Annotated in this window: 34 protein-coding genes and 2 pseudogenes; 14 read left to right on the top strand and 22 right to left on the bottom strand. The window is 44.6% G+C overall.

Features of this window, described 5'->3' with window-relative positions; translation table 11 throughout:
• Positions 1–51: 51 nt before the first annotated feature.
• Together CAG58_RS01615 and CAG58_RS01620 are read right to left on the bottom strand one after the other, a co-directional pair.
• A complete protein-coding gene (locus tag CAG58_RS01615) occupies positions 52–1683 on the bottom strand; it encodes a methyl-accepting chemotaxis protein (protein WP_161429864.1) in 1632 nt (543 codons plus the stop codon).
• A gap of 367 nt (positions 1684–2050) precedes the next feature.
• Entirely contained in the window at positions 2051–3334 is a 1284-nt protein-coding gene (locus tag CAG58_RS01620) for a hypothetical protein (RefSeq protein ID WP_161425056.1), read from the bottom strand.
• A gap of 135 nt (positions 3335–3469) precedes the next feature.
• Here CAG58_RS01620 and CAG58_RS01625 point away from each other — a divergent pair, with 135 nt between their 5' ends.
• Genes CAG58_RS01625 through CAG58_RS01635 form a run of 3 tightly spaced genes read left to right on the top strand, consistent with a single transcriptional unit; the run spans position 3470 to position 6253 of the window.
• Entirely contained in the window at positions 3470–4609 is a 1140-nt protein-coding gene (locus CAG58_RS01625; RefSeq protein ID WP_202598169.1) for a TonB-dependent receptor, read from the top strand.
• Positions 4593–5492, top strand: a complete 900-nt coding sequence (locus tag CAG58_RS01630; RefSeq protein ID WP_158145385.1) for a metal ABC transporter solute-binding protein, Zn/Mn family — start codon at positions 4593–4595, stop codon at positions 5490–5492. The genes CAG58_RS01625 and CAG58_RS01630 overlap by 17 nt, the downstream gene beginning before the upstream one ends.
• Positions 5492–6253 (top strand): zinc ABC transporter permease, encoded by a 762-nt coding sequence (locus CAG58_RS01635; protein WP_161425054.1) that lies wholly within the window; start codon positions 5492–5494, stop codon positions 6251–6253. Before CAG58_RS01630 ends, CAG58_RS01635 begins: the two co-directional genes overlap by 1 nt.
• A gap of 99 nt (positions 6254–6352) precedes the next feature.
• Here the strand turns inward: CAG58_RS01635 and dcuC are convergent, their stop codons facing one another.
• A complete protein-coding gene (gene dcuC / locus CAG58_RS01640; protein WP_154171184.1) occupies positions 6353–7720 on the bottom strand; it encodes an anaerobic C4-dicarboxylate transporter DcuC in 1368 nt (455 codons plus the stop codon).
• A gap of 465 nt (positions 7721–8185) precedes the next feature.
• Positions 8186–9310: an acyl-CoA desaturase gene (locus CAG58_RS01645; RefSeq protein ID WP_161425053.1), complete on the bottom strand. Its 1125-nt coding sequence runs from the start codon at positions 9308–9310 to the stop codon at positions 8186–8188.
• Positions 9311–9499: 189 nt separating this feature from the next.
• On the opposite strand from CAG58_RS01645, the gene CAG58_RS01650 reads away from it, so the two are divergent.
• Positions 9500–10120, top strand: coding sequence for a beta-phosphoglucomutase family hydrolase (locus CAG58_RS01650; protein WP_158137257.1), 621 nt, complete (start codon positions 9500–9502; stop codon positions 10118–10120).
• Positions 10121–10227: 107 nt separating this feature from the next.
• Here the strand turns inward: CAG58_RS01650 and CAG58_RS01655 are convergent, their stop codons facing one another.
• Together CAG58_RS01655 and CAG58_RS01660 are read right to left on the bottom strand one after the other, a co-directional pair.
• Positions 10228–10698 carry an FKBP-type peptidyl-prolyl cis-trans isomerase gene (locus tag CAG58_RS01655; RefSeq protein ID WP_161425052.1) on the bottom strand — a complete coding sequence of 157 codons (471 nt, stop codon included), beginning with the start codon at positions 10696–10698 and terminating at the stop codon, positions 10228–10230.
• A 15-nt stretch (positions 10699–10713) separates the two neighbouring features.
• Positions 10714–11340 carry a thiol:disulfide interchange protein DsbA/DsbL gene (locus CAG58_RS01660; RefSeq protein ID WP_154171180.1) on the bottom strand — a complete coding sequence of 209 codons (627 nt, stop codon included), beginning with the start codon at positions 11338–11340 and terminating at the stop codon, positions 10714–10716.
• Between the two features lie 152 nt (positions 11341–11492).
• Here CAG58_RS01660 and CAG58_RS01665 point away from each other — a divergent pair, with 152 nt between their 5' ends.
• The 3 genes from CAG58_RS01665 to CAG58_RS01675 all read left to right on the top strand — a co-directional run bounded on the left by CAG58_RS01665 (position 11493) and on the right by CAG58_RS01675 (position 15052).
• Positions 11493–12119, top strand: a complete 627-nt coding sequence (locus tag CAG58_RS01665) for an OmpA family protein (protein ID WP_161425570.1) — start codon at positions 11493–11495, stop codon at positions 12117–12119.
• A gap of 167 nt (positions 12120–12286) precedes the next feature.
• On the top strand, positions 12287–13846 hold the full coding sequence (locus tag CAG58_RS01670) for a methyl-accepting chemotaxis protein (RefSeq protein ID WP_161425571.1): 1560 nt from the start codon (positions 12287–12289) through the stop codon (positions 13844–13846).
• Positions 13847–13849: 3 nt separating this feature from the next.
• Complete coding sequence (locus tag CAG58_RS01675) at positions 13850–15052, top strand: nucleoside phosphatase (RefSeq protein WP_161425572.1); 1203 nt, start codon at positions 13850–13852, stop codon at positions 15050–15052.
• Between the two features lie 63 nt (positions 15053–15115).
• Here CAG58_RS01675 and tkt read toward each other — a convergent pair whose 3' ends face one another.
• Positions 15116–17110 carry a transketolase gene (gene tkt, locus CAG58_RS01680; protein WP_337247279.1) on the bottom strand — a complete coding sequence of 665 codons (1995 nt, stop codon included), beginning with the start codon at positions 17108–17110 and terminating at the stop codon, positions 15116–15118.
• Positions 17111–17185: 75 nt separating this feature from the next.
• On the bottom strand, positions 17186–18136 hold the full coding sequence (gene tal / locus CAG58_RS01685; RefSeq protein WP_161426644.1) for a transaldolase: 951 nt from the start codon (positions 18134–18136) through the stop codon (positions 17186–17188).
• A gap of 487 nt (positions 18137–18623) precedes the next feature.
• Between tal and CAG58_RS01690 the strand changes: the two genes are divergently transcribed.
• Positions 18624–19613 carry a sugar-binding transcriptional regulator gene (locus CAG58_RS01690; RefSeq protein ID WP_004396638.1) on the top strand — a complete coding sequence of 330 codons (990 nt, stop codon included), beginning with the start codon at positions 18624–18626 and terminating at the stop codon, positions 19611–19613.
• A gap of 40 nt (positions 19614–19653) precedes the next feature.
• Here the strand turns inward: CAG58_RS01690 and CAG58_RS01695 are convergent, their stop codons facing one another.
• From CAG58_RS01695 to moeA, 3 genes are all read right to left on the bottom strand, one after another.
• Positions 19654–20484 carry a sulfurtransferase gene (locus tag CAG58_RS01695; RefSeq protein ID WP_161426645.1) on the bottom strand — a complete coding sequence of 277 codons (831 nt, stop codon included), beginning with the start codon at positions 20482–20484 and terminating at the stop codon, positions 19654–19656.
• 79 nt (positions 20485–20563) lie between these two features.
• A complete protein-coding gene (moeB, locus tag CAG58_RS01700; RefSeq protein ID WP_161426646.1) occupies positions 20564–21316 on the bottom strand; it encodes a molybdopterin-synthase adenylyltransferase MoeB in 753 nt (250 codons plus the stop codon).
• Positions 21317–21324: 8 nt separating this feature from the next.
• Positions 21325–22560 carry a molybdopterin molybdotransferase MoeA gene (gene moeA, locus CAG58_RS01705; protein ID WP_161426647.1) on the bottom strand — a complete coding sequence of 412 codons (1236 nt, stop codon included), beginning with the start codon at positions 22558–22560 and terminating at the stop codon, positions 21325–21327.
• 150 nt (positions 22561–22710) lie between these two features.
• On the opposite strand from moeA, the gene folE reads away from it, so the two are divergent.
• A complete protein-coding gene (gene folE / locus CAG58_RS01710; RefSeq protein WP_004396634.1) occupies positions 22711–23364 on the top strand; it encodes a GTP cyclohydrolase I FolE in 654 nt (217 codons plus the stop codon).
• A 168-nt stretch (positions 23365–23532) separates the two neighbouring features.
• On the opposite strand, the gene msrB is transcribed toward folE, so the two are convergent.
• From msrB to gcvH, 6 genes are all read right to left on the bottom strand, one after another.
• Positions 23533–24657 (bottom strand): peptide-methionine (R)-S-oxide reductase MsrB, encoded by a 1125-nt coding sequence (msrB, locus tag CAG58_RS01715; RefSeq protein WP_161429862.1) that lies wholly within the window; start codon positions 24655–24657, stop codon positions 23533–23535.
• 215 nt (positions 24658–24872) lie between these two features.
• A complete protein-coding gene (locus CAG58_RS01720) occupies positions 24873–26612 on the bottom strand; it encodes a formate--tetrahydrofolate ligase (protein ID WP_161426190.1) in 1740 nt (579 codons plus the stop codon).
• Between the two features lie 390 nt (positions 26613–27002).
• Positions 27003–27215, bottom strand: a complete 213-nt coding sequence (cspE, locus tag CAG58_RS01725; RefSeq protein ID WP_004396631.1) for a transcription antiterminator/RNA stability regulator CspE — start codon at positions 27213–27215, stop codon at positions 27003–27005.
• Between the two features lie 312 nt (positions 27216–27527).
• On the bottom strand, positions 27528–27764 hold the full coding sequence (locus CAG58_RS01730) for an RNA recognition motif domain-containing protein (RefSeq protein WP_004396630.1): 237 nt from the start codon (positions 27762–27764) through the stop codon (positions 27528–27530).
• Between the two features lie 177 nt (positions 27765–27941).
• Positions 27942–30806, bottom strand: coding sequence for an aminomethyl-transferring glycine dehydrogenase (gene gcvP / locus CAG58_RS01735; RefSeq protein WP_161426191.1), 2865 nt, complete (start codon positions 30804–30806; stop codon positions 27942–27944).
• 189 nt (positions 30807–30995) lie between these two features.
• A complete protein-coding gene (gene gcvH, locus CAG58_RS01740; RefSeq protein ID WP_154171168.1) occupies positions 30996–31376 on the bottom strand; it encodes a glycine cleavage system protein GcvH in 381 nt (126 codons plus the stop codon).
• Between the two features lie 324 nt (positions 31377–31700).
• Here gcvH and CAG58_RS01745 point away from each other — a divergent pair, with 324 nt between their 5' ends.
• The 3 genes from CAG58_RS01745 to CAG58_RS01755 all read left to right on the top strand — a co-directional run bounded on the left by CAG58_RS01745 (position 31701) and on the right by CAG58_RS01755 (position 35145).
• On the top strand, positions 31701–32324 hold the full coding sequence (locus CAG58_RS01745; protein ID WP_161426192.1) for a helix-turn-helix domain-containing protein: 624 nt from the start codon (positions 31701–31703) through the stop codon (positions 32322–32324).
• Positions 32325–32563: 239 nt separating this feature from the next.
• Positions 32564–33697, top strand: a complete 1134-nt coding sequence (gene gcvT, locus CAG58_RS01750) for a glycine cleavage system aminomethyltransferase GcvT (protein WP_158137269.1) — start codon at positions 32564–32566, stop codon at positions 33695–33697.
• A 341-nt stretch (positions 33698–34038) separates the two neighbouring features.
• Complete coding sequence (locus tag CAG58_RS01755) at positions 34039–35145, top strand: S1 family peptidase (RefSeq protein ID WP_161425277.1); 1107 nt, start codon at positions 34039–34041, stop codon at positions 35143–35145.
• A gap of 5 nt (positions 35146–35150) precedes the next feature.
• On the opposite strand, the gene CAG58_RS01760 is transcribed toward CAG58_RS01755, so the two are convergent.
• Both CAG58_RS01760 and CAG58_RS01765 read right to left on the bottom strand, forming a co-directional pair.
• Positions 35151–36848, bottom strand: a complete 1698-nt coding sequence (locus tag CAG58_RS01760) for an EAL domain-containing protein (protein WP_154171164.1) — start codon at positions 36846–36848, stop codon at positions 35151–35153.
• A gap of 266 nt (positions 36849–37114) precedes the next feature.
• Complete coding sequence (locus CAG58_RS01765) at positions 37115–38419, bottom strand: inosine/guanosine kinase (RefSeq protein WP_158137271.1); 1305 nt, start codon at positions 38417–38419, stop codon at positions 37115–37117.
• On the opposite strand from CAG58_RS01765, the gene CAG58_RS16790 reads away from it, so the two are divergent.
• Positions 38418–38750 carry a hypothetical protein gene (locus CAG58_RS16790; RefSeq protein ID WP_202598170.1) on the top strand — a complete coding sequence of 111 codons (333 nt, stop codon included), beginning with the start codon at positions 38418–38420 and terminating at the stop codon, positions 38748–38750. The two genes, CAG58_RS01765 and CAG58_RS16790, sit on opposite strands and share 2 nt — an antisense overlap.
• A gap of 174 nt (positions 38751–38924) precedes the next feature.
• On the opposite strand, the pseudogene CAG58_RS01770 reads toward CAG58_RS16790, so the two are convergent.
• The 3 genes and pseudogenes from CAG58_RS01770 to CAG58_RS01780 form a co-directional block, all read right to left on the bottom strand.
• Positions 38925–39912 (bottom strand): annotated as a pseudogene (locus tag CAG58_RS01770) (hypothetical protein).
• A 2-nt stretch (positions 39913–39914) separates the two neighbouring features.
• Positions 39915–41633 carry a restriction endonuclease subunit S gene (locus tag CAG58_RS01775; protein ID WP_161425276.1) on the bottom strand — a complete coding sequence of 573 codons (1719 nt, stop codon included), beginning with the start codon at positions 41631–41633 and terminating at the stop codon, positions 39915–39917.
• Positions 41633–42352 (bottom strand): annotated as a pseudogene (locus CAG58_RS01780) (N-6 DNA methylase); the annotation flags it as partial. The gene CAG58_RS01775 and the pseudogene CAG58_RS01780, both read right to left, overlap by 1 nt.
• A 207-nt stretch (positions 42353–42559) precedes the next feature.
• On the opposite strand from CAG58_RS01780, the gene CAG58_RS01785 reads away from it, so the two are divergent.
• Positions 42560–43522, top strand: coding sequence for an IS110 family transposase (locus CAG58_RS01785; RefSeq protein ID WP_161425384.1), 963 nt, complete (start codon positions 42560–42562; stop codon positions 43520–43522).
• Positions 43523–43540 lie beyond the last annotated feature (18 nt).

Genomic DNA, 43540 nt, shown 5'->3' on the forward strand with positions numbered 1-43540 from the left:
CATTTTCTTTATTCAATACCCAAGGACTTTCCTCGGTTAACCTGCATCGCTTTATACCCGAAAGCGATTGACCGTGCTTTGTAATTGAGCGGCGAGTTGACTGAGTTCAACGCAGGCTTGAGCAGCACTCGATGAACCTTGCGCGACTTGTTTCGCTGACTCATTAATCCGTTCAATGTTGCGGCTCAGTTCTTCACTGACGGAATCTTGCTCACCACAAGCGCTCGCAATTTGAATCGTCATATCAGCAATTTGCGCACTTTGGGTGCTGATTTGTTCAATGGCTTCTTGAGTCTGATGACTTTGATTGACACATTGGCCCATTAACTCGCTGCTTTGTGCTGTTGCTTGACGTGCTTTTGCTGCGCAACTTTGTAAGTTCTGGATAATAGCCACAATGTCACCCGTTGATTGCTGAGTTTTCCCTGCAAGGGCTCGCACTTCATCGGCAACTACGGCAAAGCCACGACCTTGTTCACCAGCTCGCGCGGCTTCAATTGCGGCATTGAGAGCAAGCAAATTGGTTTGGTCAGCAATATTGCTGATCACATCGACGACCATATTAATTTGTTGCGCTTGATCTTCTAGCTCTAGCACGCGTTGCTCTGCTTGAGAAATCTCTTGTGTCACTTGGATAATAGAGTTAGCGACTGCATTCATTTGTTGTGCGCCAGTGATGGCTTGTTGATTACTGTCACGGGCAGAATCTGAAGCCACTTCGGTATTACGTGCGACTTCTGCGACTGTGGATTTCATTTCTGTCATTGCAGTAGCAATTTGCATCACTTCTTCTTGCTGCTCGCGCATACCTTGTGAAGTTTGCTCCGATACCGCGCTGACTTCATCAACCGCTTGAGTTAATTGTGTTGCGCCGGCAACGATTTCTTCGACCATCACACGTAAATTATTTTGCATGGTGGTGCAAGCATCAGCCAGTTCGCCCAGCTCATCTTGACCAATTTGTTGGCGATCCATTTGATGGCCTAAGTTACCATCAGCAATCGCGTTGGCTTGAGTAACTACTTGTTGTAAAGGACGACAGATTAAATTCGCCAGTAACCAAGTCATAAAGACCATAAAGCCAAGTAGGGCAACAATACTGGAAATAGAAAATTGACTAATAGTACCAATTAAATCTGTTAATTCAGTACGGTTATTATCGACATAGGAAAGGTTAAGTTTTAGTAACTCATCCACCGCCAGTTCTAGACGCTCAAACGTTGGTAAAGCATTTTGTAAATCACGCTGAGCTTCAGTAATGTTATTATTTAAAATATCGTTATTAAAAGAACTTAAAGCACGTAAATACTCTTGCCATAAATTTTTGACAGGCATAAAAATTGAGCGCTCATAATCGGTCCAAATGCTGCTTTCATAACGAGCTAAATCGGCATCAATAGTGCGATAGTGATCATCCATCCAGCGGATATCTTCGGCGATTTCGTGGCTATCCGTTGAAGAAAGTAGACCAATTTGCGCTCGACGTACCGAGGACATATTGTACTTAATGGTATTGACCATCATCATGGATGGTAAGGTATCGTCGGTCAGGTTAAGTACATCGTGTTGAATAGAGTTAAGAGAGCGGTAAAGGTATGCACCAAAGATAATATTGACGGCAGCAATAATACTAAACGCCAGCGCAATTTTTTTGCGAATGGCTAAATTTTTTAAAAACGACATGGTAGTGGGTGACCTCGCGGTAAAAACTAATCGGTCACATCCGTATGATGATATACCCTTGCTGCTGGAAGATAGCGGTATTGCATTCTTTTCATCACAAAGCCTCTCTTTGTGTATCAAGCATACATTTACTTGCTATATAGCGAGCCACTTCAAGTACTGTGGGTAAGTTATCCCTAGCAATAGCCAGTGTGTAAGAATTTTCTGACTACTTAATTGGCGCGGATTCTAGCATCAAGTGAACGATTAAGCCAAAAAAATATGACACTAATCACATTAAAATGCCGAATGAGATTAAATATTAAACAATTAGTGGGGCGAATGACTGTATTGCAGCCCAGCGAAACGATGGGCTGCAAAGAGAGGTTTAGTGATGATGCTCGTGCTCAGTGGTGCCTAACCAAGTAATAAACTGAGGGATAAAGCCTAATTGGTGACGCTGTACAATCCGTGACTCAGTCACGCTGAGTTGCAGCACCGTTTGATCTGCCGGATTGGTGATGAATAACTGTTGATTTCTTGGATCGAAGGCCATTTGGATCCGTTGGCCTTCTGCTAATGTTGGTGCATTGTCCCAGAGCGATAAACTGAATTGCTGAGCAAAATCATCCGCTGCATGATAAGCGATCAACCGTGCTTGTGGCGTAATGATGAATAAGTAATCCTCAGTGGTTAAATAGGCGAGGGTGCGTTGTGTTTGCTCAGTTTTCCAGTTGATTTCCTGAAAATGACCATTTTTCAAACTAAAGAATTGCTGGTTATTCGCCACCGCAAGCAGCGCATTACTAGCTGGATAGCCGAATAACGTACCAAAGCGAGTACCGTTGTCAAACGTTGGGTTACTGATGGTTTGTGACGTTATTGTTTCCCCCTGTATATTGATGACAAGAACGTGCTCTAAACACGCAAACGCTACGGAATTTGTCGTTTGCGCGCTGCCATGTAAAGCGGGGCAGTCTTGAGCGGGGAAACTATGAAGTTGATGAAAATGATCATTGTGCCTTTGCAAAGCAATCACCTTATCCGGCAAGCTAGTGGTGCTTTGATCTTTAATCCCAGTAAAAGCGAAATCACCCAGCAATTGAGCAGTACCATGTTGAGCATGATCAAAGGAGTGAGAGGCGACAGTAGAGACTTGACCTATCGATTGCTCATCTAACACGCGAAACTGCGCGTTTGCGCTATTTACGCTATCACCATCAAAAAACAGTGCGACTTGATCTTGTGTGGCGTCATAGTGGGTTGGCTTTACTCCCTGATAGCGATCAGACAATAATCTCGGACTATGATTGTGCAAATGATAATGATCGCCATGTTGTTCGGCGACAATACCACTATCAATCACTTCGACTTGATCAAAATTTCGTTGCAGAGCTAGAGCGTATCGCCCCTTTGGACTGGTTTTCAGCCCTGAGGGTGTTTGTTGCAAAGTAAATTGGGTGCGCTGACGCCAAGCTTGGCTATCAAACAGGTGTAGTGTTTGGCTATTGTGTTCTGAAATCAGCAGCCGAGAAGTAATAATCGAGTGGTGATGATCGGAGTCTTCGTTATTGGTAGTGTTATTTTCACCTTCTTGACAACCTAATAGCAATAATACGCTGAGTGACAGTGCCGCCAGCCGAGGGGCTTGACGATGAGATAGAGATAACATGGATTTTTCCTTAAGTACCGTAGTAGTAGTTGATTGTTGATATGTTATAACATAACATTCGTTGCCATCAATAGGTAATCAATAATCATTGTGTATATTTATAGGAGAAACTCGGTGAATAAATCAGTCATAGCGATGCTTGGGTTTGGTGTAATGGGCTTGAGCGGACACAGCTTAGCATCCCCACAGGTTGATATTGGTGTTGTTTTGGATGGTGCTTATCAGAGCGAAAATCGCCATTGGGGAAGTCGTGACAAGGGATTTGGGCTTGGTCATTCTGAACTGATGCTAAGCAGTAACATCGACCATAACTTTAAAGGTCAGTTGGTGGCGGTATTAGATAGCCATGGTTCTAATACCGAGTTAGAGCTAGAAGAAGCGTGGATAGAAACCATGGGTTTACCGCTTGGCTTAAAGCTTAAAGCGGGACGCCTATTATCCAATATTGGTTATTTAAATAGTAAACACATGCATGAAGATGCGTTTGTTGAACGTCCGGCAGTATATCGCGCCTTACTCGGCGGCCATTATTTTGATGATGGTGTGCAAATGACATGGTTACTACCAACCGATTTTTATCTGCAAGCCAGTATTGAAGCTCTCGCTGGTAAGCCATTAGATGCTGGTTATGATAAACCCGCGACTATCGGTGTGTACACGGCCAATCTTCAAGTGGGTGCTGATCTTGGTGTTGAGCACAGCTGGCGTTGGGGAATAAGTTCGCTGTACAACGGTAATGGCCGTCAGTTTTCAGGCGCACATGATCACAGCCACGACCATGATCATGACCACGATCATGCGGGTCATTCTCATGGGCCATCATTAACGGGTCGTAATTTATACGGTACCGATTTCACGTGGAAATGGGCTCCGGAAGGTAATTATCGTCAACGTAACGTTAGAGCGACAACAGAGTTTTGGTATTTGGACAATCGCTTTGATACACAAATGGCGACGGCTCCGGGCGCCAAACAAAGTGCCAATGGTTGGTACGCGGAGGTGGCTTATCAATTTAATCCGACTTGGACAGTGAGTACACGTTATGGAGAAATGCGCACCGTGAATGGCGATGTCCATGCGCATGATGATCATTTCCATGGTGAATTCAGTCGTGATGATTTGAAAGAGTGGGATCTGGCATTAGATTGGCACGCGTCTCATTTTGGTCGGGTACGTGGACAAATTACCCATGAAAATCATACTCAGGGCGATCAAACCCTCTTTAGCTTACAGTATGTCATGTCTTTTGGAGCGCACCATGCTCATGCGTTTTAAATTATTGAGTCTATTCGCTTGTGTCAGTATGCCAGCGATGGCCAGCTTAAATGTGTTTGTTTGTCAGCCCGATTGGGCTGACTTAGTCCATGCTCATGCGCCGCAGGCACAAGTTTTTTCAGCCACTACGGCATTGCAAGATCCTCATTATGTACAAGCTCGCCCTTCACTGATTGCGCGCATGCGCAATGCCGATTTGGTGGTTTGCTCCGGCGCTGAACTGGAAATTGGTTGGCTGCCTGAGCTGCAGAGGCAGAGCCGTAATCGTCAAGTACAAAATGGCCAGCCTGGTTTGTTTTGGGTCAGTGATTATGTGCGTTTATTGGATGAGCATGATCACGTTGATCGCTCCATGGGCGATGTTCATGCCCATGGAAACCCCCACGTTCAGTTTGCGATTGGTGATATGATTGCTGTGTCACGCGCATTGAGTGATCGTCTGGCATTGCTAGCCCCCGAAGATGCCCCGAAGTTTAAAGCCAATGGCGCGCGCTTTCGCTGGCAATGGCATAAAAAAATGCAAGAGTGGCAAGCGCGAGCTGTCCCTCTACATGGGATGGAAGTGGCGGGGTATCACAGCACATTCGCCTATTTATTTGATTGGCTGAGCATGGAACAAGTCGCGGATTTAGAACCAAAACCTGGTATTCCGCCAACGGCTGGTCATTTAAATCGCTTAGCACAGCAAGATTGGTCGAGTTTATCCGGTATTGTTTATGCCTCTCACCAGCCTAAAGATGCGGCTTATTGGTTAGCATCGCGTACCAATGTGCCGGTGGTGGAACTGGCGCAAAGTGTTGGTGGACAGCCGAATACCTCATCATTAGTTGCACTGGTCGATGATTCTATTGAGCGCTTATTGAGTCTAGTTAAGGAGCAATAATGAGTGCTTACGGATGGATGTTAGCCCCATTGTTGATTGGTTTTATCTCTTTATGGATCAACTGGATTTTGGGTAGGCAGGTGCTAGAGCGAGGGGTGATATTTATTGACCTAGCGATGGCGCAAATGGCGGCGGTCGGTATGTTAGCGATGGAGTTATGGTGGCCGCAATACAGCAGTTCCTTATGGTGGAAAATGTTGGCTGCCAGCTTAGTCACCTTTAGTATGGCGGGGTTGTTGTGTTTTTTTGAGGGGCGAATCAAAACCCATTTGGAAGCCTTCATTGGACTCTTTTATGTGTTGGCTGCTTGCGCAGCAATGTTATTGATTGCTCAGCAGCCGCATGGTAAAGAAAGCATAGAGAGTTTACTAAACGGTCGCTTATTGTGGTCTCAATGGCAAGACGTGATTCCCGTATTGGTTATTGCTCTCGCGATATTAATCGTTGTGCGTTATCGCTCCTGTTGGTTACAAGGTAAGGCGTTTTATTTTCTATTCGCTGTTGCCATCCCACCGCTCGTGATTAACTTAGGGGTGTACTTAGAGTTTGCCTCGTTAATTATACCAGCGTTGGCGGTATGCTATTTACCTTGGCAACGTAAAACCGCTGCTGGCTTAGCAATAGGTTATATCGCGATGATGGCTGGATTTGCAGCTTCTCTTTATTGGGATTGGCCGATTGGCCCTGCTGTGGTGTTTGCGATGATGTTATGCGCGATTGTGATGGTGTTTAGTGCTCAAGCAAGAGTCTTGCGTCAATAAGATTCAGCTTTTAACCCATAACTCAAAAACCATAATTCAAAAATAAGGCGCAGTAATGCGCCTTATTTTTAAATCTGTTAATGAAATGCAGCAGTGACACTAAGCCATCATTGGTACCAATACCATAGTACCGATAATCACGGTGATAAGACCTGCCAAAACAGGAACAGAAGTACGTTTAACGACTTCAAAAGGACTGATATGCGCCATACCTGCGGTGGCAACGACGACCCCTGATACCGGAGAAACGGTACGGCCTAGATTTGAAGCTTGTAACATCGGAATAATTAAAAACGCTGGGTTAACGCCCATTTTCGCGGCTAGTGCTGGGGCAAGTTCCACAAATGCATAAAACGGAGCATTACCCGAGCCTGTGGCGATAGCCGCAGCCATGGTTAAAATGGTTAAAATTAGCATCAATGCTAAACCACCAGCGCCAGCGGTTTCGGCTAATCCAAGTAGGTTATCAATCGCACCAATCGACATCAGTCCTTGAGCAAAAACCCCTGCCGCAACCAACAGCATCACCACGCCTTTAAATGCCTCTGCCATACCTTCATAGCAAGATTCCAGATCTTCGAGTGTTTTCTTACCATCAAAGCGTTTAGTGATGAAATCAATCACCGCACCAGCAAAAATCGATACGACAACAATGGTGTAAATATCCAACGATAAGCCGGGGATGGTTTCTCCATTAAATAGGAAAACGCCAATAATTGGTAAGAAAGGCAGAATCGCGTAATAGGCTGGCGCTTTCACTTCAATCGCAGAAACGTCTACGCGCTCCATTGGGGTGTTATCGCGCTTATCAAGGTATTTATTCCAGAAGAAGGTAGCGATTGCCATCACGATGATCGCACAAATGGAAACAGGAAGAACGGTTTCTACCGCAAAGACATGCAAAGCTAGCCCAGACTTTTCTGCCGCGATCACCACATCGCCAGAAGTAGGGGATAAAATAATGGCGGCTGGAGAAGCGCACACCGCTACTGCAGCAGGGCGAGAAATACCCATCGCCGTCATCATAGGGAAGAGAGTTGCCATCAGTAGCACGCCTAGGCCTGTTGCAGAGCTTACCGCAAGGGACATTAAGCAAGCGACAATGTAAGCTGCAACCAGTAAGACATAAGGCGAGCGAATAACAGAAAGTGGCTTAGAAAACTGTTTAACCACTACGTTATTTGCCCCGATGTGGGTCATATAAGCGGCAAAACCGCACAATAACATGATTTGCATACCTAAACCGCCACCACGGTTTTGTAGGGTAAACTTCACATATTCCATTGAATCGGTAATCAAGTTACCGGTTGGTGTAATTGATGCGGGTAAAATCGCGTAGCCTAATATCCCAGTCATTAATAATAAGGCTATTCCGGCGGTTAATAGTACCCCCGCTGGTTTATAGCCCTTAACGATAAAATAACCGACCGCAATGGTGACGATTGCGCCAATCAGCAGTTCAAGCATAGTCTTCTCCAGTAAAATGGGCTTCACCCATGTAACAAATTATGGCTTTTTGTAACTGGAGAATTTACTGAAAACTTGGCAATAGCACGAGCTTAAGTTGCTACTAGTATGATCTAAAACAAATGAAAATATTGGCAGAATAAAAATCCGTATAAATACGTTATTGTATTGATTTTTATTGGTTATTGGCGTGTTAAATTAATAATGTTTGCTGATTGTTCTGGTGTGTATTTTGGTGGTGAGTGATATGACCATGCGGGGAGTTTTCGCCGAATGAACATTCAATCATTATGTTCATTCGGCAGTTAGTATCACCCGTTTGAAGAGATTATGAATATACCCTTCCTACTTGAATCTGCAGCGGTGTTGGCTACGCTCGTTCACCCCAATCACATCGTTTGCCTATGCTCATGGGGATTCACTCACTTGCCGCCTACCTGCAACGCCAAGTCGTTTGGGTATAGCTTAATAAGCATACGGCTTGGTTAATAGCTGCCAACGTTGCTTTTTCTCTTGTAGACGCATCTTTACTTGTCGATAGCGTGTTGTGAGGATCGAGCGTTCATAACTCTGTATCGCTGAATTGGCTTTGCTTTCTAACAACTGTTTTTTCAGATCGTAATAATCGTGAAGTGTTTCAACAAAGCCATCAAATTCTTGTTGAATATGAGTAAAGATCCGCTGATGTTGCAACTGTTGACTGAGGATTTTTTTCGCATACTTTAAACGCATTTCTGCCCGTGCAGTTTCAATTTTCAGTGCCGGCGCGACGCGTAATTTTTTGGCTAATCCTAACCAGGAACATATTTTGATTACCCATTTGGTTGGGTCATAGTGCCACCACTGAATTCCATTACGGTAATCGTTTTCAAAAATATGGTGATAATTATGGTAGCCCTCACCAAAGGTAAAGAAAGCCAAAATTCCGTTATCACGTGCGGTATTTTTATCGGTATAGGGCTGCTTACCCCAAATGTGGGCCAGTGAATTGATAAAAAAAGTGGTGTGATGATTAAGCACTAATCTGACCGCGCCGATAACCAGTAACATACCGATGATATCTTGATACCACCAACCGAGCAGTAACGGTACACCTATATTCATCGTAACTGCCAGTGGTAGATAGTATTTGTGTTGCCACATGACAATTTTATCTTTTTGTAGATCACGACAATTCGTGTAATCAGCGTAAGTGGCTTGATTATAGTGGCGCAGCATCCAGCCGATGTGCGAATACCAAAATCCACGCTTGGCGGAATAGGGATCTTTATCGTTTTGGTCGACAAATTTGTGGTGGACTCGGTGATCCGATGCCCAGTGTAGAGCACTATTTTGTAGAGCAAATGCACCGCCTAACGCACACAGTAAGCGCACTAACCAATGGGCTTCGAAAGCTTTATGTGACCATAGACGATGGTAGCCGACGGTAATGGATAAATTACAAAATGAAAAGCAAACCACTAGCCAGAAAAGATGTTCCCAGCTATAGCCAAATTGCCAGCCATACCAAGGGGCAACGAATGCCGCCAGACCAAAGCTGAGTGAAAAAATCATGACATTAAGCCAGATCAATGGTGGTTTATTAACCATATAAAAATGCCCTTTAGCTTACAACTGTGCACTAGAATATCAGCGTACAGTTGTAAGTCAAAAGGGTTTTGCTACAAAGTGTGATCCGAACATCACCGACGGACTCAATCGCTGATTAACCATTCACTTGCTGTCTTCGGTTATATCAAGTAGCGTAAACAGTGACGGCTTGATCCTTTGGAGGTATAGATGACACTTAACTTAAGCCAATATGATGGGCTGATTTTTGATATGGATGGTACTTTGATCGATACGATGCCAGCGCATCTTCAAGCGTGGCAAGCGACCGCAGACCATTTTAATTTTCCCTTTGATGGAAAATGGCTACATAGCATGGGAGGCATGCCGAGTTTTAAGATTGTCAGTGAGATCAATCGACGATTCGACTTGGATCTGAATGCTCAGCAGGTCGCTGACCATAAAATGCATACCTTTGCACAATTGGCCGATAAGGGAGGTTTGATTTCTGCGACGTATGACATTTTTTGTGCTCAGCTAGGTAAAAAGAAAATCGCGATAGGCACAGGCAGTCAGAGAGGATCAGCGGAAAACTTATTAGCTCAGGTTGAGGTACTCGATAAACTTGATGCTTTAGTCACGGCAACGGATGTGGAACATCATAAACCTCATCCTGAAACATTTTTACGTGCTTGCCAGCTGCTTGAGTTAACACCTAAACAGTGCGTGGTATTTGAAGATACTGAACTTGGTATGCAAGCGGCGCATGCAGGCGGAATGGATTGTGTATTAGTGACCGCTGCGGGGTTAGTTTTTTATCCAGTTAATCGAGTGTTAACGGTAACCGCTTAAGATGGGAAAGGGGTAATCAGTCGGTTAGATACGGTCAGATAAGAGTCATTATGATGAGTTTTATTCACAATGACTCTTGTTGACGGTTATACCAAGGCTAAGCTGAGTTATTGGATTTCAATCAGTTCAACATCAAAAATCAACGTTGCTGCAGGAGGAATGGGGCCCGCACCATTTTTGCCGTAAGCCAAATGGCTAGGAATAAAAAAGCGCATTTTTTGTCCTTCCACCATCAATTGCACACCTTCTTGCCAACCTTTAATGACTTGATTTAAGCCAAACACAATGGGCTCATTACGTTTAATGGAGCTATCAAAGACGCTGCCATCAAGAAAACGGCCTTCATAATGCACTTTTACTCGGCTGGTTGGGCTAGGATGAGTTTCACCAGTACCCGCTTGTAAGAGTTGGTACTGTAGGCCACTTTCAGTTTCAATGACGTCATGTTGTTGGCGGTTTTCTTGTAAAAAGCGCTCTCCTACCGCATGATTTTGTTCCGCTATCTTACTGTTATTCCAGCTTCGATAGATAAAAAACACGGCTAATAAGAGAACGAGAACAATCAATATTTTATTCATAATACAGATACTTTATTAAGGTTGTTTAAGTAAATAAGTCAGCGTTTCTGCCATATTGGCTAGGTCACTATGACCGCTAGTTAACAGCAGGTATTTACCGTTAACAATAAAAGTGGGGACCGCATTAATTTGCGATTGTGTCGACATTTGCTCTGCAGAAGCGAGCATTGTCATTAGCTGTTGTTGCTGCATCTCATTAAAATCATAGGGACTAATGATATGTCGGCTATGAAAGGCATGATCAATGGCGGCTTTACGCTCTGCTGGCGTGGTGCCTTCAGGCATTTGTACGGCAGCAAATAGGTCATCCATCATATCGTGATCAGGGATGTCATCCAACTGCATCACTGCACTGTAATAAATCATCGCGCCCAGTTGAGCGCCTTGATTAAAAGTAACATGCAGTTTGCCGAAGCGTTGCCCAGTGAGCTGTTCGAGTTCAGGCAAAAACGTTTCCATGGTTCGGCAGTGAGTACAAGTGAGAGCAAACACTTCGGTGATCGGCGCAAGAGAAGGGGAGCTCAGAGGGTTAGATAATTTCTGGTAATGAACACCTTGCTTAGGGCCTGTTGGCTCGCTACAACCAAGAATCAACACTACGCTAATGATAAGCCCACAAAAGCGAATAAAATTTTTTTTCATAATCAACCAAATTAAAATCATAAAGAGAGCTCAGTCTAACCAGTTCTGTTTGTGAGGCAAACAGCAGAAGAGCAAATTGTTAGCAATACATCATAAAGTTTTGCGCTGGCGGCCGATAACCAAGGTGATACTAAAAAATGGGAACCCAACGGATGAAAGTCTTCATACTATCACTGCTACTGTTTTTATCGGGGTGTGGCTCTCTGGCGACTGATAAAATGTTCAAAAGCAATTTATTAGACACCGCACCGAAAAATGATGCCGAGGTTCGTTATCCTGACTGGCGTTTGGCTCCTGCTTCACTTATGGCCGCAAAACCCGAGTCTATGCCTGCTACGCATCAACCGATGAAAACCCTCTCCGATAGTAGTTTAGAAAGCTTCCTGTCCGCCAATGGCTTAGATTATGAACTGATCCCTGGCGATCATACGATGGTCAAACTCAAACGTGCAGTGCAGTTTCAAACTGGATCGGCGGTGGTGCCAAGTGCATCAGTACAATGGCTCGCCCAACTCGGACGCTATTTAGCGAATACGCCACAGATTGATATTGTGATTGAAGGGCACACCGATAATACCGGCACTGAGCGATTTAACGACGGTCTTTCAATGCGCCGAGCGGATATGGTGAAAAATATTTTACTTGAACAACAAGTATCACTAGCCGCCATTTATACCCGTGGTTATGGCGAGCATACTCCTGCTTGTACCAATCAAACGCCTCAAGGCAGAGCTTGTAATCGTCGTGTTGAATTGCTGATGATTATGGATAGTCAGTAAGTGATGATGAATACGGTTAAATGTGACTGACTGAATAGTTTTTACGGTTCATTTAAGCGTAGATTGATAGTTTTCACGCTTGTGCAACTAAAATGAGACAATACTTTGAAACATTTCTCTATTTTGTGTATACAGTCGCCACAAAACCAATCATAGGTTACGAAATTATGTCAGGCCGTCAGTTTTCCTCAACAAAAGAAGTTCCCGTTAGCCAACACGATCAACTGGTTTCAACCACCGATTTAAAAGGTGTGATCACCTATTGTAATGAAACCTTTTGTCGTATTGCCGGATTTACCGAACAAGAGCTATTAGGACAAAATCATAACATTGTACGCCATGATGATATGCCTAAAGCGGCGTTTGCTGATATGTGGAAGCGCCTCAAACAAGGCCATGCTTGGCGTGGAATTGTCAAAAATAAAACCAAAGATAATGGCTATTACTGGGTGGATGCCTATGTGACGCCTATTTATGAAAACGGAAAAATAGCTGGTTATCAATCAGTACGAGTCAAGCCTGAACGCCGTTGGGTTGATATTGCTAACAAAGCCTACCAAGGGCTGCGTCAAGCTGAACGCTCTGGTCGTAAATTTTCACTGACAATCGCGGATTCCGTTCGTTATGCGATATTACTTGGTTCATTGAGTGCTCCGATTGCAGCTTATTTGTGGGGTGATCAGAGCACTCAGCTTTTGGCAAGTATTTTCCCTGCTCTTTCACTGGGCTTGTTTTTTCGTCAAGAACTGATTGATACGCCGCGTCAGCTCGCTCAACTACGCCAACAATACGACAGCGTTAGTCGATTGATTTACTCAGGTAATAGTCAGTTTTCAATTGCTGATTATCATTTAAAAATGGCGTCTGCACGGATTCGAACGGTATTAGGCCGGATGATGGATTCGGCGAAACCATTACAAGTTATGGCCAATACCTTACATAAAACCAGTACGGAAGTAGCACAAGCCTTAACCCAGCAAGAAAAAGATATTCGTTGGGTAATGCAAGCTACCGATGAGGTCGAAGCCGCTGCCAATGCTGTATCTGACAATACCCAAGTCTCCTATGCGTTAATTGATCAGGCTCGTGTGGAGTGTGCTCAAAGCAGACAGAGCATTGATCTGACTCAGAAAAATTTATTACAGCTCAACGAGCAAGCAGAAAGAGCGACTCAAACCACTTATGCTTTGAGCGATCAAGCTCAGCGAGTGAGTCAATTGATGGGAGAAATCGGCGGAATTGCTGATCAAACCAATCTGTTAGCGTTGAATGCGGCGATTGAAGCGGCGCGAGCCGGTGAGCAAGGACGTGGTTTTGCTGTGGTTGCTGATGAAGTCCGTGCATTATCGGGACGTACGCAAAAAGCCACCGAGCAGATCCAAGCGAGTATCAATGCGATGTTGCAAGCGATTGATGGATGGCAAAAAGAAATTCATCAAAGTCAGCAGCAAACCCAAGCTTGTGGCGAGGTTGCTGAGCAAAGTGCTTCTCGTTTACAACAAGTTGAAAGTTTATTACTAGAAATGCACGATACGGTGGCGGATATGGCGAAAGCGGCGCAGTCGCAACGTGATATCACTCATCAAGTCAATCAACATATTCACTCGATTGCCTCTGCCGCTACCCAAAATCTTGCTGCAACCCATAAAGTTGAAGAATATAGCATTGAAATGAATCATAAAGTTGATGATTTTCATCAACTTGCGAAAAGGTTTGAAGAGAAATAAACAATGTATCAAAGTAGAAAACAAGGTATGACGTTACTGTCTAAGCGCATGATAGTCGGCAGCAGTTTACTTATTTCGTTGTTGTCAGCAACGAGTGCCTTCGCCAGTGACAAGAACCCATGTCATATTATTTATGATGCGGGCAGTAGTGGTACGCGAATGTATGTCTATGAGCAGCGTTCAGACCAATGGAAAGTTCATAAAGGTCCTAAGATGGAGGCTTTAGCCGATCCTATTCGCCAGAATAGAGGGAAAACCGCGCAGGATATTCCACTAGTGGTCACTCAGTTGGCTGATACATTACAACAGATAAAGACAGAGGGGCCGCGCAATAATAAGGGCAAGCCAGCATGGCGAGCCTTTAACTGGCAAACGGCCTGTGAACTGCAGTCGGTGATGGTGTATGCCACGGCAGGCATGCGCATTGCTGAGCAAAATAATCCACAACAAAGTCAACAAATGTGGCAAGCGCTGAATCAAGCTTTACGCCAGCAATTGCCTGATTCGGTTGACGTGGTGACGAAAACCCTTTCCGGCTATGAAGAGGGATTATACGCTTGGTTAGCGGTACACGATGAAGTGCAAAATACGCAATTTGGTATTGTAGAAATGGGCGGAGCTTCCAGCCAGATTACTTTCCCATGCCCCGATTGCGAACCTAATGATGCATTACGTCGTGTCAAAGTAGGGAATCAAGATTTACCCATGTACAGCTACTCATTTTTAGGCTTGGGGCAAGATGAGGCGGCGAAAGTATTGGGCGTTGCTGAAAGTTGCCAACATGGTATAGGCAGTCGTCAAAAAAATTGGCAGTTATCAGCGTGTCAAGAGACGCTGAAATTGACTCAGTCAGGCGGTATTTTAGATCCTTATAACTATCAGTATCAGCAACAAGCCCAGTATCGAAAAATCCCCACCGAACAAGGTAGGCAAGTTGAATGGTATTTGACGGGAGCGTTTAAGCATCGTCAAACGAATGATGAGCAGCAGTGTTGTATCAATAGCGGTGCTTGCCATAAACCGGAAACCTCGTGTTTTCGTGTCGCTTATCTACCCAAATACCTGCAAGCATTAGGCGTACCCAATGATGCACCAGTAAAAAAAGACGCCGATTGGCCACTCGGAGCGGCGATCTGTCGCAGTAATGATTGTCTGGTTAATGCGGAGCCTCCGGTATGTCGTTGGAATAAAACGGGCTGTTTATAATTAATCTTTAAATAACAAAATCCCGCCTTGGCGGGATTTTGTTTATCAGCTTTCGGTTAACGATTAAGCCAATAGTTCGTTAGCAGTTTTCACCACATTTTCAGTTGTAAAGCCAAACATCTTGAATAACTGATCCGCTGGTGCCGATTCACCAAAGGTCGTCATACCGATGATCTTGCCACCAAAACCAACGTACTTGTACCAGAAATCAGCAATGCCTGCTTCAATCGCGATACGCTTGGTCACGTCTGCAGGTAATACTGCTTCACGGTAAGCGGCATCTTGCTTATCAAAGGCATCGGTCGATGGCATTGAAACCACGCGAACGTGCTTACCTTGCGCTTCAAGTTCAGCCGCCGCACTCACCGCGAGCTCCACTTCAGAACCGGTTGCAATCAAGATAAGCTCTGGTTTGCCAGCGCAATCTTTAAGGATATAACCACCTTTAGCAATATCAGCCACTTGCACTGCCGTGCGAGGCTGCTGAGCGAGGTTTTGACGTGAGAAGATCAACGCTGATGGCGCATCTTTACGTTCAATCGCCAGTTTCCATGCGACTGCAGATTCCACTTGGTCACAGGGACGCCATGTGCTCATGTTTGGTGTTAAGCGTAGAGAAGCAACTTGCTCAACCGGTTGGTGAGTCGGGCCATCTTCACCGAGACCAATCGAATCATGAGTATAAACCTGAATGTTCTGGATCTTCATCAGCGCCGCCATACGCAGTGCGTTACGGGCGTATTCCATAAACATTAAGAAGGTCGCGCCGTAAGGGACAAAGCCACCGTGCAATGCGATACCATTCATGATCGCTGTCATACCAAATTCACGCACACCGTAATGGATGTAGTTACCAGAGAAATCTTCAGCGGTGAGTGATTTTGAGCCAGACCACATGGTCAGGTTCGACGGCGCTAAGTCTGCAGAGCCGCCCATAAATTCTGGTAATAATTTACCGAACGCTTCAAGGGCATTTTGCGATGCTTTACGTGACGCAATGTTGGCAGGGTTAGCTTGTAACTCAGCAATGATAGCATTGGCTTGCTCTTCCCACTGCGCTGGAAGGTCGCCATTAACGCGGCGTTTAAACTCAGCCGCTTCTGCTGGGTACTCAGCAGCGTAAGCCGCAAACTTCTCATCCCAAGCTGCTTCTTTAGCTTGGCCTGCTTCTTTGGCGTCCCACTGAGCGTAAATATCAGCCGGAATTTCAAATGGAGCGTATTGCCAACCCAAGAATTCACGCGCCGCTTTGATTTCATCGTGGCCTAGTGGCGCACCGTGACAATCATGAGAACCTGATTTATTTGGCGAGCCAAAACCGATGATGGTTTTAGTACAGATCAGAGTTGGACGCGGATCGGCTTTGGCGGCTTCAATCGCTGCGTTGATCGCTTGTGCATCATGGCCGTCAACCGCTGGGATCACATGCCAGCCGTAAGCTTCAAAACGTTTTGGCGTGTCATCGGAGAACCAACCTTCAACATGACCATCAATCGAAATACCGTTGTCGTCCCAAAACGCAATCAGTTTACCAAGACCTAGAGTACCAGCTAATGAACAGGCTTCATGGGAGATACCTTCCATCAAACAGCCGTCGCCCATAAATACGTAAGTAAAGTGGTCAACGATGTCATGGCCTGGCTTGTTAAACTGAGCCGCCAGTGCTTTTTCAGCCATCGCCATGCCCACTGCATTGGTGATACCTTGGCCTAGCGGACCGGTGGTGGTCTCAATGCCAGGTGCATAGCCGTACTCTGGATGGCCAGGAGTTTTAGAATGCAATTGACGGAAGTTTTTCAAATCGTCAATCGACAGCTCATAACCAGTTAGATGCAACAGTGAGTAAATCAGCATTGAACCATGGCCGTTCGACAGCACAAAGCGGTCACGGTCAGCCCATTGTGGGTTTTGTGGGTTGTGATTGAGGTGTGAACGCCAAAGTACTTCAGCGATATCCGCCATTCCCATTGGTGCACCTGGGTGACCAGAATTGGCTTGTTGAACTCCATCCATGCTCAATGCACGGATTGCGTTAGCGAGTTGTTTACGTTCCATAATAATTACCGACAAATAATAGATTTAGAAAGGAAAGGGGAACGTCAATCGTTCCCCAAATTTTAATTCTTGAGCGAATTACAGTTTTGCTGCAATCATGACTTCCAGTTTGCCTTGGTCAACGGCGAAGTTACGGATACCTTCAGCTAGTTTTTCAACTGCCATTGGATCTTGATTATGTTCCCATAGGAATTCAGCGTGAGTCATTGGTGCTGGGCGAGCTTTGCTGCCTTTTGAGTCGACCAATTTCTCAACCACTTCACCTTCTGCAGCTTCAAGTTCAGCCAGTAGAGAAGGAGCAATCGTTAAGCGGTCGCAACCCGCAAGCTCTAAAATCTCACCGATATTACGGAAGCTTGCGCCCATCACTACTGTGTTGTAGCCGTGCTCTTTGTAATAGTTGTAGATTGTGGATACTGACACTACGCCTGGATCTTCTTGCGGTGCAAAATCACGACCTTCTTTTGCTTTGTACCAGTCCATGATACGGCCAACAAATGGTGAGATGAGGAATACACCAGCTTCAGCACAAGCACGAGCTTGCGCGAAAGAGAACAATAGGGTTAGGTTACAGTTGATGCCTTCTTTCTCAAGAATCTCCGCCGCGCGGATACCTTCCCACGTTGAAGCCAGTTTAATTAGGATGCGATCATTTTTGATCCCAGCATCGTTATACATTTTGATCAGTTGGCGAGCTTTGGCGACACTGCCTTCGGTGTCGTAAGAGAGACGAGCATCGACTTCAGTTGAGATGCGTCCTGGGATAGTTTTCAGGATCTCTTTACCAATATTTACCGCTAACATATCGCAGGTATCTTGAATTTGTTGTGCTTTGTCTGAACTTTGCGATTTTGCGTATTCGATAGCAGCATCAATCAGTGGCGCGTATTCTGCGATTTGGGCAGCTTTTAGGATCAGCGAAGGGTTGGTGGTAGCGTCTTCAGGTTGGTATTTTTTAATGGCATCGATTTCACCAGTATCCGCAACCACAGTAGTCAGTTTACGAAGTTGCTCTAATTTGTTGCTCATATCGTTCATCCTATTTCTTTTGGCCAAGCCAATGTATGGCAGAAAAGCTAACGCAATTATGATCAGCGACCGAACTTATGTTATGAACATTTGCTCGTTCGTTGAGTAAATGATGTGACCATCTTTATCTTATCCAGTTAGAAAGTCAATCATAGTTAGTGGCTTATGGTGATGTGAATCAACAATTTTATGTTATTTATTTCGCAGGTAGAAAAAGAAACGTTTGCCTAATCGAAGCTAGTTACGACAAGGGTTGATTGAGAGAAACCTGTTACGCTGAGAAAATGTCATTGTCATGAACAAATGTTGCAAATGGAGGCGGACTTCACTTATCCTAGCACGATGAGCATATGCTCAATATTCGTTTTTTTGCGCGCCCGATCCTTACTGTTTGAAGCGTTAATTGTCAGCGTGCACATGTTTTTTGTCATCCACCTATTCGCTGCGGCTCTCAACTTCAATGGGTTGGCAGAATAAAGAGATCATCATGACGACTTTGCATCAAGATATATCTGTTGAAAGTACCGATTTACTAACGGAAGTTTCTGTCGCTTATTATCAAGATGGAGCGACCCAAGAAGAGATATCTAAAAAATTTGCTATCTCACGAGCGAAAGTTGGACGTATGCTCAAGCAGGCGCGTGATGAAGGTATTGTCGAAATCACCGTTAAATACCACCCTGTTTTTAGCGCGAAAATTGAGCAGCGGTTGATTGAACGTTTTGGTATAAAACGTGCCCTAGTCGCCTTGGATCAACCGAATGAAGAACAACAAAGGCAACAAGTTGCGGGCTTAGTTTCAAATTATCTATCCGGCACGTTAAAAAATGGCATGGTCGTGACTATCGGACAAGGACGAAATGTCTCGGCAGTTGCCCATCATATCGGCGTCATTACGCCACGAGATTGTAAGTTTGTATGCAGTATTGGTGGTATTCATCCTCGTGGGGGGATGTTTAATGCCGATCATATTTGTCGCCAAATGGCGAAAAAATACGGTGGTACGTCTGAAACGCTATACGCTCCGGCTTATGCGGAAAATCGTGCGCAAAAATTGGCTTTTATGCAAAATGCGACGGTTAAGCAAACCTTAGATTTAGCTCGTAAAGCCGATATTGCCTTAGTAGGGATTGGCGATATGAGTGAAAACAGTTATATGGTTGATCTCGGTTGGTTTACCCCCGATGAAGTTGTTCAGTCTCGTTTACAGCAAGGCGTAGTTGGCGATTTTGCTGGTTACGATTTCTTTAATATTCATGGGCAAATCGCCAATACCGTGATGAGTGATCGAGTGATTGGATTAGGGATTGAAGAGTTTCGACCCATCTCTGAAGTGATCGCTATTGCGGCTGAAAATAGCAAGCCGCTGGCGTTGCTGGGAGCATTACGCACTGGAGCGATAGATGTTATTGCCACGAGTGTCAGTAATGCTCTGACAGTATTAAACCTCGATGAGCAGATGCGCAACGTGCAGTAGATGATTAACGCAGTACCATCCGTCAATGATAATGACGCGATCAGGATGGCTCGATAGGTAGCTCATTACGTTGTCCCCACTCTGTCCATGAACCGTCGTAAATGGCGAGGTTTTGATAACCACAAAGATAAGCGGCGAGAAGAACAATACACGCCGTCACGCCAGATCCGCAGCTAAACAGATACTCATCAGCAGCCGATAGACTATCGGCGAGAATAGGGGTTAATTCGTCGATTGGTTTTAGCTCGCCACCATTCATCAAGTGAGTAAAGGGCAGATTGCATGAATGCGGGATATGACCACTTCGTATGCCTGGGCGAGGTTCAGAAATCAGAGCTAGAAAACGCTCTGCTGAGCGTGCATCGATGGTAAGGCTGGCCGGATCGTTGAGTTTGCTCAATACGTAGTTAGCATCAACAAAGTAACGCGGCTCAAGTTCACCAGTAAAATCACCGTTCTCTACGGTCGCTAGGTACGCTTGAGCCAAAGGATAACCTGCCTTTTTCCATGCTGGTAATCGACCATTGAGAATATAGACTTGCTGATGACCGAAAGCACGGAACATCCACCAAGCGCGGGGAGAAGCAAACGTCCCACTATTATCGTAGACGACAATCACTGAATCTTGGTTGATGCCCAATTGTTGCGCGAGATGGTTAAAACGCGTATGGGCAGGCATCATGTGTGGCAAAGCACTCTCAATGTCGCAAAACTCATGGTCGTAATCAAATCGACGTGAGCCGGGGATTTTGTTTTGCCAATCTTTTTCACCTTCGCTCGGAATCTGAAATTCAATGCTGCAATCCAAAATGACTAACTGAGGTAAGCTTAAATGTTCATAGAGCCAAGTTGGAGTAATCAGTGGGGACATGCGGCTTATTCCTTATAATAAGGGGGAGTAGTGAGCATGCGGCTCAATAAAAATACCGCGTTTTTCACGTCGTTATCCTTCAGGTGTGGCAAATTGGGCAACTGGCCTGTTTAGGTAAAGTCATCTCACGCCAGGTCATTGATAAGGCATCCAAGATTAAAAGCTTACCCAGTTTGGTGTGTCCATAATCGGCGATGATTTTTATCGCTTCCATGGCTTGGACTGCGCCAATAATACCGACGACAGGTGCCATTACTCCCGCTTCAACGCAAGTGAGTACGTGGTGGCCAAAAAGAGCACTTAAGCATTGGTAGCAAGGTTCATCAGGATGCTGGTATCGAAATACACAGACTTGGCCTTCCATACGAATCGCCGCGCCAGATATTAACGGCGTTTTCGTTGCAAAGCAGAGTCGATTCAATTGATTACGCGCCTCGACATTATCCGAAGCATCGACTACTACAGTATGTTGTTCGATTAAGCGTTTTAGCGGCTCGTCAGCCAAACGTTGATCCACCGTATTGACGATTAGATAGGGATTGAGTTGGCGCAATGATTCTGCTGCAGAGTCGACCTTTTTACGACCGACATCGGCATCACTATGTAACACTTGGCGCTGTAAATTCGATAGTTCGACGCAGTCATCATCGATCAAGGTTATCGTACCGACACCTGCCGTAGCCAGATATTGACTGGAGACACAGCCCAAGCCTCCTGCACCTAAAATTAATACAGAGCTTTGTTTAAGCGCCTCTTGCCCTTCAAAATCAAACTGGTTAAGGATGATTTGCCGGTTATAACGCAGCATCTCTTGGTCAGATAAAATATCCATAGTGTTCCTTAAGATAAACAGGCATTAAACAACTGAATATTCACGATCTCACCAGCCTCTACTCGCCCACGATCCTGCTCTAATACCACAAAACAATTAGCAAGGCTCATTGAACGAAAAGCGCCAGAACTTTGATTGCCGGTGCTCTCTACGACAAACTGTCCATTTTCAAGGTGATAAATACCACGCTGATAGTCGGTGCGGCCTGGCGATTTTTTGAAGGGACTTTTGGTTCGTGCAGGAATAGACTGAGGCGCTTGCCATTCGCTGTGTCCGGCCAGTTTGGCCAGCATAGGCTGTACCAGAACATACAAAGTCAGCATCGCCGAAACCGGGTTGCCCGGTAAACCACAAAACCAAGCGTTTTCTAATCGACCAAAAGCAAAAGGTTTACCTGGTTTTATCGCGAGCTTCCAAAAACCGATTTCGCCAAGTTCGGCAAGGATATCTTTGGTGTAATCAGCCTCTCCGACACTAACTCCACCAGACGTGACGACGACATCCGCAAGCTGTTGCGCTTGATTAAAGGTCGCTTTTAATGTCGCTGGGCAATCAGGGATGATCCCCAGATCGATAGCCTCGCAGCCAAAATTTTCAATCAACGGTTTAATACCATAGCGATTGCTATCGTAAATCTGTCCTTCAGAGAGCGTCTCACCGAGTGGTTTTAGTTCATCTCCGGTAGAGAAAAAGGCGACTTTAGGTTTACGTAATACGTTCACATGACTGATACCCAAAGTCGCGATCATTGGGATATCACGAACGGTTAAGCGTGCACCTTTGCGCAAGACCAGATCATTGTGTCCGATATCATCGCCCATCGGACGAATGTTGGCATTGGGTTGAACATGGTTCACAGAAAATTGAATACCGTGCTCGGTGACTTGCGCTTGCTCTTGCATGATCACCGCATCGCAACCGATTGGAATTTGTGCGCCAGTCATAATCCGAATACAGGTCAGTGGTGGCCACTCTCCAGTAAATGGTTGACCTGCAAACGATTTTCCTGCTACGGGCAAGGGTTGATTATGGACGATATCAGCGCGTCTGACGGCATAGCCATCCATTGCTGAGTTATCAAAAGGAGGCACAGGAATCGGAGAGAGAACATCTTCGGCTAAGACAAACCCCAGAGCTTCAGCAAGCGGAAGTTGCTGTGTTTGATTCACTGGGGTAATACGAGAAAGCATGGAATGCAGTGCATCTTCAATCGGCATTAAGCCCGGCGCATCACAACAGCCCATATTGTTGATCCTATGGTGGTTATTTTTGTCGGTACTTTAACACAGAAAGGGCATGACAATAATGTCCGCCCATAAAATAGGGATGTAATTATTCAAAAATCCGAGTATTCTTGTCTGCCATTCGAGAGGGGTAATGAAGAGGTAGGGGAAATGTCAATTTTGAGCGAATCCGCCCAGTTAGTGAAAGCAGCACTAGAGAGCCGCGGTCAGGAAACGCCAATGCAACCCAATGCAATTAGCCGTGAAGAGAAAAAAGCGCAAATTGAATTTCATATGCGTGAAGTCTTAACTCTTCTGGGTCTAGATTTAGCGGATGATAGTCTACAAGAGACACCGCATCGGATTGCCAAAATGTATGTCGATGAAATTTTCTCTGGGCTTGATTATAAAAACTTCCCAAAAATTACCGTCATTGAAAATAAAATGAAAGTCAGTGAAATGGTACGCGTTAAGGATATTACCGTGACCAGTACCTGTGAGCATCATTTAGTGACCATCGATGGTAAAGCTGCGGTCGCTTATATTCCACGTGGTAAAATTATTGGCCTATCAAAAATTAATCGCATTGTACGTTTTTTTGCTCAGCGCCCTCAGGTGCAAGAGCGTTTAACGCAACAGATTTTAGTTGCGTTGCAGACGTTACTTGAGTCGGATGATGTTGCGGTAACGATTGATGCTACCCACTATTGTGTAAAGTCTCGAGGTGTCATGGACGCGACAAGCGTAACCACCACGACCGCTTTAGGGGGGATATTTAAATCTAACCCTGCCACCCGCGCCGAATTTTTGCATGGATTACGTTAATACCTCGTTGTGGTGTTAATAGATAAAAAGCCTCTCATCAGAGATAATGAGGGGCTTTTTATTTGCCGCTGGCGCGAGTGATGAGATTGCACGACGTTATCGAGTTAATCTCAATCTCTTGGGTTGTAGAGCAACAACCTTGTTCGTCGAATATCAGCTCAATTCATGCTACAAGGGCAAATAATCGCCATATCCTTCCGCTGCCATTTTCTCTTCTGGAATAAAACGCATTGCCGCAGAGTTCATACAGTAACGCAGGCCAGTAGGTGCCGGACCGTCCTTAAAGACATGACCAAGATGTGAGTCGCCGAACCGACTGCGTACTTCCGTTCTGGTATAGAAAAGACGAAAATCGCTTTTGGTAATAATGTACGCTGAATTAATCGGCTTGGTGAAGCTTGGCCAGCCTGTTCCTGAGCGAAATTTATCTTGCGACGAAAAGAGTGGTTCCCCAGTGACGATGTCTACATAAATACCGCGTTGATGATTATCCCAGTATTCATTATTGAAAGCCCTTTCCGTGCCTTCTTGCTGAGTGACATAATATTGTACATCTGTTAGCTTGGCTCGAATCTCTTCAGGCGATGGCTTGTGGTAGGTCTTGATGTTTTGTTCTGCAAGCGATTTGTCAATCAATTGACGTAATGTGATGGGGTTCTTATTACGCTCACGACCAAAAATCTGGTCTAAATATTGATCTCGTCCTGAAGCATGACGATAGTATTTATAACGAATCGGATTCTTTTTATAAAAATCTTGATGGTACTCTTCCGCAGGCCAAAATTCGGTGTACTCAATCAATTCAGTATTCAGGGGCTTTTGATAAATACCTAAAGCATCCACTTGTTTTATTAACTGTTGAGCGATCTGCTTTTGGGTTGAATCATGGTAGAAAATCGCTGGTCGATATTGTAGCCCGCGATCTACAAACGAACCTTTTGCGTCTGTTGGGTCGATGTGGCGTAAGAAATAATCCAACACTTGTTCATAACTGACCAGATGCTCATCAAAAGTGACTTGAATGACCTCAATATGTCCCGATTTTCCAGATGATACTTGCTGATAGGTTGGGTTTGCTAATGTACCACCTGCGTAACCAGAGACAACATTGACGACGCCCTCGAGTTTTTCTAAATCGGCCTCTGTACACCAGAAGCATCCTCCCGCTAAAGTCGCGATTGCATAAGACGACTCTGCTGCGGATAAAGACGGATTATTCGCTCGAGTAGTGATAGAGAATAGAACTAATAGCGTTAGCACGCTGGAGGAAAACCATATTGTAAAACGCTTCATCTTGCCCTTTACCTATTTTATTTAGATGACCAGTGATGGTGATTATTGCCTATTTAAAACGGCCGTCGTGCTAAAAAGCGGAGTGTATTACCATTGTTTAAGCACGCTAAGCAGTAGTGTCTTATCGACAATATCAAGACTCTGTTATCTATACGTAAAATAGAGCAAGAAAGAGCAACAAAGTGAAGAAATTGCTCTTGCTGATCAGTTATTGGTTAACTCAAACCAATGATGTTGCCATCATTATCGAGATCAATCGCCATAAAACTGGGTTTTGCTGGAAGTCCGGGCATGGTAAGCACGTTGCCACATAAGGCATAAATGAATTCCGCACCAGCACATGGTTTTAACTCTCTAATGGTGAGAGTAAAGGCTTTGGGCGCACCCTTAATGGCTGGATCTCCAGTGAGAGACATCGGATTTTTAGCCAAACAAACGGAGAAATGCTGATAAGGTAGCGTTTCTAATTCGGCCAGTTGTTGCTTAGCCAGTGCACTAAGCTCGATGGTCGTTGCGCCATAACTTTTCGCAACCGCAGTGAGTTTATCGAGTAGTGAATCTTGCGCTTGATAAAGAGGTTTAAAATGTGTGGTTTTTTGGCATTGAGCGATGACTTGCTGGGCAAGGTCTAGTGCGCCATGCCCTCCTTGAGAATAGGCATCTGAAACAGTGACTTTGACATCATTAGGTAGACGTTTAATCAGACTAACTAGTTGCTGAAGCTCCTCTTCGCTATCTTGTGGAAAACGATTGATGGCCACCACGGCTGGAATACCATAGCGATTCACATTATCGATATGCCATTGTAAGTTGGTGAAGCCGGCGGTCAGTGCCGCGTTGTCGGGTTGAAAAAGTAACTGACTGTCTATCGGCTTGAATTCAAATAGCCCTGAATTGGCTTTAATTCCACGTAAAGTTGCGACGATAACGGCACAATCTGGGGCTCTATTAGCTACATTGGCTTTAATATTACACGCTTTTTCAAAGCCCATATCAGAGCCAAAACCAGCCTCTGTCACGGTGTAATTCGCTAACTTACTGGCAATCTCATCAGCAATAATCGATGAATTACCATGGGCAATGTTGGCAAAGGGACCCGCGTGAATGAGGGTTGGAACGCCTTCCAAGGTTTGCATTAACGTTGGCATTATCGTGTCTTTCATACAAACCGCCATAGCCCCCGCGACCTTGAGATCTTCGGCGGTAATCGCTTGTCCATCGAGATCATAAGCGAGAATAATCTGACCAAGTCGGCGACGTAAATCGGCTAAGTTTTTCGCCAGCGCTAAAATCGCCATCAATTCAGAAGCGGCGGAAATATCAAAGCCGTCTTCTCGTTCAATGCCGTTCGTTGTTTGGCCTTCAGGATTACGGCCGACAGTGATGTAACGCAGGGCGCGATCGTTATGATCGACCACTCGTTTCCAAACAATACGTTTAGGATCGATTCGCAGTGCAGGTAACCCTGTCTGTGTGGAGAAATTTTCGTAACCAAGACGAGTTTCGTGGTATAGACGGGCATCAATCGCTGCTGCGGCTAAGTTATGCGCCGAAGTGACGGCATGAATATCACCGGTAAGATGTAAGTTGAGCTCTTCCATCGGTGCAACTTGTGAATAGCCACCACCTGCCGCTCCGCCTTTGACACCAAAAATCGGTCCCATGGAGGGTTGACGGATACAAGCGATAACGGATTGGTTTAAGTGCGCAAGACCTTGTGCTAAGCCTATCGTGTTCACCGTTTTACCTTCGCCAAGTGGCGTAGGAGTAATGGCCGTAACTAAGATTAATTTTCCTGAAGAGACATTTTTAAGGCGTTGTAAGCAGTGTAATGAAACTTTGGCTTTATAAGAGCCTTGGTTGTGAAATTCATCAGTCAATAAGCCAGCTTTTTTAGCGATGAGCTCAATGTTTTGTAGGGGAGTTGTACGGCAAATCTCACTATCTGACAGCATAAAACCCTCGTAGTAAGGCTAAATAGGGTGAAGAAGACCATTTTGCTGCGATAGTAACGTGTAAAAAATGCTTGTAAAGGAGAATGATAGTAAAAAGAGACATCTCAGCCTTCCGTTACATGCTGACGAACTAATGATGTCAGCAGGCTAATCGGAGGTATGATGGTTAAGCAGAGCCATGGATAACAGGCAATAGATTAAGACAAAGGAGAGTTATTTGTTGCTATAAAAAGCTTCTTTCTTGCGAGACAATTTGTACCATTGACGTTGTCTGGTCGATCTTCTAGACATAGATTTCCTAATAAAGTGAGACTGCAATAAGCGGAGAATAAACGAGAGTGCAGGGGGGAAGTAAAACGCAGTGCAGAGCACTGCGTTTTGAAATTTAGCTTACAGAGGCGTTACTTCAGTCGCTTGTGGACCTTTTTTGCCTTCTTCAACATTAAAGCTTACTTTTTGACCTTCAGCTAATGTTTTGAAGCCATCAGAGACAATGGAGTTGAAGTGAACAAACACGTCTTTACCGCCGTTGTCTTGAGAAATGAAACCGAAACCTTTAGTTTCGTTGAACCATTTTACTGTACCAGTCGTTTTACCAGACATAGTTACCTCTAAATATCTTAAATTTAATAGAATGAATTTTGGCTGATAACGCAAGCTATTGAATGGTCTATCTAGGTGAAGTTGACACAGGTTTAACGAAAGGTTTCGCGACTTGTATAAAACAAAACTTACACTGAATGTACATTAACAACTCTTCTGTAAGAGCCAACTTTAACTATACACACAGAATCCTAAATAGCGAGAACTATTTTTCATGTCTGATTGTTTTTAGGGAGCTTGTGTATGAATAACAAAGAGTTAGGGTGTATGCTTAACGCCTAATATCTTGTGTATACGCTGTGTAAAAAACGCTTAATCGGCTTTTTTAACGCGAATCTTGCTTTTATGGACATCACTTAAATTGAGATTCGCGATGGCTTGTTTGGCTTCTTCGAGATTTGGCATTTCGACAAATGCAAAGCCTTTTGAGTGACCTGTGATTTGGTCCAGTACTAGATTACACGCTTTTACTTCACCAAAAGCGGAGAATAAAACGCGGATGTCTTGTTCGGTGGTAGTACGGGATAAATTTCTAACTAACAGTTTCATGAATAATAATCTTGTAGGAATTGACGCTGTATTGTCTCAGTTTCTCAAGGTGAAACCAAGGAAATCTTTGTGTTAACAGTGTTTGCCTTGATAAGAGAGGATAAAAGGCGAGCCATTAAGCTCGCCATTGATTTTCAAATTAGCACAGAACTAGGGACGAGTGATCGTCGCGGTTTATTACTCTTCGTAATTATCAATGCTTGGACAGGTACAGACCAGATTACGATCGCCATAGACGTTGTCGACGCGATTGACGGTTGGCCAGTACTTGGTGGTTTTGCTGTGCTCTGATGGGAAACAAGCGATTTCGCGAGAATAAGGATGTGACCATTGCTCAACGGTTAAATCGACTTGCGTGTGCGGCGCATTGACTAGTGGGTTATCTTCTAATGGCCACTCGCCAGTTTGCACTTTATCTATCTCTTGGCGAATAGCGATCATAGCCTCACAGAAACGATCGAGCTCAGCTAAGCTTTCGGATTCGGTTGGCTCAACCATTAGTGTACCCGCGACGGGGAATGACATGGTTGGCGCATGGAAGCCATAATCCATTAAGCGCTTGGCGATGTCTTCTTCACTGATCCCGCTTTGCTCTTTTAATGGGCGAATATCAATAATACATTCGTGCGCGACACGACCATTATGACCACGATATAAAATGGAGTAGTGTGGACGCAGGCGCTCCATAATGTAGTTGGCATTAAGAATCGCCAATTTGGTTGCTTGTTCTAATCCGCTTGAGCCCATCATGGTGATATAAGCCCAAGAAATAGGCAAAATGGACGCACTGCCTAAATCCGCGGCAGAAACGGCGTATTGCGTGCCTTCCACACCACCTTCAATATGCCCGGGTAAGAAAGGCGCTAAGTGAGATTTAACCCCAATCGGTCCCATGCCTGGACCACCACCACCATGTGGAATACAGAAGGTTTTATGCAGGTTAAGGTGCGACACATCTGAACCAATAAAACCGGGAGAGGTGAGGCCAACTTGTGCGTTCATATTGGCACCGTCGAGATACACTTGGCCGCCAGCTTGGTGCACCATTTCACACACTTGGCGTACTTGTTCTTCATAGACGCCATGAGTGGAAGGATAGGTGATCATGATCGCGGAAAGATTTGCACGATGTTTGTCGATTTTTGCAGCCAGATCAGTCAGATCAACGTTACCATTATTATCGCATTTCACGACCACCACTTTCATCGATAACATGGAAGCGGTCGCTGGGTTAGTACCGTGAGCCGAACTTGGGATTAAACACACATCGCGGTGTCCTTCACCACGGCTTTGGTGATAACGCTGAATAGCAATCAGACCCGCATATTCACCAGAAGCGCCAGAGTTTGGTTGCAGTGAAAAAGCGTCGTAACCGGTAATTTGGCATAATTTCTGTTTAAGGTCGTTAGCCAGTGCGGCGTAACCTTGCGCTTGCTGTTTTGGTGCAAACGGATGTAACGCGCCAAATTCTGGCCAAGTGACCGGGATCATTTCAGCGGTGGCATTGAGCTTCATGGTACAGCTGCCAAGTGGGATCATACCGTGAGCCAAAGAGAAATCTTTATTTTCCAGTTTCTTCATATAGCGCAGCATTTGCGTTTCGCTATGATGGGTGTTGAACACAGGATGAGTAAGGAAGCTGGATTGGCGGCGGCAAGATTCAGGAATCGCAGCTAATTCATTGTCAGCAATGGTGGTCGATAAATCGTCAATCGCTTCGTTAACAGCAAAAACGTCAAATAGAGCTTTGATATCTTCAACCGTCGTCGTTTCATCCAAGCTAATACCAATTTGCTGCGCCGATTTACGTAGATTCATTCCGGCTAGTTGCGTTTGCTGATAAAGCTTTTCTGTTGCCGATCCAGTGTTGATGGTTAACGTATCAAAAAAGCTATGATGATCTAACTCATAGCCCGCTTTGGTTAGCCCGGCGGCAAGAATCGCGGTGAAATGATGGGTTCTACGCGCGATAGTTTTAAGTCCTTCAGGACCATGGTATACCGCGTAAAAGGCTGCCATATTCGCCAGTAGCGCTTGTGCAGTACAAATGTTGGAGGTGGCTTTTTCACGGCGAATATGCTGTTCACGCGTTTGCATTGCCATGCGCAGCGCTTGATTGCCTTTGGCATCAATGGAAACCCCAATCACACGACCTGGCATGGTGCGCTTATGAGTATCACGAGTGGCCATGAATGCGGCATGAGGGCCACCATAGCCCATTGGCACACCAAAGCGTTGTGCTGAGCCAATCACAACATCCGCCCCCATCTCTCCGGCCGGTTTAAGCAGCACACTGGCCAGCAAATCGGTGGCGACGGTGACCAAAGTTTTATTGCGATGTGCTTGTTCGATGATGGCAGTTAAATCGCGCACTTCACCGCGAGTATTTGGGTATTGCAGTAATGCGCCAAACACATCTTGCTCCGCCAAACTCTCGATAGGCGCGACATTCACTTCAAAGCCAAGGAATCCAGCTCGGGTTTTGATGACTTCAATCGTCTGAGGATGGACATCGTCCGCGACAAAAAAGACGTTACTTTTACTTTTACCAGCGCGATGGCATAACGCCATGGCTTCTGCGGCCGCTGTCGCTTCATCTAATAATGACGCGTTGGCGATCTCCATACCCGTTAAGTCGATGATCATTTGTTGATAGTTAAGCAGCGACTCTAAGCGACCTTGAGAGATTTCAGGCTGGTAAGGAGTATAAGCCGTGTACCAACCAGGATTTTCGAGTACATTGCGTAAAATAACGTGAGGCGTAAACGTGTTGTAGTAACCTTGACCAATAAAAGTACGCTTAATCTGGTTTTGTTGAGCAAAGGCTTTCAGCGTCGCGAGCATGTTGGTTTCACTTTGCTGCTCACCAATATCAAGGGCGGCTTCTAAGCGAATATTCGCGGGGACGGTTTCGTTAATTAGCGCATCAAGACTGGAAGCCTGAATAGTGGCTAACATGGTCTGTTGATCATTGACGCGTGGTCCGTTATGGCGTGCAATAAATTCGTTTTGTGTGCTTAGGCGGTGCAGTAACTCGGTCATTTTCCCTTACCTATAGATAGAGCTGTAGTATGGCTTACCATCATGTTCGATAACGCTAATTATACCGATAAGCGTTGACGGATAATTGATATCACTGGGTTGTCGTGAATAAGAATTATGATGAAAAGCTGCCTTGGTTTTCACCATATCAGGTGGCTTTAGCCCATTAGGTGGCAGCTTGTTGATCAATTAATCTTCTTCAATCAACGTCAGATATTCATCGGCATCTTTAAGATCATCGAGTTCAGAAGCATCGGACATTTTAATTTTAACAATCCAGCCAGATTCATAAGGCTCTTCATTGATCAGCTCTGGGCGATCGGATAGTTCTTCGTTAATTTCGATAACCATGCCCGATACGGGAGCATAAATGTCAGATGCCGCTTTGACTGATTCAACCAAGGAAAAATTATCTCCTGCGTCAAATTCACTCTCTAGCTCGGGTAACTCGACAAACACCACATCACCCAACATCGCTTGGGCATGTTCTGAAATTCCAATCGTGACGGTACCGTCGCCGTTATCACGCACCCATTCATGGCTATCAGTAAACTTCAGTGTTTTATCCATTGTTTTTTCTCCAAATTGGTAGCGAACGCTCGCCGAGCGAGTGTGCAATAGTTCAAAAAGAACTTTTGTGTGCTTGCTCACTGAATTGAGCCAATCTGTTCTTTTTGAGGGTATTGAACGTCATTGAACCAAACGATTGCTTGGCTAACATGTTGGTAACATACCCCTTGCCAAATCAACAATCAATTAAAAATTTCCTATAGGAAACAAGAGTGCTGTTTTTGCTACTTAAAGCACGCTTTACTTGCGAGTGACTCTTTTTTCTGTGTTAGGCTTGATGCACAATGATACTTATTGATAGCGGTTCACTACAGGATAATAAGCATGACAGAGCCCATTCATGATGAGTATCCATCCATGACATTAGCTAAAGAAGATCGCTCAGAAAACATCGAGCCACTCAAATTAGGGCCACGCATTAAGCAAGTTAGAGCGAATTTGGGAATTACCCTAGAAGAGGCGAGTCAGAGAACGGGATTGGCTCGCTCTACCTTAAGTAAAATAGAGAACGAGCAGATTTCGCCGACCTTCCAAGCGATGCAAAAACTCGCGCATGGATTGCAAATCGATATGCCTCAACTCTTTGCCCCACCAAAGAAAATTATCGCTACTGGTCGTCGAGATATTACTCGTAGTGGACTAGGGAAACCACATCCAACGCCTACTTATGAACATGAGCTATTGGCAACACAGTTGACCAATAAAAAAATGATGCCGTTCAAAAGCACCATCCGCGCTCGAGATTTTAGCGATTATCCCGATTGGGTAAGGCATGACGGTGAAGAGTTCCTGCTAATTTTGAGCGGTGAGGTGCTGTTCTATAGTGAGTTTTATGAGCCAGTGCCTCTTAGCGAAGGCGATAGTGTCTATTATGATGCGACGATGGGGCATATGTTAGTGTCTGTTAGTGAGCAAGACGCCTTGATTTTATGGGTTACGGCAAAGTAACGGACCTGTCGGTTGAAGCCATTTTGTTGCAAAGACGGATAAGTAAATTGTGATCTAAGTGTTAATTCTCGCAGCGTGTCTTGGCTGCAACTTGTTCGGCAATCAAAATAAGCGCATGCTTGTTTTTCTTGTTTATTATTGGAAACTTAAGCCAAACACTTGAGCGTGATGATATGGCTATCAAGAGAGCGCTCAATCAACTGGCGGCTTGATCGGCAACTCGCCACATGGAGAAAACAATGACGCAACAACCCCACTCAAATTCGCTACTGACTACTCCTTTGCATGCTGTGCACGTTGAATTAGGCGCAAAAATGGTCCCTTTTGCTGGGTATGATATGCCGGTTCAATACCCGCTCGGTGTTAAAAAAGAGCATTTACATACGCGTCAAGCGGCTGGATTGTTTGATGTTTCACACATGGGACAATTGCGTTTGCATGGTGTTGATGCGGCCGCGGCTTTAGAGCGTTTAGTTCCGGTTGATGTCATCGATTTACCGGTTGGTAAGCAGCGTTATGCGATTTTCACCAATCCACAAGGTGGTATTTTAGATGATTTGATGGTGGCCAACTTAGGCGATCATCTTTTTTTAGTGGTTAATGCAGCCTGTAAAGCACAGGATATAGCCCATTTAACCGCGCATTTGCCTGCTGGGGTCCACTTGGAAGTCATTGAAGACAGAGCACTACTTGCTCTGCAAGGTCCAAAGGCGGCTCAGATATTGGCTCAGTGGCAACCTGCGGTAGCAGATATGCGTTTTATGGATATCCAAACTTTAGCGATCAACGGCATTGAATGCATTGTCAGCCGTAGTGGGTATACAGGAGAAGACGGCTTTGAAATCTCCGTACCTGCTGATAAAGCTGTCGCGTTTGCACAAGCATTAGCGGAGCATTCCGATGTCGAGTGGATAGGCCTTGGAGCTCGTGATTCGCTACGTTTAGAGTGTGGCCTGTGTTTGTATGGTCATGATTTGGACGAAACCACCACGCCAGTAGAAGCCAGTCTGCTTTGGGCGATACAACCCGTGCGCCGGATCGGTGGCGAACGGGCTGGCGGGTTTCCCGGTGCTGAAATTATTCTAAAACAGATAGAGAGCAAACAGGTTGATCGTAAGCGAGTGGGATTAGTGGGGCAAACTAAAGCGCCTGTTCGGGAAGGAACAGAGTTGTTCGATTCTGATGGTAATAAAGTGGGTATCGTTACCAGTGGAACCGTCGGGCCGACAGCGGAGCAGCCTATTTCAATGGGATATGTTCGAGCGGATCTCGCGGTGATTGGTCATGAGTTGTTTGCTGAAGTCCGTGGTAAAATGCTGCCGATGACGATTGAGAAGATGCCATTCGTCCCCCAACGCTATTATCGAGGATAGCGAATTATTTACTTATCTCTTCTCGATTAATGTTAGGAATAGAGCAGTACGACCATGCTGCTTTATTCTTCTTTTCGCTCAAAGGTCTTAATTTTTCAATGACTCACTCGGTAATTGTTTGCAAAATACCACGAGTCTAATGGTTTTCTTTTCTCTTTCCTTCTTACAATTTGAATTGCTAATTCGGTTGGATCAGTTCGCCGATTCTAATCTTATTATTGACCTCTGTTTATCGAGGTTGATGACGCACTATTCACTTGCTGTATCAAGTTTTTTGGGTTGATTCCGTTATCTAGAACTACACTTTAACTATCTTACTTAGCTAAATATATGAGGTGTCTATGATAAAGAAACCCATTCAGATGGTTATTTTATGCCTCACGCTATTAATGAGCCCCATGGTTTTTGCTGATCTGACATCACGTATCGTTAATGGTAAACCGACGACGATTACCACTTATCCTTCATTCGTTAGCTTGTTTTATGATCGTATTGAATATGATCGTCGCTACAGTCCGGCGAGTTTTTGTGGTGGAACTTTGCTTGACGATCGACACGTATTAACTGCAGCGCACTGTTTGTTTGATGGAAGAGGATCGTTAGATATTCCATGGTTACTGTTTACGGTAGCGACTCAAGTTGATAATGAATCGGATTTTCCTAATGGTAATATCACCACAGTACGTGGCGAAGCGTTTTTCTATCATCCCAATTACGATGATTCCGTTAACTCATTATGGGCGAACGATATCGCGATCATCCGTTTAGAGCGAGGGCTAAATGGGCAAGGGTTTGTGAATCGACCAACGAGCCAAGCTTATCGACTTGGATTTAATGGTCGTGATGATGACGATAATGACGGTATTTTTGAAGCGGTGGGTCACGGTAATACGCGTTCAGGATTTGATGAAGACGACCGATTACTGTTTACCACTATGCAGTATGTATCGAATGCTCGTTGTCAGTTGGATATTACGCCGTTCGCGTTAGCGCTAAATCCACATCATCTCTGTTTTAAAGGGGACGGCATTAATCCTGATAGCCGTCTTGCTAATGGAACTTGTCAAGGGGATTCGGGAGGTCCTATCTACTGGAATAATGCGGGTCATTTGGTGCAAGTGGGCATCACAAGTTTTGGCCCCGCGGAATGTGGCGTAGGTTTTCCACAATCACAGGTTACCTCCGTATTTACGGAGATTTATGGTTATCGTCAATGGATAGATCAAGTATTAAATGGACAGCTGACGGCCAACTATATCGTTACAGAAGAGGCGCGTTTAGCATTTTTAGCGGGGAGTGATAATTCATCGGTTTCTCCTGCGCCCATTGCTGCAGACTCAGGAAGTATTGCGTCGCCTAATGCTTCGGGAGGTGGTGCTATTGATGGCTTGATCAGCGCTGTACTATTACTTTTAGGGTACGCACGTTATCAGCAAAAGAGGAAGTGATAGGTTTAATTGAGTAGGGTATAGCGGCTGGCGGTGGCTAAAGAAAGAGGTTTCGAGAACCAGTAACCTTGTAGATAGTTGACGCCCATTTGGCAAAATTTTTGCTGCATTGCGCTGTTTTCTATCCCTTCAATCACAATATCCATGCCTCTTGAGCGGCATAGCTGCACAATAAATCGTAAGTACTCTTCAGAGGCGGCATTCGTCAGTGTCTTCAAAGCCATTGTTCGATCAATTTTGATTTGATTTAGGGGCAAATCAAAGAAGCTATAAATGGAACTTAAGCCAGCGCCAAAATCATCCAGTGACAGTTGAAACCCCATCTTACTGAGTGTATTCAGTTGATTTAAAGCATGTCGGTTGCCGTCCAATATCACGGTTTCGGTCAGCTCGAGCACGATGGATGAAGGGCAGACGCCAGCGGCATCAGCCATCATTTTGATATTGGCTGGAAAATTGCTGTTGAGCAGTTGCAAAACAGACACATTGACGTTCACTCGCGTACTTGAACCATGCTGAACATGGTAACGATGAATAAACTGACAAGCTTTTTCAAAGACTTGATAGCCTAACTCGGTGATCAGTCCCTTTTTTTCCGCTACCGGAATAAACTCATCTGGATAGATCTCACCAAACTCTGACGACCGCCAACGAACTAAAGCTTCAAAGCTGGCGACTTTACCGGTTTGCGCATGAATGATGGGTTGAAATTTAACCGACAAAGAGTGATGACATAACGCTTCTTTTAAACCGCGTTCAATAAAAAAGTAGCGATCCACCGTATGCTGAGTTTTCCCTGCGTAAATCTCGATTCTTGAGCGACTTTTTTCTCCCGCGTATTGACAGGTTTGTGCCGCAATATTGAGAATTTGTACCGCGCTGAGTTGATCCGAAAAATGCGGTAAAACACCAATGTTCATTCGGTCACCCAATAGGTGACCTTGCTCTTGAGCAGAGTGAGAGTAACGCTCAAGAATCGATTGACACAATAGAGGTAAATCTTGGTCTGACACGGATTCGCGTAATAAAATAGCAAAATCGTCGGAACGTACGCGATACAGTGTCGAGTGGTGATGAATCAGATTACTTAACGCATTATGCATATGATGAAGAATATGTTGAATGACTTCAGCGCTGTACTGATTTAGGTAGGATTTAATATCTTCAATTTGAATATATATCAGTGTCGCTGGCGATGCAGCACGTTTAGCATCATCAATGTCTCGCAGTAACTTTGTGGTATTCGGCATACCAGAAACCACATCATAAAATGCGGCTTGTTGCAGAAAAGACGTCATCTTTTTTTGTTCAGAAATATCTCGATGACTGCCGACCATAAACATTTCACCGTTTTCGACTTTAGTTACTGCAGTACCCAGTAACCAGATATAGCGACCATCAACGGTTTTTGCGCGATATTCAGTGGTGACTCGACTTTCCTGATTAAGATGACCATCGACGCGTTGTTCTAGTGCCATCCTATCGAGTGGGTGAACCAACGCCATCCAATTTTCTAAACCAATAGTGGCCGAATTAAAGCCAAACTGCTGATAAAAGCTCGGATTATAAAAAGTCATGGTTCCATATCGGTCCATATGGAAAATACCTTCACTAAAGATATCGAAGATATGAATCAAACGCTGTTGGTGACGACTGAGAAGTGAATGAGGCGGTTCGATAGTGTTTTCTTCTGTCAACAACATGCCAGTACACCTGATCTTAATATTGTTATCCGTAACCTACTATAACGTGTCGTTCAGTAGCGCTCAATTAACAATGTGTATTATCAGTCAGTTATAAGTCAAATTTGTGATAATTAAGGAAATCTCGATGAGTTTTCTTGAGTTTAAGAAGATGATGCTCGATTCGATAAAATTGACCACAGCTAGGTTGAGCCCGGCTGTGGTCAAAAGTGATGACGTCTCTTCAGTCATCGTTTTATGTCATGCACGAAGGTGGGTTAGAGAGATTAACGATCCCAATACGCTTCTTCTAAACTGTCTTCACGTTCAGGTAATGAACTCGATAGACGAGGTGAGTGCTGTGTTAAAACTTCATAGCTAACTCGGTTGGCATAACGGCAAACCTGCGAAAGAGATGAATACGTTAGATAAGGTAACGCATGTTTTGCTGAGTTAGGCACATTGTTTTGATGATAGCGGTTCGCTGCCATATCATGCAGCAAAGCGGACAGAGCACCATCACCAGCGCCATTGGTATTTTTGATTTCTAATGGGCCACCTAAATAGGGGCCAATATGCGAATAGACTTTTACTGGCTGTTGACAATCTTCCTTACGCATCGCGCGGCTAAATTCATAGCGGTTAAATTCAGGAATGTTACCAGGCAGTAGTGGTAGTTCAGTATCACGTTTTGCTGAATCATCAACATAACCTGCCATGTATAATCCAACAGGGCCAGCAGTGCACAATACTAAATCCACCCAATCTAAGGCTTTATTGGCAGCTAAGAGCGGATCTTTCTCTCCGGTTAAGGCTTCCCCTTCTTCTTCATTCATCGCTAAGACGGTGACATGTTGCTTAAGATATTCTTGCCACCAAGTTTGATTACCTTCGATGACGTATTTTGTCCCCAAGGTCAATACCACGGGTACATGATGAGCCTTGGCTAATCCAATAGCTCGTTGTACCGCTTGTGGCATCGGATCTTCGGCTTTACCACGCATCAGATAAGAAGAGACGACCAATGCAGAAGCTTTAGCAAAGACTTCTTCAGGAATACTCTCGGCGCGCAGCTTATTCATATGCCCTTCGTTAATCGCAAACGTTCGTTCACCATCTTCTGAGATCAAGGTATAGCAACGACCGATTGGACCATCCACCGTTTGTAGATGGTTTAGATTCATGCGTGAAGAGGTTTGACATAAATATCGATAGGCGTAAGAGCTCACTTCGATATTTTTAGACATGACACCCAGTAAGACAGATTTACTATCGGCGAGCACAGAATAGTTGTGCAGCGTATTACCAATGGTATCACCCGGGTATAAATGGGTAATGAGTTTGCGTTCGATCAGTTCTTCGTAAAGAGCGTCGGCTTGACTCTCTTCTAAAACCAGCGAGTGGCCTTTGCTTAATTGATATTTGGCTAAAAAAGCATCATCTACTCTGGCTTCAATATCAACAATCGTTTGCCCAACACCAACCACAGTTGGATGACGAAGCTTAGGCGTTTGTTGTATTTGGTTTACAAGTGGATCACGGGCGTGAATAGGGAAGTAGTGTTTCGATTTGCGTTGTCCGGGAAACTTCATGTCCAGAGTCATTGGTAAGGAAAAGTTTCGCGGATATTATCACAAAAAAATGAAACAATTTATAATATTTACATTATTGCGATGTTCGCTCAGGAGAGAGGGACCAAGCTTGTTTGCGATGGTTGCTCTTATTGGTGATAAAACCATCGCTAAAGTTTATCTATCTCTAAGGAGTCGTATGAGCCACGGGGGGTTGAGTAGATTGGTCACTGTTATAGATGTTGAAACACCTATGAACAATGTTCTACCCGATCAACTAAAAACAGTGGAACAGATAGAGTCTAAGCTCAAAGGGTATGTATTGCCTTATCTCACGCTAGCTTTTAAATAACACCTGTTTTGATGTGAGCAACCATCTCGATAGTGCACTGAACTGTACTCGGAACAATGTTCTTATCCTAATCTTAAAATAGTAAAGATTGGGTATTTGATTAACAAATAAAAATGCTTCGAGGAGAACGATGTTCTACTCAAAGCTTGTTACTTGCGACTTTGGGTAGCTGAATCAGTCTGCTTTTTCTACAACCATGCCACTTTGCTCTGCAAAGTGAATCAATCGAGTGATATTGCTGAGGCTCCACTGGTTGGTGATGGCTATCACCTCGTCGTTAGGCAGCGTAATCAGCGCGTCTTCATCGCTGTGGAAACGGCGAATTCTACCTTGAGGAATTTGTTCCGCTAGGATGGCAATGCGTCGTCTTACGGGGTCGTTAAATGCGTTGAGTACATCATTCAAGCTTTGTGGCTGATGCTTCTCGATCCAGTCCGTGACTAACGCGAGCGCGAGGTGACGCTTTTTATAGGTATGGCCGTTATAGCGGTACTCAGAGTAATCTTTTTCGCCTTTTTGAACGCTGCTCGGCACGCTTCTCGCGGAACTTCACCTGGTACTCTTCCACCTCGGGTACAGGGATGATCTGTTCAGCATTGATCAGTACATCTTCTTTGTAGCGATAGGGCGTGAGGCGCACACAACTGATATCGATGCCTTTGTCACGCAACCACAAGACGGAAGTGGTGAGTTCTTTACCGAAGTCTGCTGAGGCCAAAACGATTCGAACATCGTTACCAAAGTCATCTAAGCTGTTTTCATCAAGATCGACAAACTCCAGAATGGCTTCGCGAGCATCAGTCTCTTGGCCTTCTTTCTTAAGGTACTGGGCATAGTAGTCACACGCTTTGTCGAACGTCATGGTAGAGATCATTGCGGCATAGCGTAGCGCTTGCAGTTCCATATGCGCACCGATTTCATCCCGCTTTAGCTCGATGACGACTAAGTTGGCATTTTTATCGATGGCTAGAAGGTCTATACGGCGACGACTGTCTTCCCAGTCTGAAAACTCCTCTGATATCACCAAACAATCAGGAGCGATGGCATCTATACAGCCTTTCAGCGCTTCTTGTAAATCGTGCCTTTCTTGCAGCCCTTCGGCTGCAAAGGTGGTCGGTGTCAGTGCGGTGAGGTTTTTATTGGCGATATTGTATAGACTCATGGTTATACTGCCTGTTCAACAATGGTGTCGGTAAGTTCTACCTTTGTGGTGTGGGAATCTATTAACCGCATTTTTAGCTGCTCACAAATGGTTTCCAGCTCCTCAATTTTTGCTACGATCAAATCTTGCTCTTGTATTGGTGGGAGAGGTATTGGTAGTAATCTCGCTTTCTTAATACCAAAAACACCATGAGTACTATTTGTTTTTTGTTCACCAAGAACCTGATAAAGAGTCGGGCTATTGAGGTATAACGCTAAAAATTTAGGAGTTACATGCTCATTTTTGGGTTGAATCAGTATTAAATTTGCCGACAGGCAATAATCAAACGGTTTTGGCAGAAAGAATGGTTTTCCTAATGTACCAATCTTTCCAAATACGAAATCACCTACTCTTAACGTATATCGTTCACGGTGTTCCTCTAATACATTCCCACCAACTTTTCGAGCATTGTTGAAGTCTATACCACTGTTATGGTCGATATCTGTATAGCCAATATACGGAACACCCCCTTCTACTTTGGGAGGAGTTCTATGGCTAGGCTGAGGATCTATGAAGTCAGCAATCTCATCTCCTCGACACCACTCCCACCCACTAGGCAGTTCAAACGGCTTTTCATCTTCAGCAATCGGCGGCAGTGCTTTTTCTTCCGCTATTCTTTTCAGTAACTCAGCAGCAGGCTCATCATCTGGATTTTGTGGAACCAACTTACCCATTACCGCCAGTTGTAAGATGGTTTGTTTAAGCTGGTCGATACTCTCTTCAGTAGTGAATAAGGTATCGAAATGCTCACTGATTCGCGCCCAGTTTTGCATTAACTCATCAGCATCGGCGGAGTTGGTGAGTGTGTTCAACAGATTCGTTACCAGCACTTGATGCGCTTCGATACTAGCTTCAGTTTGTTGCTCTAGCTGGTCGCAGAGTGTCATTAGCTCATCGACTTTGGCGACGATACGTTTCTGCTGATTGAATGGTGGTACAATAAACAACAACTGCTTTAACGCCGTCGCGTTTACATTAGGTTGTCCTGTTCCAGCAGAGTTTTCAATCAGTTGCTTCCAGTACAACTGGCTTCCTAAAAATACCTTAGTAAATGGCGCATAGACTGCTTGAACTCTTTTTACACGTATCAAATATGATGCAAAGACGGCTTGTAAGTCGATATTTTCAACAAGATATGACTTGCCTATAGTGCCACCTGTCCTAGCAATTAAAATATCATCATTTTCAAGTAAGTAAGATTTAGCTTTTTCTTCAGTAATATCACAAGCAGGGACTGTCTCCCAGTTCACCTTATCATTCTGAATGTCAGTAATTCTAAGAAGTCTGACTCCTTCCGAATTGGGTTTTGCTGAAGCTGTATACCCATAGTGAATATCACTACTTAAATTGCCAAGCCTCGTCCATTCCCAACCCTTTGGAACATTAAATGGAGCTTCTTGTTCAGTAACTTCAGGAAGAGCTGTTTGTTTCTTAATCTTCTTCTCTTTCACCAACTGTGCTTTTTCAGCAGCAATACGCTCAAGCAACACTGAAGCAGGCTCATCATTAGGATTTTGAGGAACAAGCTTTCCTCGCACCGCTAACTCTAAGATCAGCTCACGCAGCTTTTTAACGCCATACAGTTCTAGCTTCTTACTGCTGCCGCGACCAGAGGTCGATCTGGTCTTTTCTGCCGACGTCCAAATATCAATATGCTCGGTGATCAGGTTTTCGACTGCCATTATTGTTCTCCAGCTTGCTTTTTACCTTGAATGGTAGAGCTAAGCGCATCTCCGAGAATGCCTTTCAGTTGGTCACGCAGTGATTTGATGTCTTGTTGCTGCTGCTGATAGCTCGCCAGTAACTCTTCAGGATCATGGCTGACGACTTCGTCCTGATGCGGGTTTTTAATATCAAGGTTAAAGTTGCGCTCGATAATATCTTCAATCGACACTTTCCAAGCTTGCTTGGTCTCGATACGGCTAGCGAACCCATCGGCCTCGTTACCCCACCAATCAATCTCTTGTTGGAACTCCTCAAACTTCATCGGTTTGGTTTTGCTGTAGTTCTTTACGCCTTCTGGGTAAGGGTGCTCATAGAACCACACGTCTTTGGTCGGTTTGCCTTTGGTAAAGAACAGAATGTTGGTCTTAATGCCCGTGTACGGGTTGAACACGCCATTAGGTAAGCGAACAATCGTGTGCAGGTTACACTCTTCCGTCAGCATCTTTTTGATTTTGGTTTTTACGCCTTCACCAAACAAGGTGCCATCAGGCAACACCACACCAGCGCGACCATCTTTATCCAATACTTCGACAATAAGCTGCAAGAACAGATCGGCGGTTTCACGAGTTTGCATTTCGGCAGGGAAGTTCTTTTCAATCCCATCTTCTTCTGTGCCGCCAAACGGTGGGTTAGTCGCAATCACATTGATATTGCTGTCCCAGTTTGAAAGCGGCTTGTATGGATAATAACTAACGAATCAGGGTAAAGTGAGACCCAGACTTTAGCTGCAACTAAAGTTCTCTATCTGATAGTTCGATTGAAGTGTGGCTCCTCTATCGAGAGACCGATAACAAGAGCGAACGTCAGATAGAACTCCAAGCACCACACTCGAATAGTCTTCTGGGTCTCGAACCCGCATTTAGCAAGCAAGAGTTAGCTTATTATGAATACAAATACACTGCAAAACATTAATGTCGGCGTTGATACCGGCAAGTCACAATTAGATATCTATATCCGTCCTCTCGATATCTATTTTAATGTCTCCAATGATGAAAAAGGCATTAAACAAGCCATCAAAACCATTAAAAAGTACCACCCTGAACGTATTGTCATCGAAGCCACCGGACGCTTAGAAATGCCATTCATCTTAGCCTGCGATAACGCTAAGTTACCCTATGTCATTGCTAATCCATTACATATCAAAAAGTTCTCCGGCGCCCTTGGACATCGAGCTAAAAATGACCGCTTAGATGCCGCTCTTATTGCCCATTACGCGGAAGCGATTAAACCGAAACTCACACAATTGAAAAGTGAAAACATTCGTTTAATGAGTGACTTAGTGACAAGACGCAACCAGTTATTGACCATGCAAACCATGGAAAAGAACCGCTCTCAAATCATGCCTAAGACTGTTGCGTCATCGATTAAATCCCTACTTACCATGCTCAAAAAACAGATAGAAAATATTGAAACTAGAATCGAAAAACTCATCGAGACATGCCCTGATTACCAAGCAAAAAATGAGCTATTACAGAGCGTACCTGGCATCGGAAAAATTGCGGCAGCCTCCATCATCAGTAACGTACCTGAGCTGGGCTACATCACCAACAAACAAGCGGCTTCATTAATCGGTGTCGCTCCCATTACTCGAGAAAGCGGTAGTTATAAAGGCAAGAGAATGATCAAAGGCGGACGCATGCAAGTCAGGACGGTTTTGTACATGGCCATGATGTCTGCAATGCAATGTAATCCTGTTTTTAAACAGCACTATCAAAAGTTATTAGCGGCAGGCAAACCTAAAAAAGTAGCGATCATTGCTTGCGTCAGAAAGATGGTAGTTATCCTAAATTCTATGCTCAGAGACGGCTGCATGTGGGATGTAAACAGCGCCAAAATTAACTCTTGACGCCATAGTCTCTTGTTA

It is taken from the genome of Vibrio sp. V31_P5A7T61 (assembly GCF_009904895.1).
GTDB lineage: Bacteria > Pseudomonadota > Gammaproteobacteria > Enterobacterales > Vibrionaceae > Vibrio > Vibrio metschnikovii.

Bases quoted from the DNA above. Each gene is read 5' to 3' on its own strand.
- gcvP (WP_161426191.1), bottom strand. From the start codon at position 30,806: ATGACCGAGTTACTGCACCGCCTAAGCACACAAAACGAATTTATTGCA.
- CAG58_RS01730 (WP_004396630.1), bottom strand. From the start codon at position 27,764: ATGAAACTGTTAGTTAGAAATTTATCCCGTACTACCACCGAACAAGAC.
- CAG58_RS01695 (WP_161426645.1), bottom strand. From the start codon at position 20,484: ATGTCCCCACTGATTACTCCAACTTGGCTCTATGAACATTTAAGCTTA.
- CAG58_RS01785 (WP_161425384.1), top strand. From the start codon at position 42,560: ATGAATACAAATACACTGCAAAACATTAATGTCGGCGTTGATACCGGC.
- CAG58_RS01670 (WP_161425571.1), top strand. From the start codon at position 12,287: ATGTCAGGCCGTCAGTTTTCCTCAACAAAAGAAGTTCCCGTTAGCCAA.
- CAG58_RS01615 (WP_161429864.1), bottom strand. From the start codon at position 1,683: ATGTCGTTTTTAAAAAATTTAGCCATTCGCAAAAAAATTGCGCTGGCG.
- CAG58_RS01655 (WP_161425052.1), bottom strand. From the start codon at position 10,698: ATGAATAAAATATTGATTGTTCTCGTTCTCTTATTAGCCGTGTTTTTT.
- CAG58_RS01755 (WP_161425277.1), top strand. From the start codon at position 34,039: ATGATAAAGAAACCCATTCAGATGGTTATTTTATGCCTCACGCTATTA.
- tal (WP_161426644.1), bottom strand. From the start codon at position 18,136: ATGAGCAACAAATTAGAGCAACTTCGTAAACTGACTACTGTGGTTGCG.
- CAG58_RS01720 (WP_161426190.1), bottom strand. From the start codon at position 26,612: ATGCTGTCAGATAGTGAGATTTGCCGTACAACTCCCCTACAAAACATT.
- CAG58_RS01775 (WP_161425276.1), bottom strand. From the start codon at position 41,633: ATGGCAGTCGAAAACCTGATCACCGAGCATATTGATATTTGGACGTCG.
- CAG58_RS01635 (WP_161425054.1), top strand. From the start codon at position 5,492: ATGAGTGCTTACGGATGGATGTTAGCCCCATTGTTGATTGGTTTTATC.
- gcvT (WP_158137269.1), top strand. From the start codon at position 32,564: ATGACGCAACAACCCCACTCAAATTCGCTACTGACTACTCCTTTGCAT.
- CAG58_RS01665 (WP_161425570.1), top strand. From the start codon at position 11,493: ATGAAAGTCTTCATACTATCACTGCTACTGTTTTTATCGGGGTGTGGC.
- CAG58_RS01745 (WP_161426192.1), top strand. From the start codon at position 31,701: ATGACAGAGCCCATTCATGATGAGTATCCATCCATGACATTAGCTAAA.
- gcvH (WP_154171168.1), bottom strand. From the start codon at position 31,376: ATGGATAAAACACTGAAGTTTACTGATAGCCATGAATGGGTGCGTGAT.
- msrB (WP_161429862.1), bottom strand. From the start codon at position 24,657: ATGAAGCGTTTTACAATATGGTTTTCCTCCAGCGTGCTAACGCTATTA.
- moeA (WP_161426647.1), bottom strand. From the start codon at position 22,560: ATGGGCTGTTGTGATGCGCCGGGCTTAATGCCGATTGAAGATGCACTG.
- CAG58_RS16790 (WP_202598170.1), top strand. From the start codon at position 38,418: ATGTCCAGAGTCATTGGTAAGGAAAAGTTTCGCGGATATTATCACAAA.
- CAG58_RS01630 (WP_158145385.1), top strand. From the start codon at position 4,593: ATGCTCATGCGTTTTAAATTATTGAGTCTATTCGCTTGTGTCAGTATG.
- folE (WP_004396634.1), top strand. From the start codon at position 22,711: ATGTCAATTTTGAGCGAATCCGCCCAGTTAGTGAAAGCAGCACTAGAG.
- cspE (WP_004396631.1), bottom strand. From the start codon at position 27,215: ATGTCTGGTAAAACGACTGGTACAGTAAAATGGTTCAACGAAACTAAA.
- CAG58_RS01620 (WP_161425056.1), bottom strand. From the start codon at position 3,334: ATGTTATCTCTATCTCATCGTCAAGCCCCTCGGCTGGCGGCACTGTCA.
- CAG58_RS01650 (WP_158137257.1), top strand. From the start codon at position 9,500: ATGACACTTAACTTAAGCCAATATGATGGGCTGATTTTTGATATGGAT.
- CAG58_RS01645 (WP_161425053.1), bottom strand. From the start codon at position 9,310: ATGGTTAATAAACCACCATTGATCTGGCTTAATGTCATGATTTTTTCA.
- CAG58_RS01690 (WP_004396638.1), top strand. From the start codon at position 18,624: ATGACGACTTTGCATCAAGATATATCTGTTGAAAGTACCGATTTACTA.
- CAG58_RS01765 (WP_158137271.1), bottom strand. From the start codon at position 38,419: ATGAAGTTTCCCGGACAACGCAAATCGAAACACTACTTCCCTATTCAC.
- dcuC (WP_154171184.1), bottom strand. From the start codon at position 7,720: ATGCTTGAACTGCTGATTGGCGCAATCGTCACCATTGCGGTCGGTTAT.
- CAG58_RS01760 (WP_154171164.1), bottom strand. From the start codon at position 36,848: ATGTTGTTGACAGAAGAAAACACTATCGAACCGCCTCATTCACTTCTC.
- CAG58_RS01660 (WP_154171180.1), bottom strand. From the start codon at position 11,340: ATGAAAAAAAATTTTATTCGCTTTTGTGGGCTTATCATTAGCGTAGTG.
- moeB (WP_161426646.1), bottom strand. From the start codon at position 21,316: ATGGATATTTTATCTGACCAAGAGATGCTGCGTTATAACCGGCAAATC.
- CAG58_RS01625 (WP_202598169.1), top strand. From the start codon at position 3,470: ATGCTTGGGTTTGGTGTAATGGGCTTGAGCGGACACAGCTTAGCATCC.
- CAG58_RS01675 (WP_161425572.1), top strand. From the start codon at position 13,850: ATGTATCAAAGTAGAAAACAAGGTATGACGTTACTGTCTAAGCGCATG.